General features: G+C 64.4%; 39 protein-coding genes (1 of these 39 only partly in view). 17 read left to right on the forward strand and 22 right to left on the reverse strand.

All coding sequences use genetic code 11. The annotated features are described in order from the left end of the window. The 3 genes in view from ORS3428_RS17990 to ORS3428_RS18000 are tightly spaced (at most 54 nt apart) and all read right to left on the reverse strand, a layout consistent with a single transcriptional unit that may run on beyond the window. Window positions 1–697, reverse strand: partial view of a FadR/GntR family transcriptional regulator gene (locus ORS3428_RS17990; protein ID WP_071099639.1) — the 5' portion only. 20 nt of this gene lie to the left of the window's left edge; 697 of the gene's 717 nt are visible here — the first part of the coding sequence; its start codon is at window positions 695–697; its stop codon lies beyond the left edge, outside the window. A gap of 2 nt (window positions 698–699) precedes the next feature. Further along, window positions 700–1,869, reverse strand: coding sequence for a mandelate racemase/muconate lactonizing enzyme family protein (locus tag ORS3428_RS17995; protein ID WP_071099682.1), 1,170 nt, complete (start codon window positions 1,867–1,869; stop codon window positions 700–702). A 54-nt stretch (window positions 1,870–1,923) separates the two neighbouring features. Next, a complete protein-coding gene (locus ORS3428_RS18000; protein ID WP_071099640.1) occupies window positions 1,924–2,811 on the reverse strand; it encodes a sugar phosphate isomerase/epimerase family protein in 888 nt (295 codons plus the stop codon). Window positions 2,812–3,213: 402 nt separating this feature from the next. On the opposite strand from ORS3428_RS18000, the gene ORS3428_RS18005 reads away from it, so the two are divergent. The 3 genes from ORS3428_RS18005 to ORS3428_RS18015 all read left to right on the forward strand — a co-directional run bounded on the left by ORS3428_RS18005 (window position 3,214) and on the right by ORS3428_RS18015 (window position 6,603). Further along, the gene (locus tag ORS3428_RS18005) at window positions 3,214–4,269 is read left to right on the forward strand and encodes a sugar phosphate isomerase/epimerase family protein (RefSeq protein ID WP_071099683.1); all 1,056 of its coding nucleotides are present in this window, start codon (window positions 3,214–3,216) and stop codon (window positions 4,267–4,269) included. Window positions 4,270–4,423: 154 nt separating this feature from the next. After that, window positions 4,424–5,611 carry a Gfo/Idh/MocA family protein gene (locus tag ORS3428_RS18010; RefSeq protein WP_071099641.1) on the forward strand — a complete coding sequence of 396 codons (1,188 nt, stop codon included), beginning with the start codon at window positions 4,424–4,426 and terminating at the stop codon, window positions 5,609–5,611. Between the two features lie 140 nt (window positions 5,612–5,751). After that, on the forward strand, window positions 5,752–6,603 hold the full coding sequence (locus ORS3428_RS18015) for a sugar phosphate isomerase/epimerase family protein (RefSeq protein WP_071099642.1): 852 nt from the start codon (window positions 5,752–5,754) through the stop codon (window positions 6,601–6,603). 110 nt (window positions 6,604–6,713) lie between these two features. Here ORS3428_RS18015 and phnE (ORS3428_RS18020) read toward each other — a convergent pair whose 3' ends face one another. The 12 genes from phnE (ORS3428_RS18020) to phnG form a co-directional block, all read right to left on the reverse strand. Further along, entirely contained in the window at window positions 6,714–8,081 is a 1,368-nt protein-coding gene (gene phnE, locus ORS3428_RS18020) for a phosphonate ABC transporter, permease protein PhnE (RefSeq protein WP_071099643.1), read from the reverse strand. A gap of 1 nt (window position 8,082) precedes the next feature. After that, window positions 8,083–9,039: a phosphonate ABC transporter, permease protein PhnE gene (gene phnE, locus ORS3428_RS18025; protein ID WP_071099644.1), complete on the reverse strand. Its 957-nt coding sequence runs from the start codon at window positions 9,037–9,039 to the stop codon at window positions 8,083–8,085. A 58-nt stretch (window positions 9,040–9,097) separates the two neighbouring features. Further along, window positions 9,098–10,006, reverse strand: coding sequence for a phosphonate ABC transporter substrate-binding protein (phnD, locus tag ORS3428_RS18030; RefSeq protein ID WP_071099645.1), 909 nt, complete (start codon window positions 10,004–10,006; stop codon window positions 9,098–9,100). A 144-nt stretch (window positions 10,007–10,150) separates the two neighbouring features. Continuing rightward, on the reverse strand, window positions 10,151–11,008 hold the full coding sequence (phnC, locus tag ORS3428_RS18035; protein ID WP_071099646.1) for a phosphonate ABC transporter ATP-binding protein: 858 nt from the start codon (window positions 11,006–11,008) through the stop codon (window positions 10,151–10,153). 172 nt (window positions 11,009–11,180) lie between these two features. Then, entirely contained in the window at window positions 11,181–11,891 is a 711-nt protein-coding gene (locus ORS3428_RS18040) for a DUF1868 domain-containing protein (protein WP_071099684.1), read from the reverse strand. 174 nt (window positions 11,892–12,065) lie between these two features. Beyond that, complete coding sequence (locus tag ORS3428_RS18045; RefSeq protein WP_071099647.1) at window positions 12,066–12,683, reverse strand: DapH/DapD/GlmU-related protein; 618 nt, start codon at window positions 12,681–12,683, stop codon at window positions 12,066–12,068. Beyond that, the gene (phnL, locus tag ORS3428_RS18050) at window positions 12,680–13,387 is read right to left on the reverse strand and encodes a phosphonate C-P lyase system protein PhnL (protein ID WP_071099648.1); all 708 of its coding nucleotides are present in this window, start codon (window positions 13,385–13,387) and stop codon (window positions 12,680–12,682) included. Before phnL ends, ORS3428_RS18045 begins: the two co-directional genes overlap by 4 nt. Window positions 13,388–13,562: 175 nt before the next feature. Continuing rightward, window positions 13,563–14,339 (reverse strand): phosphonate C-P lyase system protein PhnK, encoded by a 777-nt coding sequence (phnK, locus tag ORS3428_RS18055; protein WP_071099649.1) that lies wholly within the window; start codon window positions 14,337–14,339, stop codon window positions 13,563–13,565. Beyond that, entirely contained in the window at window positions 14,336–15,316 is a 981-nt protein-coding gene (locus ORS3428_RS18060; protein WP_443136861.1) for an alpha-D-ribose 1-methylphosphonate 5-phosphate C-P-lyase PhnJ, read from the reverse strand. The genes phnK and ORS3428_RS18060 overlap by 4 nt, the downstream gene beginning before the upstream one ends. Beyond that, on the reverse strand, window positions 15,313–16,425 hold the full coding sequence (locus tag ORS3428_RS18065) for a carbon-phosphorus lyase complex subunit PhnI (protein WP_071099650.1): 1,113 nt from the start codon (window positions 16,423–16,425) through the stop codon (window positions 15,313–15,315). Before ORS3428_RS18065 ends, ORS3428_RS18060 begins: the two co-directional genes overlap by 4 nt. 1 nt (window position 16,426) lies before the next feature. After that, entirely contained in the window at window positions 16,427–17,038 is a 612-nt protein-coding gene (phnH, locus tag ORS3428_RS18070; protein ID WP_071099651.1) for a phosphonate C-P lyase system protein PhnH, read from the reverse strand. Then, window positions 17,038–17,499, reverse strand: a complete 462-nt coding sequence (gene phnG, locus ORS3428_RS18075; protein ID WP_071099652.1) for a phosphonate C-P lyase system protein PhnG — start codon at window positions 17,497–17,499, stop codon at window positions 17,038–17,040. Before phnG ends, phnH begins: the two co-directional genes overlap by 1 nt. A 125-nt stretch (window positions 17,500–17,624) precedes the next feature. Here phnG and phnF point away from each other — a divergent pair, with 125 nt between their 5' ends. Next, a complete protein-coding gene (gene phnF / locus ORS3428_RS18080) occupies window positions 17,625–18,371 on the forward strand; it encodes a phosphonate metabolism transcriptional regulator PhnF (protein WP_071099653.1) in 747 nt (248 codons plus the stop codon). Window positions 18,372–18,458: 87 nt separating this feature from the next. Here the strand turns inward: phnF and ORS3428_RS18085 are convergent, their stop codons facing one another. From ORS3428_RS18085 to ORS3428_RS18110, 6 genes are all read right to left on the reverse strand, one after another. Continuing rightward, window positions 18,459–19,475: a zinc-binding alcohol dehydrogenase family protein gene (locus ORS3428_RS18085; protein ID WP_071099654.1), complete on the reverse strand. Its 1,017-nt coding sequence runs from the start codon at window positions 19,473–19,475 to the stop codon at window positions 18,459–18,461. Window positions 19,476–19,545: 70 nt separating this feature from the next. Then, entirely contained in the window at window positions 19,546–20,511 is a 966-nt protein-coding gene (locus tag ORS3428_RS18090; RefSeq protein WP_071099655.1) for an ABC transporter permease, read from the reverse strand. After that, complete coding sequence (locus ORS3428_RS18095) at window positions 20,508–22,061, reverse strand: sugar ABC transporter ATP-binding protein (RefSeq protein WP_071099656.1); 1,554 nt, start codon at window positions 22,059–22,061, stop codon at window positions 20,508–20,510. Before ORS3428_RS18095 ends, ORS3428_RS18090 begins: the two co-directional genes overlap by 4 nt. Before the next feature lie 164 nt (window positions 22,062–22,225). Beyond that, window positions 22,226–23,221, reverse strand: a complete 996-nt coding sequence (locus ORS3428_RS18100) for an ABC transporter substrate-binding protein (protein WP_071099657.1) — start codon at window positions 23,219–23,221, stop codon at window positions 22,226–22,228. A 183-nt stretch (window positions 23,222–23,404) separates the two neighbouring features. Further along, on the reverse strand, window positions 23,405–24,403 hold the full coding sequence (locus tag ORS3428_RS18105; protein WP_083355187.1) for an aldo/keto reductase: 999 nt from the start codon (window positions 24,401–24,403) through the stop codon (window positions 23,405–23,407). 115 nt (window positions 24,404–24,518) lie between these two features. Continuing rightward, window positions 24,519–26,024, reverse strand: a complete 1,506-nt coding sequence (locus ORS3428_RS18110; RefSeq protein ID WP_071099659.1) for a UxaA family hydrolase — start codon at window positions 26,022–26,024, stop codon at window positions 24,519–24,521. Window positions 26,025–26,275: 251 nt separating this feature from the next. Here ORS3428_RS18110 and ORS3428_RS18115 point away from each other — a divergent pair, with 251 nt between their 5' ends. The 5 genes from ORS3428_RS18115 to gndA all read left to right on the forward strand — a co-directional run bounded on the left by ORS3428_RS18115 (window position 26,276) and on the right by gndA (window position 31,672). Beyond that, window positions 26,276–27,178 (forward strand): GntR family transcriptional regulator, encoded by a 903-nt coding sequence (locus ORS3428_RS18115; RefSeq protein WP_071099660.1) that lies wholly within the window; start codon window positions 26,276–26,278, stop codon window positions 27,176–27,178. Between the two features lie 127 nt (window positions 27,179–27,305). Continuing rightward, on the forward strand, window positions 27,306–27,653 hold the full coding sequence (locus ORS3428_RS18120; RefSeq protein WP_071099661.1) for a hypothetical protein: 348 nt from the start codon (window positions 27,306–27,308) through the stop codon (window positions 27,651–27,653). 94 nt (window positions 27,654–27,747) lie between these two features. Next, a complete protein-coding gene (locus ORS3428_RS18125) occupies window positions 27,748–28,293 on the forward strand; it encodes a copper chaperone PCu(A)C (protein WP_071099662.1) in 546 nt (181 codons plus the stop codon). 153 nt (window positions 28,294–28,446) lie between these two features. Then, complete coding sequence (locus tag ORS3428_RS18130) at window positions 28,447–30,087, forward strand: copper resistance CopC/CopD family protein (RefSeq protein WP_071099663.1); 1,641 nt, start codon at window positions 28,447–28,449, stop codon at window positions 30,085–30,087. 157 nt (window positions 30,088–30,244) lie between these two features. After that, window positions 30,245–31,672 carry an NADP-dependent phosphogluconate dehydrogenase gene (gene gndA, locus ORS3428_RS18135; RefSeq protein WP_071099664.1) on the forward strand — a complete coding sequence of 476 codons (1,428 nt, stop codon included), beginning with the start codon at window positions 30,245–30,247 and terminating at the stop codon, window positions 31,670–31,672. On the opposite strand, the gene ORS3428_RS18140 is transcribed toward gndA, so the two are convergent. After that, on the reverse strand, window positions 31,669–32,712 hold the full coding sequence (locus ORS3428_RS18140; protein ID WP_071099665.1) for a LacI family transcriptional regulator: 1,044 nt from the start codon (window positions 32,710–32,712) through the stop codon (window positions 31,669–31,671). The two genes, gndA and ORS3428_RS18140, sit on opposite strands and share 4 nt — an antisense overlap. Window positions 32,713–33,088: 376 nt before the next feature. Here ORS3428_RS18140 and ORS3428_RS18145 point away from each other — a divergent pair, with 376 nt between their 5' ends. The 8 genes from ORS3428_RS18145 to ORS3428_RS18180 all read left to right on the forward strand — a co-directional run bounded on the left by ORS3428_RS18145 (window position 33,089) and on the right by ORS3428_RS18180 (window position 41,004). After that, the gene (locus ORS3428_RS18145) at window positions 33,089–34,327 is read left to right on the forward strand and encodes an ABC transporter substrate-binding protein (RefSeq protein ID WP_071099666.1); all 1,239 of its coding nucleotides are present in this window, start codon (window positions 33,089–33,091) and stop codon (window positions 34,325–34,327) included. A 79-nt stretch (window positions 34,328–34,406) separates the two neighbouring features. Further along, entirely contained in the window at window positions 34,407–35,300 is an 894-nt protein-coding gene (locus tag ORS3428_RS18150) for a carbohydrate ABC transporter permease (RefSeq protein WP_071099667.1), read from the forward strand. Window positions 35,301–35,313: 13 nt separating this feature from the next. After that, on the forward strand, window positions 35,314–36,243 hold the full coding sequence (locus tag ORS3428_RS18155) for a carbohydrate ABC transporter permease (protein ID WP_071099668.1): 930 nt from the start codon (window positions 35,314–35,316) through the stop codon (window positions 36,241–36,243). Window positions 36,244–36,245: 2 nt separating this feature from the next. Continuing rightward, the gene (locus tag ORS3428_RS18160) at window positions 36,246–37,349 is read left to right on the forward strand and encodes an ABC transporter ATP-binding protein (protein WP_071099685.1); all 1,104 of its coding nucleotides are present in this window, start codon (window positions 36,246–36,248) and stop codon (window positions 37,347–37,349) included. Window positions 37,350–37,383: 34 nt separating this feature from the next. After that, window positions 37,384–38,130 (forward strand): sugar phosphate isomerase/epimerase family protein, encoded by a 747-nt coding sequence (locus ORS3428_RS18165; protein WP_071099669.1) that lies wholly within the window; start codon window positions 37,384–37,386, stop codon window positions 38,128–38,130. Window positions 38,131–38,143: 13 nt separating this feature from the next. After that, complete coding sequence (locus ORS3428_RS18170) at window positions 38,144–39,286, forward strand: Gfo/Idh/MocA family protein (RefSeq protein WP_071099670.1); 1,143 nt, start codon at window positions 38,144–38,146, stop codon at window positions 39,284–39,286. A gap of 112 nt (window positions 39,287–39,398) precedes the next feature. Beyond that, window positions 39,399–40,445: an L-glyceraldehyde 3-phosphate reductase gene (gene mgrA, locus ORS3428_RS18175; RefSeq protein ID WP_071099671.1), complete on the forward strand. Its 1,047-nt coding sequence runs from the start codon at window positions 39,399–39,401 to the stop codon at window positions 40,443–40,445. A gap of 154 nt (window positions 40,446–40,599) precedes the next feature. Then, window positions 40,600–41,004, forward strand: a complete 405-nt coding sequence (locus ORS3428_RS18180) for a Fur family transcriptional regulator (RefSeq protein WP_071099672.1) — start codon at window positions 40,600–40,602, stop codon at window positions 41,002–41,004. Window positions 41,005–41,084 lie beyond the last annotated feature (80 nt).

Consider the following 41,084-nt stretch of genomic DNA (forward strand, 5'->3'; position numbering starts at 1 on the left):
CGCTCTTCGGCTCCGTTCCGTGGCCTTCGATGAGGCCCTTCCAGTAGCTCTCCGCGCCCTGCAGATGGGCGCTCATCAGCGCTTGGGCGAGATTGCCGTCGCGGCGCAGCAGCGCCTYGTAGATCTGGATATGCTCGGCATGCGAGCGCTTGCTGCGTTCCAGATCGTTGAAATAGATCGGCAGGCGCTGCTCGCCCATCAGATAGTAGACGCTGCAGATGTTGTGGAAGATTCTGTTCTTGGTCGCCCGCACGATCTCGAGGTGGAATTCGCGGTCTTCCTTGGCGAGACCCTCGCCGGCGGCGATCCGCTCCTCGGAAGCCTTCAGGATCTCGCGCAGCCGTTCGAAGTTCTCCTCGGTGGCACGAGAGCAGGCAAGCTCGRCCGCCTTGATCTCATGGATCTTGCGCAGCTCGACGGTCTCGTAGATCTGCACCGGGTCGAGCGGCAGGCCCGCGCGGGCAAAAAGCGCTAACGCTTCCACGCTGGCCTGCTTGGTGTCGATATAGATGCCGGATTTGGCGCGGCGCTCGACGATGCGCATGGCTTCCAGGATCGCCAGAGCCTCGCGGATCTGGCCGCGGCTGACGCTGAAATGTTCCGCCAGCTCGCGCTCAGACGGCGTGCGTCCCGACTCCTTGTCCGAGTTGGAGAACAGATAGGCGGCGAGTTCCGCAAGAAGGTTCTTTTCTTTCATCGTCAAATGCGTTGCGCGTGCGCCTCCAGGAAACGCTCGGAAATGGTGAAACCCAGTCCGGGCTTTTCAGGGATGGCTATCATACCGTCCTTTGCTTCGACAGTCTCTTCCACGAGATCGTGGATCATCGGGTTGGCGCCAAGCGAATATTCGACGGTGAAGCTCGAAGGCGAGGCTGCGCAGACATGGAGCCCGGCGAAGAAACAGGGCGCGCCCGCCCATAGATGCGGCGCGAGGCGCAGGTTGAAGGCGCTGGCGATGGTGCCGATCTTCATCGCCTCGCTGATGCCGCCGCAGAAGGCCGGATCCGGCTGGAAGATGTCGGCCGATTTCAGCACGGCAAGATCGCGGAAGGCATAGCGCGTCGCCTCGCTCTCGCCGGTGGCGATCGGGACCGAGCCTGAGGCGCGCACCTCGGCCATGCCGGGCTTGTCGTCGGCGATCACCGGCTCCTCGAACCAGGCGAGATCGAGGTCGGCGGTGAGATTGATGAAGCGCTTCGCCTCGGCGACCGTGTAGGTGCCGTGGGCGTCGACCATCAGCTGGACATCCGGGCCGATCGCTTGTCGCGCGGCGCGCACGCGCGCGGCCGAAATGTGCGGCGCCCCGTCCATGGCGCCGATGCGCATCTTCAGCGCCTTGAAGCCGCCCTTGGCAATATAGGATTTGAGCTGCTCGCCGATGGCATCGGCAGCGGCCCAGCCGCCCGACGCATAGGCCTGCATGCGCTCGACCTTGCGGCCGCCGAGCAGCCGCCAGACCGGCTGCCCCAGCGACTTGCCGAGGATGTCCCAGAGCGCGATGTCGACGGCRCTGATGGCCGCCACGCTCAGGCCGCGCCGCGCCAACTGCGGCATGGCATGGCCGGCATGGGCCGCCGTCTGGTGCCGCACGCCGTTATAGAGCATCTCCCAGATGATGCCGATATCGGCCGGGTCGCAGCCGATGAGCTGCGGCGCGATCTCGTGGTTCAGCATGTGCACCAGCGCGCCGTAGCTGCCGGCGCTGCCGGCGGCATTCTTGCCCTCGCCCCAGCCGACCAGCCCGTCATCGGTCTCGATGCGCAGAATGGCGGCGTCGAACGTCGTCACCTGACCGAAGTCGCTGCGGTGCTGCCGCGACGCTTCGATCGGAATGCGGACCCACCAGGCCTGGACGTTTCTGATACGCATCTTCATCCCCGGCCCTGCCGCCCGGCGAGGGCGGCAGGGCTGCAATCGGCCCGTCTACTTGATCAGCGGCAGCAGCGTTTCGGCTGTGATGCGCATCTGGTCAGTGTAGAATTTCTCGGTAAGCAGGCTGGAGCCGTGGTCCTGGATGAATTTGAGCTGCTCGGGCGAGATATCGACCGGGTTGCGCTCCACCATGTCCGGATAGGGGGCGGCCGGCGTGCGGTCGACCGGCGCGACGAACTCGTTGGTCAGCGCACCGTCATAGCCGATCTCCTTCAGCGTGCCGACGATCTTCGGCCAGTCGATCTGGCCGAGGCCGGCTGCGAAGCGGTTGTTGTCGGCGACGTGGAAGTCGAAGAGGCGTTTGCCGACCTGCCGGATGGCGTCGTAGACGTTAAATTCCTCCATGTGGATGTGGTAGGCGTCGAGGCAGACGCCGCATTCCGGGCTCACTGCGTCGGCGAGCGCGAGCGCCTGGGCGCCGCGATTGAACAGATAGGTCTCGAAGCGGTTGAGCGGCTCGACGGCGATCCGGACGCCGACCTTCTTGGCATGGGCGAAGCATTCGCGCGTGGYGTCTACCACCCAGCCCCATTCTTCCGCTTCGGTGCCGTCCGGCACCACCTTGCCGACGGTGGCGGGAACCAGCGTGATGATCTCGCCGTCGAGCTCGCTCACCATGGTCAGCACGTCCTTGACGTACTGCACCGAGCGCTCGCGCTGGCCCTGGTCCTTGGCGGCGAGGTTGCGCTCGCCCAGCATCAGCGTCACCGAGCCCCAGCAGCGGATGCCGTGCTCCTTCAGGAGCGCGCGCGTCTCCTTGGTCTTGTACTRCTCCGGCTCGCCGGAAATCTCGATCGACTCATAGCCGAACTTCTTGATGCGCTTGAGCGTCACTTCCAGCGGCTCCRCCCGCATCCAGTTGTGCGTTGAAAGATGCATGGTCTATCCTTCCCAGAATTCGCCTGTCACGTTTGCCCGCGGCGTTCTCCAGTGAGCCCGTCGCATGATCTCCTCCCCAAGGCGTTCCAGCGGTTTTCCCAGAAACTGGTTCGACCAATTGGGCCTGACAAGACCACTACAGCAAATTCTCATGGACGGCAAGGAGACCGCACACGGAGCCTTGTCTACTCGATAATTTGTTGATTTTAATGGATTTAATACTTGTCTTGCGATTATGCTCTTTGCTTCCAAGCGGTTTTCGACGGCTTGACCAAATAATCGGATTTGGTAATACCAGAATGGCGTGGCGCTCCGGCGCCGATACCAAGTGACCAAACAGGCTGGCCCTCGCATCAATCGGCGCTATGCTTGGTCGCGACAAACGAGAGAGGGAGGATGCCGATGCCGACGACGATGAAGGGTCCCGGCCTGTTTCTGGCGCAGTTCGCGGGCGACGCGGCGCCGTTCAATTCGCTGGCTTCGATCACAAAATGGGCSGCCGGCCTCGGCTACAAGGGCGTGCAGATCCCGACCTGGGACGGGCGCCTGTTCGACCTCAAGAAAGCGGCGTCGTCGAAAACCTATTGCGACGAGGTGAAAGGCATCTGCGCCGATGCCGGCGTCGAGATCACCGAGCTGTCGACGCATCTTCAGGGCCAGCTTGTCGCGGTGCATCCGGCCTATGACGCGCAGTTCGACGGCTTCGCGCCGGCCGAAGTGCACAACAATCCGAATGCAAGGCAGAAATGGGCGGTCGAGCAGATGGAGTTCGGCGCCAAGGCATCGAGGAATCTCGGCCTCAAAGCCTCGGTCACCTTCAGCGGCGCGCTCGCCTTCCCTTACCTCTATCCGTGGCCGCAGCGCCCGCCGGGGCTGATCGAGGAGGCCTTCGCCGAGCTCGGCAAGCGCTGGAAGCCGATCCTCGACGTCTATGACGAGAACGGCGTCGATGTCGGCTACGAAATCCATCCCGGCGAGGATGTGTTCGATGGYGCGACCTTCGAGATGTTCCTCGACGCGGTCGGCGGCCACAAGCGCTGCAACATCAACTACGATCCGTCGCACTTCCTGCTGCAGCAGCTCGACTATCTCGAGTTCATCGACATCTACCACGAGCGTATCAAGGCCTTCCACGTCAAGGATGCCGAGTTCAACCCGACAGGGCGGCAGGGCGTCTATTCCGGCTACCAGGGCTGGGTGAACCGGGCCGGGCGCTTCCGTTCGCTGGGCGACGGGCAGGTGGATTTCGGCGGCATCTTCTCCAAGCTTACCCAGTACAATTACGATTCCTGGGCGGTGCTTGAATGGGAATGCTGCCTCAAGCATCCGGAGGACGGCGCTGCCGAAGGCGCGCCCTTCATCCAGCACCACATCATTCGGGTTACCGAGAAAGCCTTCGATGATTTCGCCGGCGGCACCAGCGACAAGAAGCTGCTGCGCGCGATGATGGGAATCTGACGCTTGCTTTCCCTCCCCCTTGAGGGGAGGGTGGCCCGAAGGGCTGGGAGGGGTCGGTTGATGCCGCGCTCCACGCCGGGCGACCCCACCCGATCCGCTGCGCGGATCGACCTCCCCTCAAGGGGGAGGGTGACAACAGGAGAGAGGACAAAGAATGGTCGGCGCATCGAAGTCGGAAACGGGAGGCGRCCCGATCCGCTACGGCATGGTCGGCGGCGGGCAAGGGGCCTTCATCGGCGCGGTGCACCGGATCGCGGCACGCATGGACAATGAGTTCGTGCTGGTGGCCGGCGCGCTGTCGTCGAACCCGGAACGGGCAAAGGCCTCGGCCGAGGAACTCGGCCTTGATCCGTCGCGCAGCTACGGCTCCTATGCCGAGATGGCGAAAGCCGAAGCCAAGCGTTCGGACGGCATCGAGGCGGTGGCGATCGTCACGCCCAACAATGTGCATGTGCCGGCGGCCAAGGCCTTCCTCGAGGCGGGCATCCACGTCATCTGCGACAAGCCGCTGGCGACCTCGCTGGCCGAGGCGAAGAAGCTTGCGGCATTGGTCGAAAAGACCGGCAAGGTGTTCGTTCTCACCCACAACTACACGGCCTATCCGATGGTGCGGCAGGCGCGCGAGATGGTGGCCAAGGGCATGCTCGGCGACATCCGCATCGTGCAGGCGGAATATCCGCAGGACTGGCTGACGGAAGACCTCGCCGCGACCGGCCAGAAGCAGGCCTCGTGGCGCTCTGATCCCAAGCAGGCGGGCGCCGGCGGCGCGCTCGGTGACATCGGCACGCATGCCTACAACCTCGCCCGCTTCGTCTCGGGGCTGGAGCTGGACTCCTTGTCGGCCGACCTCGACGCCTTTGTGCCGGGCCGTCAGCTCGACGACAACGTCAATGTGCTCTTGCGCTTCAAGYCGGTCGGCAATGGGCATCCGGCCAAGGGCATGATCTGGGCCAGCCAGGTGGCGCCCGGCCATGAGAACGGGCTGAAGCTGCGCATCTACGGCTCGAAGGGCGGGCTCGAATGGGTGCAGGCCGACCCGAACTATCTCTGGTATACGCCGTTCGGGCAGCCCAAGCAGTTGCTCACGCGCGCAGGCGCCGGCGCGATGCCCGTCGCGGCCCGGGTGACGCGCGTGCCTTCCGGCCATCCGGAGGGCTATCTCGAAGGCTTCGCAAACATCTACCAGGAAGCGGCCCGCGCCATCCGCGGCGCGCGCAAGAAGGGCGGCAAGCTCGCCAAGGATGTCGTCTTCCCGACGATCGCGGACGGCGTCGAAGGCATGGCCTTCATCGAGGCTTGCGTGAAGTCGTCGAAGAAGAACGGGGCGTGGACGAAGCTGTAGGGGCGACGATCTTCAGGTGAGGCCGGCCAGCAAATGTGCTTTAAGTCCGCTCCGCTCCGGTTCTCGGAATCCACCATTCTCGGCGCAGCCTGACCTGAATCTCGCCACCCCTGGACGCATTTGCGGGGGAGGGGCGGCCGATGAAAATCGGCATGTGCATGTTCTTGTGGACGACCAGCGTCTCGAAGAAGCACGAGGCGCTGCTCAAGGACATCAAGGCGACCGGCTTCGATGGCGTCGAGATACCGGTCTTCGCGGGCAGGCCCGACGACTACAAGAAGCTCGGTGAGATGCTCGACCGCATCGGCCTGGAACGCACCGCGGTTTCGGCGATAGGCGATCCCGCGATGAACCTGATCTCGCCCGATGCCGCCACGCGCAAGGCGGRCATCGACTACATGAAATGGGCGATCGACTGCAGCGCGGCGCTAGGCGCGAACAGGCTCAGCGGGCCGCTGCATTCGACGCTCGGCGCCTTTTCCGGCATCGGGCCGAYGGCGGCCGAGAAGAAGCGCTCAATCGCCTCGCAGCGCGCCGTCGGCGACCATGCCGGCAAGAAGGGAGTCACCATCGGCCTTGAAGCCCTCAACCGCTTCGAATRCTACCTGGTGAACACCATGGACGATCTGTGCGAGCATATCGACGCGATCGACCGGCCGCACATCAAGGCGATGTACGACACCTTCCATGCCAATATCGAGGAAGCCGATYCGATCGGCGCCTATACGCGCAACCGAAGGAACGTCGTCCATATCCACATTTCGGAGAACGATCGCGGCGTGCCCGGGCGCGGCAACATCCCCTGGAAGGAGACGTTTTCAGCCATCCGCAACAGCGGCTATGACGACTGGCTGACCATCGAGTCCTTCGGCCGCTCGCTGAAGGATCTTGCGGCGGCGACCAAGGTGTGGCGGGATTTTGCCGAGAGCCCGGGGGCTGTGTATCGGGAGGGGTACAGGCACATCAGGGAGGGGTGGAAGGCTGCGGCTTAAGCGCCGTTCCGTTCGTCATCCTCGGGTCTGCGCCGCGTCGCTTCGCTCCTTGCTTCGCCCGTGGATGACGAAGGCGCGGATAGCCAACGGCAGTGATTGCCCTGCGTCCGTTACCCCTGCGCCGCCTGCAGGCGGTTGTAATCATGCAGCGTGCGGCTGAGCCGGCGGCGCAGGAAGTTCGAGATATTGTCGAAGATGAACACCACGGCCAGCGTCAAAAGCACCATGTAGAAGACGTTGGCCCAGTTCGAATTGGTGCGCATCGCTTCCCAGAGTTTCAGGCCGATGCCGCCGGCGCCGACGGCGCCGATGATGGTGGCGCCGCGGGTGTTCGATTCCCACTGGTAGAGCGTCTGGCTGATGAAGATCGGCACCACTTCTGGCAGCACGCCGTAGCGCTGAACAAGCAAGCCGTTGGCGCCGGTCGAGAGCACGCCTTCGCGCGGCTTGTCGTCGATGTTCTCCAACGCCTCTGAATAGGTTTTGCCGAGCGTGCCGATCTCGGTGAAGAAGATCGCGGCGCTGCCCGCCAATGGGCCGGGGCCGAAGGCGCGGGTGAAGAACAGCGCCCAGATCAGCATGTCGACCGAGCGCATGAAGTCGAAGAAGCGCTTGAGCACTTGGCCGAGCAGGCCGCTCGGCGTGATGTTGYGGGCGGCGAAGAAGGCCAGCGGGAAGGCGGCGATGCCGCCAAGCAGCGTGCCGAGGAACGCCATGACGATGGTCTGCAACAGCTTCGTCCAGACGTCGCCATGCTGCCATTGGGCATTGTTCCAGATGTTGTCGGCAGCAAGCGCGAGATTCGACGTGCCCGGCTTCAGCTCCGGTCCCGAGACGATCAGCGAGAACACCTCGCCGGCCGACTTGCCGAAGAAGGGCGAGCGCGTGTCGAAGACGAAATTCGCCCAGCCGAGAAAGCGCTTGCGCACCTTGACGCGGTCGGYGGTGACGCGCACCTCGCCGACGAAGCCCATCCTGGCGACAACCTCGTCGTCATGCACGGTGACCCAGTCTGGCACCGGGCCCGAGACGACCGGCTTGCCGCCGATCAGCGATATCGCGACGGTCTCGCCATGCGCGACGATCGTCGCCCTGGTCTTGTCGAAGGTGACGGATTTTGCATCGCCGTCGATCTGCACGGTGAAGGTGCCGTCCGGGTTCCTGATTACCCAATCCGGATTGGGGTTTTCGCCAAGCGCGGAGAAACGCGGATATTTCGGCGTGATCTGAGGCTGGTCGAGGCGGAACTCCGGCTGCAGGTCGTAACTGATCCATTGCGTCAGGAAGAGCGGCAGGCGCTCCCAGTGCGATTCCTTCAGCACCTGGGGCAGGCTGAAGAACCATATGGCGTAGGCGAGATAGAGCACCGTGCCGGCGACCAGGAATAGCGGCCAGAAGCGCTTGTAGAGCGGTCGCTGGAACACCTGCGGGAAGCGTTGCTCGATGGCTTTGATTTCATCGATGGTCATCGCAGCCATATCATGCACTCATCAAAAAGGCCTGCTCGCCAACCAGCTTGCGGCRCAGCCAGGCAGAGAACTGGTMGATGAGAAAGATCGTCGTGAACAGGAGCAGCACCAGCGCAAGTGTCTTGGCGCCGAAGYCGCGCGAGATGGAGAGTTTCAGTTCTTCGCCGATGYCGCCGCCGCCAACCGCGCCCATGATGGTCGAGATGCGCACGTTGATCTCGATCCGAAGCAGCGTGTACGATATGAAGTTGGGCAGCACCTGCGGCAGGTCGGYGAAACGCACGCGCTCGATCCAGTTGGCACCCACCGCGCGCAAACCCTCCTCGGGGCGCATGTCGATGTTCTCGTTGATCTCGTAGAACAGCTTGYCGAGCGCGCCGATCGAATGCAGGCCGATGGCGATGATGGCCGCGACCGGACCGATCGAAACGATGGCCGCGAACAGGCCGGCAATGACGATCTCCGGGAAGGCGCGCAGCAGTTCCATGAAGCGCTTGACCACCAGGCGCAGGACCGGGCTCGGGGTCAGGTTGCGCGCGGCGATGAAGGAGAAGGGAACGGCGAAGACGAAGCCGATGAAGGTCGAGACCAGCGCCACGTTCACCGTGGTCAGCATCAGCTCGAAATATTCAGGGACGTAGAAGCCGCCCCAGATGTAGACGCGGCCGAGCGGGAAGTTGAATTCCTGTGTGCCCTTGTCATGCGGCGAAGCAATGTCGAACAGCGCCCGCCAGACGTCGTTCCAGTCCTTGGGGATCAGCCAGCTCAGGAAGTCGAGGATATGCGGCAGCCGCTCGAAGAAATGGCCCGCATTGGCCTCGTCGGCAAACCACATGGTCGCGCACATGGCGACCAGCAGTAGGCCGACGCCGAGAACGGTGTAGAGGCGGCGAAGCGAGGTCTGTCGGCGCCAGGCGTCCGCCTGCTGCCGCGTGGCCTCGGAATGGATTGTCGTCGAAAGGGTCATGATCGGTGAATGCAAAAAGGGCGGCGCTTAAAAACGCCGCCCCTTTTTCCTGATGCCGTCAGCCGCCGATCGCGGCTTTGCGGGCTTCGATGATGACGTTGTAGAAGTCCGACTTCACCGGCACGTAGCCGRTGAAATCGCCGCCTTCGACGCCTTCGAAGCAGGGCTTGTCCTTGGTCGGCAGCTGGGTGAAGAAGTTGGTGAGCTTGGCAGTCATGTCGGCGCCGAGCGCGGTGCGCACGACCAGCGGGCCGTTCGGAATCAGGCCCGAGCGCCAGACTTCGACGAAGTCGTTCGGGTCGACTGCGCCCTTGGCGACTTCCTTGTGGAAGGTGCCCGAGGTGTAGCCATTCTTGAAGTCACCGATGCCGGAGGAGTCGTCAACCGCTACGTCGACCTTGCCGTCGCGCACCGCAAGCACGTTGTTCTCGTGGCCGCCGTTGAACTGGGTCGAGGCGAAGTAGGTGTCGTTCGCTTGGCCGGTGGTCTTCGGAATCTGGGTCAGCGGGATCAGATAGCCGGAGGTCGAGTCCGGATCGGCGTAGCCGAGCTTCTTGCCCTTGGCCGACTTGATGTCGGTGATGCCGGAGGACTTCAGCGCCAGGCCGATCGAATAGTAGCCGGTCGAGCCGTCGGTCTGCTTGGTGGTGAGGATTGGGGTGACGGCGTTCGGGTCCTTGAGGTAGACGCTGGCGTAGCCGGACGCGCCAAGCTCGGCGAAGTCGAGCGTACCGCCGAGCAGGCCCTGGATGACGCCATCATAGTCGGCGGCCGGGAACAGCGACACCTTCTCGAAGCCGAATTCGGCCTTCAGGTGGTCGGCAAGGCACTGGTAGTTGCGCAGGCGGTCGGTCTCGTTCTCGCCGCCGAGGATGCCGACGCGGAACTCCTTGATGTCGGCGGCGTGAGCGGCGCTTGCCGCCATGGCCAGCATCGATACGGCGCAAAGAACCATTTTCCTGAACATTTTGATCTCTCTCCTGTTGCTCCGGCTTCGAGCCGGAGGCGTTCGAATTTTGAGTTCAGCCTTTGACGCGGGCGGGCGATCCGGGTTGCTCTTCTTGAAATCCACGATTTGCCCGGAGCCGTTTCGGTGCCGGGGACAATGGACTCAGTAGCCGGGGAAGGCCGGTTCGAGCGGTCCGGCGGATGCGGTGATCTTCGGCTTGATGCTGACGCTGGTCGACGTGATGGCCTCGGAGACCTCGACGCCGTTGGCATCGGCGCCATAGACCGTGCGCACGGCATCGCGGTCGAGATCCTCCGGCGCGCCATCGAACACGACCTTGCCGGCGGCCATGCCGATGATGCGGCTGCAATAGGCGCGGGCGGTATCGAGCGTGTGCAGATTGGTGACGACGGTGATGCCCTCGCGCAGGTTGATGTCGCGCAGCGAATCCATCACCACCTTGGCGTTGAGCGGGTCGAGCGAGGCGATGGGCTCGTCGRCCAGAAGCACCTTCGGCTGCTGCATCATGGCGCGCGCGATCGCCACGCGCTGCTGCTGGCCGCCGGAAAGCGTGCCGGCCGGCTGCAGCGCGGTGCGTGCGATGTCGAGGCGCTCGAGAGCGGCCACCGCCTCGGCGCATTCAATGCGAGAAAACATGCCAAACAGGTTGGAGACCGTTGAGCGGTGGTTCAGGCGGCCGAGCAGGACGTTTGTCAGAACGTCGAGGCGCGGCACCAGGTTGAACTGCTGGAAGATCATGGCGCAGTCGCGCTGCCAACGGCGCAGCGGCGAGCCCTGCAGGCGCGAGACATCGGCGCCGTCAAAAAAGATCGACCCCTGGCTCGGATCGATGAGACGGTTGATCATGCGCAACAGAGTCGACTTGCCGGCGCCGGAACGGCCGATGATGCCGACCATCTGGCCGTGYGGGATCGAGATGTTGATGTCGTTGACTGCGGTGTTCTTGCCAAATCGTCGGGTTACGCCGCGAATTTCCAGCGTGGCCGATGAAGCTGACATGACAAGACTCCAGTCCGTCGCAGTTTGAAGGTCCGTTAACCTTCGCTAGCGCAGCCGCGTGAAGCTGGGGTGTCGGATTGATGTCAGTTTTGTTACGACCCACAGGCCCGTCCTTGTTTATGTATGTCGTTGTCCCAAGACCGCTGCGCAGTTTTCGGCGACATGCATAGGGTCATCCAAGGACCAGCAATTCCTCGAAATGCTTCATGTCCTTGAAGCTGCAGAAGGCCGGCGGGCGCAATTCGATCACCGGCGCCTCACGATCGAGGAACGACAGGCACTCGTCGAACAGGTCCTGCCAGGCGGACACGCGTTCGTCGGCGAGGCGGCGGATCTGGTAGGCAAAAGTGATGTGGAAGACGTAAGTGTCGTGGTCGGGATGGCGATAGCCGAACGGCACGGAGAGCGCGTCGCGCCATGTGCGCAGAATGCGCTCATCCTGCGCGGAAGCGCCGGCGACTGTCAGGCCGTTCGGGGTGACGCCGATGGCCTTGATGCGGAAGGCAGGGCAAGGCTGAAAGCCCTGCAGCCTTTCCAGATAGAGGCGGGTCATGTCGTCGATGCTGGTGTCGAGCGGCACATCGGCGGGCCAGTAGGGAAGGCGGCGCCGGTATTCGATGATGCCCTGGAACAGCGTCATATGCAGGCTGGAGATCGGCGTGAAGGCCAGGCGATCGGCGTCGGGCATGGCGCGCATGCGCTCGCGCACTTCGATCACCGCGGCTTCGGACGGCGAGCCCGCGACGAGATGGCTGACGATCGTGTTGCCGGGCTCKAGGAGGAAATTGCCCGACAAGTCATAGCGAGTGCCGAGATGCACCGGCGGCGTCGGGTTGGTGCCTTCGAAGAAGAAGGCGAGGGAAGGTCTTGCCTTGTCGAGCATGGCGATCTCTGACTTTGTTTTTCGCAATTCCGGACGGAAAACCATGACCCATTTTTCCTGGAATTGCTCCGAGGGAAATCGCCTCCTGTCCGAGTCGTGTGTCAGGGATGTGAATGGTGAAGGAGGCTCCTCAGCCTGTTTGCTGCCGCCATCCACTATCGACCATCACCGCGCTCAGCCGCCATACTTCTCCAGGAAAGCTTCAGCGGAGAGCTCACGGAAATCGTCGAGTGCGGCCCGCAGCCGGGCATGGTCCCAATCCCACCAGGCGAGCGTCTGGTAGCGCTCGGCGATGCGGCGGTCGAAGCGCTCGCGGATCGGTTTCGCCGGCACGCCGGCAACGATGGTGTAGGGCGCGACATCCTTCGACACCACGGCGCCGGCGCCGACCGCCGCCCCATCGCCGACGGTCACGCCGGGCAGGATGGTCGAGCCGTGGCCGAGCCAGGTGTCATGACCGATGGTGACGCGCCTGGCGCGGCGCTGCGCAAAGAATTCGCTCTCATGCTCGGCGTCGTCCCAATAGTCCGAGGCGCGGTAGGTGAAGTGATGCAGGGTCGGCCRCCAGGTCGGATGGTTGGTGGCGTTGATGCGCACGCTTGCGGCGATGTTCGAGAATTTTCGAATGGTCGCGCACCAGACGGCGCAATCTTGCATCATGTAGGAATAGTCGCCGAGTTCGCTTTCCGAGACGCGGCTGCGCTCGGCGATCTCGGTCCAGCGGCCGAGCGTCGAGTTCTCGACCTGCGCCGTCTCATGCACCAGCGGTGCCTCGGAAAGCTTCCTCGTCATGCAGCGATCTTTCCGGCAGCAAAGGCGGTGACGTCGATAATGCGGTCGGCCACCGCGTCGCGCACATCCTGGTCATGGAAGATGCCGAGCAGGGCGACTCCCGCCGCCTTCTTGGCGGCGATGAGCTCGACCACGACATCGCGGTTTTTGGCGTCGAGCGAAGCGGTCGGCTCGTCAAGGAGCAGGATCGGATGCTCGGTGATGAAGCCGCGCGCGATGTTGACGCGCTGCTGTTCGCCGCCCGAGAAAGTGGCGGGCGGCAGGGCCCAGAGCTTTTCCGGCAGGTTGAGCTGCGCCAATAGGGACYGGGCCCTTGCCCGCGCACCCTCCCGACCCTCGCCGCGCTCGACCAGCGGTTCGGCGACGACGTCGAGCGCCGAGACGCGCGGAACGGTGCGCAGGAACTGGCTGACATAACCGATCGTTTGCCGGCGCACGGCGAGCACCGTACGTGGGCTGGCGGAAGCAAGGTCGATCAGGCCGYCCTCGTGCTGGACGATGATCTGTCCTTCATCGACGGCATAGTTGCCGTAGAGCATCTTCAGGATCGAGCTTTTTCCGGCGCCGGACGGGCCGCCGAGCACGGCGCATTCGCCGGCGCGGATCGAGAAGGAGACGCCCGCCACCACCGGCAGCGTGACGCCGTCGCGCAGGTGCATGGTGAAGCTTTTCGCGGCATCGGAAACGACGAGAGGTGTCGGCATCAGAAGGTCCTCCAATCGCTGTTCGCGTCGTGGCTGAAGTACCCCCACCCGGACCTTCGGTCCGACCTCCCCACAAGGGGGAGGTAGGGCGCCGACGTCCCACCCTCCCCCTTGTGGGGAGAGTCGCTGCGAAGCAGCGGGGTGGGGGCAGGTGTCAGGGAAATGCGTTCCATCGTCATACCTGCAAAATCGAAGAAACGAGCAACTGGGTGTAAGGGGCGCGCGGGTCGTCGAGCACGCGGTCGGTCAGGCCGCTTTCGACGACGCGACCGTCCTTCATAACCACCATGCGCTGCGAGAGCAGCCGCGCCACGGCGAGGTCATGGGTGACGACGATCGCGGCGAGGCCGAGGTCGGTGACAAGGCCGCGCAACAGGTCGAGCAGGYGCGCCTGCACCGAGACGTCGAGGCCGCCGGTCGGCTCGTCCATGAACACTAGACGCGGCCCGGTGACCAGGTTGCGGGCGATCTGCAGGCGCTGGCGCATGCCGCCGGAAAAAGCGCGCGGCTCGTCGTCGATGCGGTCCTCGTCGATCTCGACGCGCGACAGCCAGTCGACCGCGCTGGCGCGGATCTTGCCGTAGTGGCGATCGCCAACGGCCATCAGCCTTTCGCCGACATTGGCACCAGCCGACACCGTCATGCGCAGGCCATCCGCGGGGTTCTGGTGGACAAAGCCCCAGTCGGTGCGCATCAGGAAGCGGCGCTCGGCCTCGCTCATGCGGTAAAGCTCGCGCCACTGGCCGTCGCGCATGCGGTAGCTGGCCGAGCCGGAGGACGGCAGCAGCCGGGTCGACAGGCAGTTGAGCAGCGTCGTTTTGCCGGAGCCCGACTCGCCGACCACCGCCAGCACCTCRCCCGGCCAGAGATCGAAGCTGATCGCCTCGCAGCCGATACGCGAGCCGTAGAACTTGGAAAGTGCTGCGACGCGCAGCAGCGGTTCGTCGGTCATTCTGCCTCCTTACCCTCCCCCTTGTGGGGAGGGTCGGCGCGCAGCGCCGGGGTGGGGGTTGCATGAGGTCTGGACTGATCGAGACCCTCACCCGCGCCTTCGGCGCGACCTCCCCACAAGGGGGTGGTAGGGTCGCTCCGTCGCTTCTCGCAATGGTCGGTGTCGGAACAGACGAACATGTGGCCGCCATGGTCATCGAGGATGACCTCGTCGAGATAAACATTCTCGGCGCCGCAGAGCGCGCAGGGCTGGTCGAAGGTCTGTATCTCGAAAGGATGGTCCTCGAAATCGAGGCTGACGACGTCGGTGAAAGGCGGCAGAGCATAGATGCGCTTCTCGCGGCCGGCGCCGAAGAGCTGCAAAGCCGGCGAACGATGCATCTTCGGGTTGTCGAATTTCGGTGTCGGCGAGGGATCCATCACATAGCGGCCCTCGACTTTCACCGGATAGGCGTAAGTTGTGGCGATACGGCCGTGCCGGGCGATGTCCTCATAGAGCTTCACATGCATGAGGCCGTATTCCTCCAGCGCATGCATCTTGCGCGTCTCGGTCTCGCGTGGCTCGAGGAAGCGCAGCGGCTCGGGGATCGGCACCTGGAAAACCAGCACCTGGTCCGCCGTCAGCGGGTGCTCCGGGATGCGGTGGCGCGTCTGGATGATCGTCGCCTTGGCCGTCTCGGTGGTGACGGCGACATTGGYGACCTTCTTGAAGAAGGCGCGGATCGATACCGCGTTGGTTGTGTCGTCGGCGCCCTGGTCGATGACTTTCAGCACGTCCTCCGGGCCGATGATCGAGGCGGTGACCTGCACGCCGCCGGTGCCCCAGCYATAGGGCATCGGCATCTCGCGCGAGGCGAAGGGCACCTGGTAGCCGGGAATGGCGATGCCCTTCAGGATGGCGCGGCGGATCATCCGCTTGGTCTGTTCGTCAAGATAGGCGAAGTTGTAGGTGGCGATCTCTGTCGGCYGCGCGTTCATTCCGCCGCCTCCCTCTTGTCTTCGGCCTTGTCTTCATTTTCGCGCGCCTCGTATTCGGCGCGCATGCGGCGGACCAGGTCGAGCTCGGCCTGGAAGTCGACATAGTGCGGCAGCTTCAGGTGCTCGACGAAGCCGGTCGCCTGGACGTTGTCGGAATGCGAGATGACGAACTCCTCGTCCTGCGCCGCGGCGACGATGTCTTCGCCGAGCTCGCTCGCGCGCAGCGCCCGGTCGCACAGCGCCATCGCCATCGCCTTGCGCTCGCTTTGGCCGAAGACTAGGCCGTAGCCGCGGGTGAATTGCGGCGGCGCCTTGGCCGAGCCCTTGAACTGGTTGACCATCTGGCATTCGGTGACGCGGATAGAGCCCAGCGGCACTGCGAAGGGCAGCTCCGGCACCTCCAGTTCCAGCTCGACTTCACCGATGCGGATCTCGCCGACGAAGGGATGGTTGCGGGCATAGCCGCGCTGCGTCGAATAGCCGAGCGCAAGCAGAAAACCTTCGTCGCCGCGCGACAGCGCCTGCAGGCGGACGTCGCGCGCCATGGGGAACTGCAGCGGCTCGCGCGTGATGTCGCCGGGCACATGGTCGCGCGGCATGTCGCCGTCGGCCTCGATCAGGCCCTCATGCGCCAGGATCGCAGAGACGCGCGGCATGGCGTCCGCTTCGACCGGACGCTGCGCCGGCGCCTCGACATCGGCGCCGGCAGCGAGTTCCGGATCGAGCAGCCGGTGCGTGTAGTCGAAGGTCGGGCCGAGCACCTGCCCGCCGGGCAGGTCCTTGTAGGTGGCCGACACGCGCCGCTCGACCTGCATGGCGCCGGTGTCGACCGGCCTGGTGTAGCCGAAGCGCGGCAGCGTGGTGCGATAGGCGCGCACCAGGAAGATCGCCTCGATCATGTCGCCGCGCGCCTGGACGACGGCGAGCGCGGCCAACTCGCGATCATAGAGCGAGCCTTCGCTCATCACCCGGTCGACGCCAAGCGCCAACTGCTCGACGATCTGGTCGAGGCGCAGCGCCGGCACGGAGCGGTCGCCGCGGCGGCGATCGGCAAGCAGGCGATGGGCGTTGGCGATCGCGGCTTCGCCGCCTTTCACCGCGACATACATGTCATGCCTCCATCGTCTTGATGCGGGTGGTGCGCGGCAGGCAGGCGAGACTGCCGGGCGCCGCCAGGATGATGTCGACGCCGCGCGGGAAGCGCTGGTTGTTCTGCTTCCACTGCTCGACGAAATGACGCGGCATGCCGACCGGCRCTATCGTCGCGGCCTTTTCGATGCCCGGGCCTTCGAGCAGCAGCGAGGGACCCGAGGTGAGGTTCTCGACGATCAGGATCAGGGTCGTCGAGCGGTCGGGATATTCCTGCGTGCCCTGCGAGAAGCCGTCCATGGCCGGCATCTCCGCCGGGTTGGCTATAATCGCGAAATGCGCGTCGGCAGGCGTGTTGGCCAAGGGCGCGCCTGTATGGAAGCCGAGCCAGGACGTGACCGACGCCTCTGCCTGCAATCGCGGATCGAGCCAGACCGGCGTGTCGTTGTCGCAGAGCGCCAGCGCCACGGCGCCTGCGGTTGCCGAAAGCGGCGCCGGCGGATGGGCAAGCGGCGGCAGGGCCTGGACGCTGCCGGGGCGAGCCATCGCGTCCATGATGGCGCGAAACACGGCTTGCGCGTCGAAAACCGGATCGGCGAAGCCGCCCTCGATCGATTGCGTGGCGATCTCCATCAGTCCTCTCCGCGTACCATGGTGAAGAAATCCACTTTCGTGGCCGCCGTCTCGGTGCGCCGCTTCTCGCGCGCCGCATCGAGCGCCGCGCGCAACGGCGCGACCAATCTTGTCTCGACAGCTTCGCGGTGCGTAGGGTCCTGCCAGAGCGCGTCGGCTATTGCCGCGAGCCTGGCTTTGCCCTTGTCGCGGCCGAGCGAATAGGAATGGCCGACCTGTCCGGAGGGCAACCGCACCGTGGCGCGGGTGACGGTCGCCTCGCCGACATTGAATGGCGCGCCGCCGCCGCCGATCCGCCCGCGCACCGTCACCAAACCGGTCTCCGGGCCGCGCAGCAGTTCGGCCTCCGAGGGCAGGCCGGAGCCGTCCCACAGGCGCGCGATCTCATCGGGCGCCGCGTGCGCCAGCGTCGCCATCACGGCCTTCCGCTCGGCCTGTTCGCGCGCTTCCTGTCCTCGCATCGCTTCACTCCTTTGCATCGGCAAAATTTGTCAATTGATATAGACAACTATACAAATTATTCCTATCACCTAACTGGAGTCCATGACGGGTGGATGACAGGGCGTAAAAGTTCCTGGGGGCAGAGATGATCGWGTTGGCGGCCAGCATCGAAAGGCGCAATGGGGTGTCGCTGTGGCGGCAGATCGCCGACAGGATCCTGCAGGGGATCGCGAACGGTGACTTTGCGGAGAATACGGCGCTGCCGCCCGAGGTCGCGCTGGCGGAACGCTGCGGCGTCAATCGTCACACCGTGCGCAGCGCCATCGCCGCGCTGGTGCAGGAAGGCGTGCTCAAGGCCGAGCAGGGACGCGGCACCTTCGTCCTGCCGCGCAAGCGGCTCTCCTATCCGATCGGCGCTCGCACGCGCTTTTCAACAGGACTGCAGGGGCAGACGAGCGAGCGCCACACCGCGCTGCTGTCGTCATCGACCGAGCCGRCCAGCCGGCGCATCGCCGAGGCGCTCAACATTGCCAGGGGATCGGCCGTGATCCGCCTGGAGACGCGCGGCGAGGCTGACGGGCATCCGGTGTCGCGCGCGACGACATGGTTCGATGCAAAACGCTTTGCCGGCATCGAGGCCGCGATGGCGGAGACGGGATCGATCACTGCCTCGCTCAAGCGCTTCGGCATCAACGATTATCTCAGGCACTCAACGGTGCTGTCGGCGCGTCACGCCGACGCCGCCGATCTCGCCGATCTCGACCTGCAGCCGGGCGCCATCGTGCTGGTCACCGTCGCGGTGAACGTCACGCTGGACGGCCAGCCGATCCAATTCGCAGAATCGCGGTTTCCGGCGGAGCGGGTGGAGCTCAGGCTGTCGGCGAACGATTAGACTAGCCTTCAACGTCGTCATCCTTGGCCGAAGCAGGAGCGCAGTTCCTGCCAGCGCGAACCGCTGCTTCGGCCCGAGAACAGCGCCTCACCCGACTTCGATGACGGCCTTGATCAGGCCGGATTTCTCATGCGCCCATCGTGCGAGATCGAGCGGCGTGCCGGCAAGGGTCGTGCGGTGGGTGACGAGTTTTCGGAGCGGCACGGCGCCGTTGCGGATCGAGGYGGCGACATGGTCAAAATCGGCGCGCAAGGCATTGCGGCTGCCGACCAGCGTCATCTCGCGCTTGTGGAACTCGGGGTCGGAGAAGGTGATGTCGTCCTTGACGACGCTGACCAGCACCAGCGTGCCGCCATGCGCGACATGGGCGAAGGCAGACTGCACCGACTGCGTGTTGCCGGTGGCGTCGAACACCAGGTCGAAGCCTTCCCCGCCGGTCGCCTGTCGCACCAGATCGACGGCCGGCGCTTTCGTGCCGTCGAGCGCGGCGAAGCCGAGTTCGCTTTCGGAAAAAGCTAACCGCTCGGTGCTCATGTCCAGTAGGCTGACGTCGAGCCCGGCAATGCGGGCGAAGAGCGCCGTGCCTAGTCCGATCGGGCCGGCACCGATGACCAGCGTGCGCGCGCCTGGCGTGGCAAGCGAGCGGCGTACCGCATGTGCCCCGATCGCCAGGAATTCGACCGCCGCGGCATCGGCCAGCGACAGGCCGTTTGCCGGATAAAGGTTTTGCGCCGGCACCAGGATCTCGTCGCACATGGCGCCGTCGCGATGCACGCCGAGCACCTCGATCTTCACGCAGCAGTTCGGCTTGCCGTGCCGGCAGGCGATGCATTTGCCGCAGGCAAGATAGGGATTGATGATCACCTGCTCGCCGACAGCAAGATCGACACCTTCGCCCCTCTCGACGACCGTGCCCGAGACCTCATGGCCCATGACGCGCGGATAGGCGAGGAAAGGATGCTTGCCCTCGAAGATGTGGTAGTCGGTGCCGCAGATGCCGACATGGCTGACCGCGACCCGCGCCCAGCCGGGCGGCGGCGCGCCGGGCGCGGCGCGGTCTTCGAGGACAAGATCGCCGGGCGAGCGGCAGACGACGGCTTTCATGCGCTGATCCAATACTTGCAAGAGCGCCGGCCCATCGGTCGATCAGGCCGGCGCGTCATTCAGGGACGGTTTATTTGCCGCGACGGCGCAGGCCGTCGAAGTAGACGATGACGATGATCAGCATGCCGGTGATGACACGCTGCCAGAAGGTGTTGACGTTGAGCAGGTTAGCGCCGTTGTTGATCGTCGAAAGGATGAAAGAGCCGATCAGCGGCCCATGCACCGAGCCGATGGCGCCGAACAGCGACGTGCCGCCGATCACGGAAGAGGCGATGGCCTGCAGCTCGTAGGTGTCGCCCTGCGTCGGGTTGYCGATGCCGATGCGCGACGCCAGCAGCACGCCGACGAAAGCCGCCAGCAGGCCGGACAGGATATAAGCCATGAAGATGGTGCGCGGCACGTTGACGCCCGACAGGCGCGCTGCCTCYGCGTTGGACCCGACCGAGAACAGATAGCGGCCCCATCGCGTGTGGTGCAGGAAGACGTAGGACGGTATGGCGACCAGGATCACCATCCAGAACAGATAGGGGATGCCCAGCAGCGAGCCGCGCGAGAAGGCCTGGAACGGATCGGAGTTGATCGAGATCGAGTTGCCGTTGGTCATCAACAGGCCGATGCCACGCAGCGAGGTCATGGTGGCAAGCGTGATGATGAAGGGCGGCAGGCCCATCTTGACGATGCCGAAGCCGTGGAAARGGCCGATGGCGACGCCGACCAGCAAGGTGATGAGCACGGCCGCCCAGATCGGCCAGCCGGCATTGATCAAGAGCGCCACGACGACGGTGGTGAACCCGACCACGGCGCCGACGGACAGGTCGATGCCGCCGGTGATGATGACGAAGGTCTGGCCAACGGCGAGGATGGCGATGAGYGATCCCTGGCGCAGAAGATTGGTGATGTTGAGCGGCGTGGCGAAGGAGGGCGTGRCGAGAGCCAGCACGACCCACATCAGGAGCAGGAGCCCAAGCAGCGTCAGCCCGAACAGGGCATTGTAATTGCGCTTGCGCCTTGCGGCGGGGATCGCCTCGGTGCTCATTTCTGTCCTCCCGTCTTTTCTTGTCTCTCGGCCAGCGCCTGGCTCAAAATGTCCTCGTGGCTGGCGGTGTGGAAGCCATGCGTGGCGACCAGCTTGCCGCGCCGGAACACATGCAGTGTGTCGGCGAGCTCATAGACCTCGGGCAGATAGGACGAGATCAGGATGATGCCGGCGCCCTTGGACAGCAGCGTCGAGAACAGCCGATAGATCTCGGCCTTGGTGCCGACATCGACGCCGACCGTCGGCTCGTCGAAGATGAACAGCCTGGCGCCGTGCGCCAGCCATTTGCCGATGACGATCTTCTGCTGGTTGCCGCCCGACAGGCTGGAGGCGAGCGCGTGGCGCGTCGGCGTCTTGATGCGCAAATCGGCGATCTGACGCTCGGCCTCGGCCTTCTCGCGCGAGCCGGAGATAAGCAGGTTGTTGGAGATGCGCTCGTAGATCGGCAAGTTGAGGTTCATGCCCACCGGCAGGTTGAGGCAAAGGCCTTGGTCGCGGCGGCTTTCCGGGGCGAGCGCCATGCCAAGCCGGATCGCGTCATGCTCGGAGTTGACCTGCACCTCCTTGCCTTGCCACAGGATCTGGCCTGCCGATTTCCTGTGGCGGCCGTAAAGCGTGGTGACGAACTCGCTGCGGCCGGCGCCGATCAGGCCGTAGAGGCCGACGATCTCGCCCGCGCGGACGGTCAGCGAAACATTCTCGAAACCCTTGCCGGAGAGGTTCYGCGCCTCGACGATCGGCGCGCCCGGCGTGAAATGCTCCTTGTGGTAGATCTGCTCGATCGAGCGGTTGATCATCAGCTTGACCAGCTCCGGTTCGCTGGTCTCGGCGATGTTGCGGGTGCCGACGAGGGTGCCGTCGCGCAGCACCGAGACGCGATCGGCAAGCTCGAACACTTCCTCCATGCGGTGGCTGATATAGATGATGGTGACGCCCTCGCCCTTCAGCCGGCGGATCAGGGTGAAGAGCTGGTCGGCCTCCTTGCGGGTGAGGTAGGCGGTCGGCTCGTCGAAGATCAGGRATTTCGTGCCGCGCACGGTGGCACGGGCGGCGGCGATTAGCTGCTGCTGGCCGATGGTGAGGTCGCCGAGCATGACATGCGCCGGCAGGTCGAAGCCCAAGCCGTCGATGATCCGCTGCGCTTCCCTGACCATGGCGCGCTGCTGCAACAGGCCGAAGCGGGAATTCTCCTCGCCGAGGAACATGTTGGCGGCGACCGTCAGGTGACGACAGAGCACGACCTCCTGGTGCACGGCATTGATGCCGAGCGCCATCGCCTCATGCGGCGAGGCGAGTGCCTCGGGCTTGCCTTCCCAGATGACTTCGCCGGAGGTGCGCGGCATGACGCCGGTGAGCAACTTGATCAGCGTCGACTTGCCGGCGCCGTTCTCGCCGACGATGGCGTGGATCTCGGCTGCCTTGAAGGCGAGGTTCACCGGCTTCAGCGCATGCGTGCCGGGATAGCGTTTTTCGAGGCCCTTCAGTTCGAGGATCGTCCTGCCCGGTTCCAGCGTGGGGGGCGGGTGCAGTTCCTGCGCCGTCAATGTCATGACAATCCTCCCAGATTGGTCTCAACCGGTGGGGTAGGCTGCGATCCCGTCTTGAACGCGCATCTTGGAGGCGGAGCCTAAAGCAAGCCGGCGAATTGCCAAGCCGGGTAGCGGTGGATGTTTCCGGGGCGCAAGCGGCCCCGGAAACGATACTATGGCTGCGCCTATTTGAGCTTCGGGTTGAGCAGCGCGTCGATCTTCGGATCCTTCATGTTGTCCTTGGTCACGAGATTGGCGCCGGTGTCGACATTGGCCTCGACCTTCTCGCCCTTCGAGGCGGCGAGCGCGGTCTTGATGCCGTCGTAACCCATCCGGTACGGATCCTGGACGACGAGGCCGGAGATGACACCGTCGTTGAGGAACTTGATCAGCTTGTCGTCGCTGTCGAAGCCGATCAGCGCCACCTTGCCGGCAAGGTTGTTCTCGGCGACCGCCTGGCCGACGCCCTGCGCCATGATCAGGTTCGAGGCGAAGATGCCCTTGAGGTCCGGATTGGCGGTGATGAGGTCGGTCGCGATGTTGAGGCCGGTCGTGGCCTGGCCGTCGGCATATTTGTCGGCGACGAGCTGGAGGCCGGGATATTTCGCCTTGAGCTGTTCCTTGAAGCCCTGGGCGCGCTGCTCGAGCGAGCCGGCGCCGGGCAGAGCGGTGATCAGCGCAACCTTGCCTTCGATCTTGCCGCCATTGGCCGCGGCGATCGCCGCCGCCAGGCCGTCAGCCGCAACACGGCCGCCCTGGACGTTGTCGGTGGTCAGGAAGGAGGTGAAGGCCTTGGAGTCGGCCGCGGAGTCGATGCCGATGACCTTGACCTTGCTCGCCGCCTCGTCGATCGGCTTGCCGAGCGCCTTGGCCTCGGTCGGCGCGATCACGACCGCGGCCGGATTGCCGGCGACGGCGTTCTCGAGGATCGAGATCTGGCCGTTGACGTCGGTTTCGGCCTGGGCGCCGAGCTCCGGCACGCTCACGCCGAGATCCTTGCCCGCCTTGCGGGCGCCGGCCAGCACGATCTGCCAGTAGAAGGAGGTGGTGTCCTTGACGATGATCGGGATGGTGACGTCGGCCGCCGAAGCAGGCCCCGAATTCATGGCGCCGGCGAGCATCGAGGCGGCGGCGAGAGCCACGAAGGCGCGGCGGTTGAGAAGGCTGGTCACAAATTTCATTAGGTTCCTCCCTAAGTTCGCCTGGTGAAGGTTCGAAAGCTCCATCTGGACAGGCGCGAAGCCAAACAGAACTTTATCAATAAAAAACAATTGGCGCATTTTGATAGTGCAACGACCCGGTCGATGCAAGCGCTGTTTGGTGCCGATTGCGTGATGGCTGGCGGAAGCGCGCCACCCGGCATCTCAGTCAAGCTGCTGGACGATGGTGTAGGGATCGTATTTGGCGAACTCCGCCGTCGRCACCTTGATGTCGAGCAGCTCGAGGTTGCGCGTCAGATTGGCGGGCTTGGCCGTGCCGGTCAGCACAGAAGCGACGACCGGCTCGTGCAGCGGAAACTGGAACGCCGCAGCGGCCAGCGGATAGCCACCATCGGCAGCGATCTTCTGCATTGCGCCGACCCGATCGAGGATATCCTTCGGGGCCGGCAGATAGTCGAAATGCGCGCCCTCCACCGGGCCCGTCGCCAGGATGCCTGAGTTGAAGACGCCGCCAATAATGAGCGAGGTCTGTCGCTCGCGGCAGAGCGGCAGCAACTCGGCTTCGGCGCTGCGGTCGAGCAGCGAATAACGGCTGGCGAGCAGGGTGCAATCGAGCGGCGCGCGGCTGAGCACATCGACGCAGATTTTGACCTCGTTCACGCCGAGGCCATAGGCGGCGATCGTGCCGGACGATTTCAGTTCCTCCAGCGCCTTCAGACCGCCGTCCATGAGCTGGCGGAAATGCAATTTCGTCTTCTCGACGCCGTGCGTGTAGACGCCGATGTCGTGGACGAACAGGATATCGATCTTGTTAAGGCCAAGCCGCGCATAGGAGAAATCCACCGAGCGCATGATGCCGTCATAGGAATAGTCGTAGTCGAGCGTGAAAGGCAGCGGATCGACATAGGAGTGATCGGGAACCTGGTCTTCCGGCACCGGGCGGAACAGGCGACCGACCTTGGTCGACAGAACATAGGACGAGCGCGRCTTGTCGCGAAGGAAGTCGCCGGTGCGGCGCTCAGACAGGCCGAAGCCATAGAAGGCCGCGGTRTCGAAATAGCGCAGCCCTGCGTTCCAGGCCGTATCCAGCGTCGCCATCGCGGYGTCGCGCGAGCAGGCGCGATAGAGCCCGCCAATGGCTGCGCCGCCGAAGCTGATCTCGGTCACTTCGAGCGCAGTCGTGCCGATCCGGCGTTTGTTCATCAAAGCCTCCCTTTTGCCGGCCCCATTTTCAACCGGCCGCTATTTTGACGGTGTCTGGAGCAATTCCAGGAAAAGTGTGTAGCGGTTTTCCGTCCGGAATTGCGTGAACAAATAGTTAGAGCGTCGCGCCGAGGTGCCAGGGCACGAACTCGTTGTCGCCGTAGCCGAACGCCTCGCTCTTGGTCTTGCGGCCAGACGCTGYCTCGATGATCAGCTCGAAGATCTCGCGGCCCATGCCGGCGATGGTCTTCTCGCCCGAGGCGATGGCGCCGCAATTGACGTCCATGTCTTCTTCCATTTGGTGGTACATGGTCGAGTTGGTGGCAACCTTGATCGACGGCGTCGGCCGGCAGCCGAAGCAGGAGCCGCGACCTGTGGTGAAGACGATGACATTAGCGCCGCCGGCGACCTGGCCGGTGGCCGAGACCGGGTCGTAGCCGGGCGTGTCCATGAACATCAAACCGCTGCCGGTGACCCTCTCGGCATAGCCGAAGACGCCGTTGAGCGGCGTCTGGCCGCCCTTGGCGACCGCGCCCAGCGATTTCTCGAGGATGGTGGTCAGGCCGCCGCGCTTGTTGCCGGGCGAGGGGTTGTTGTCGATCGAGGCGCCGTGCTTGGCGACATGGTCCTCCCACCACTTCACATAGCTGTCCAGCTTGGCTGCGATCTCGGGCGAGGCGGCGCGATAGGCAAGCAGATGCTCGGCGCCGTAAATCYCGGTCGTTTCGGACAGGATGCCGATGCCGCCGCAGCCGGCGAGGATGTCGACGGCAGCACCCAGCGCCGGATTGGYGGTGATGCCGGACATGCCGTCCGAGCCGCCGCATTGCAGGCCGACGACGATTTCGCTGACCGGGATCGGCTCACGCTTCAGCTGGCCGACTTCCTCGGCGATCTCGGCCAGCACGCCCATCGCCCTCTCGACGGATTTGCGCGAACCGCCGGCCTCCTGGATGTTGAAATGGCGTTTTCCCGCGGCCACGCCCTTCTGGCCGTAAAGCGTGAGCTGGTTGACCTCGCAGCCCAGGCCCACCATCAGCACGCCGCCGAAATTGGGATGCCGCGCATAGCCTGCGAGCGTGCGGTGCAGCACCATCATGCCGTCGCCGGTGGCGCTCATGCCGCAACCCTGGCCGTGGACGATCGGGACGAAGCCGTCGATGCCGGGATATTTCGGCAGCAGCGTGCGGTTGGCCTCGTCGGCGATCGCATGGCAGACGGTGGACGAGCAATTGACGCTGGCGATGATGCCGATGAAGTTGCGCGTGCCGGCCCGGCCGTCGGCGCGGCGATAGCCCATGAAGGTGCGCTTGCGGTCGGCCTCGGTGGCGTGCTCGGCCTCGCTCGGCGGCACCACGGGCAGGCGGCCGCTCTCGAACACCAGATTGTGCGAATGGACGTGCTCGCCGGGCGCGATGTCCTGGGTGGCGCGGCCGATCGCCTGCGCGTACTTCACCACCGCTTCGCCGGCCGCGATCGGCTTGATCGCCACCTTGTGCCCAGGGTCGATGGCCGCAACCGCAACCGCGCCGCCGGGCAAGGCCGCGCCGATCTCGATGCGGCCATTGGCAACCGCGACATTGTCGGCGGGGGAGAGAAGAATGGTGCTTGCGGCGTTCAAGGGCGGCTGTCCTGGGTAAACCTGGGAGGGTGGGCGGATTGACATTCGCCCGTTTGGGGATAATGTCTTTTATCGTGAAAAAACATTTTTGCGTCAATTGTTTTTTCGTTACGGGCGGAGCGTCGCTTAGCAGCGCGCCATTGCCCGCCAGCAAGCCGGCGAAAAGCGTTCCGCTTTTCGGAGGCTTGCGCTAGGAACGCCGATCATATCGCGCTTCCGGCCCGCCGCCGCAAGCGTTGGGGGATACGGGCATGTCCAAGAGCAACAACGTCTACAAGGACGCCTTCAACCGCTGCCTGCGGCTGCTCGACGAAACCAAGAGCCTGYCGTCCGAGCCGGAGCTCGGCACCCTGCTTGGCGTCAGCCGCACCACGGTGCGCAGCATCCTGGCGCGCATGGAGGAGACCGGGCTGATCGCTTGGAACAAGCGCAACAAGACGGTGCTCAGGTCGCCCCGGCCGGGGGATTTCTTCCCCGAGGAAGAGACCGATTCGCTGGCCGAGATCATCGAGCGCTCCTTCATGCGCCGGCTGCTTGCCGGGGGCGCCGAGGCCGGCATGCAGATCAACGAGCTCGAACTGGCGCGCGAGATCGGCGTCGGCACCACCAGCGTGCGCGAATTCCTCATCCGTTTCTCGCGCTTCGGCCTGATCGAGAAGCGGCGCAACAGCCATTGGGTGCTGAAGGGTTTCACCCGCGCTTTCGCGCTGGAGCTGACCGAGATCCGCGAGATGTTCGAGCTGCGCTCGGCGGCTGCCTTCGTGGCACTGCCGGAGGACAGCCCGGTCTGGGCCGATCTCGACAGGCTGGAGGTCGAACATCGCGAGCTGGCGGGCGAGATCGCCACCCGCTTCACCGAGTTCTCGGAGCTCGACGAGCGCTTCCACCGGCTGATCCACCGCGCCTCGCACAACCGCTTCATCGTCGACTTCTATGATGTGATCGCGATGATCTTCCACTACCACTACCAGTGGAACAAGGCGCAGGAGCGCGAGCGCAACGAAGTCGCGCTCCAGGAGCATCTGGCCTATATCGCGGCACTGAAATCGCGCGATCCCGGCAAGGTGGACGTCGCCTGCCGAAAGCACCTGAACTCGGCGCGCCAGACGCTGCTCACCTCCATTCCGGAAGGGCGGCAGGCGCTGCCCGCCTGAGATCTGCCGATCGCGCCGCGTTGCCGCAGCCTGGTTTTGGCGATTTTCCGGCCCCCGGCCCCGTGCTAGGGTCGCTCGAGTTGCTGGGAAAGGCAGGTTGTTGGACATCGGGCTGAGACGATGGAGCATGCCGGCCGCGATCGTCGCGGCGCTGCTGCTGTTGCTCCAGTCGTCGCTCGGGGCCTTCGCCTTCGGCGGGCCGGTACAGCTCGATGCCTTCGGCAACGTCATCTGCACCCGTGAAGGGGCCGCGAAGCTTCCGGGCGGCGACCCGCATCGGCAGCCCATGCCGGCCTGCTGTTCGGTGGGCTGCAGCATGGCGTCGCCGGCGCATTTGCCGCTGCCGGAAACCGATGCAATTGYCGGGGCTCCGGCGTTCGAAGCGGCCGCTTTCCCGCCTCCGGCCTTCCGCCATCTCGATTTCGCCCGCGACCGCTCTCCTGCCAATCCGCGAGCGCCGCCGGCAACGGTCTGACGACAAGACCCGCGGAACCTTTCGCGGGACCATTCATCCAAGTTCAGACTGCTCGCGACCGACGACGGCGCGATCTCATAGCCATGGAGCAACCATGTCCAATTTACTTTCCGCAGCGTGTGCGCATGTTCGTCGCGGCTCGCTCCCTCACGCCTTCGAGCAGGGCTTCGGCCTTGCCCTGTGCGTTCTCCTTCTCCTGTTCGCCGGCGTTCCCGCCGCCCTGGCGCATGAATTCAAGGCCRGCGACCTGGAGATCGGCCACCCGTGGTCTCGCGCGACGCCGCCCGGCGCCAAGGTGGCCGGCGGCTATTTCTCCGTGACCAACAAGGGCAGTTCGCCCGACCGCCTGCTGTCGATTTCCTCCGACATCTGCGACAAGGCCGAGCTCCATGAGATGGGCGTCAAGGATGGCGTCATGACCATGCGGCCAGTCACCGGCGGGCTTGAAATCCCGGCCGGCGGCAAGGTCGCGCTGAAGCCCGGCGGCTCTCACCTGATGTTCATCGGTCTCAAACGCCAGCCCAAGCAGGGGGAAAAGTTCCCCGCGACATTGACCTTCGAGAAAGCCGGCAGCGTCACCGTCGAGTTCGCCGTCGAGGGCATGGGCGAGACGGGCGCCATGGAAGATCACACCGAGTGATCCGCCACGCGCTCAACAATCAGAGGGATGGTTCATGAAGAACGTCTGTTGGCCGGGGGCGCGCTTTGCGCGCTCCATCAAAATGCTGCCGAAGAAATGATTTCTTGATGGCGCGTCCCGTTCGGACGCGCCATCGCTCCTCGCAAGGACGGCATGAACGCTGCACCTTCCCCATCGACGGTTCGCCCGGGCGGCGCTCGCGTCAGGATACTCGCCCGTGGCCTGCTCGCCGCTTTCGTGCTGATGGCGCTGCTGGCCTTGCCCGGCCGCGCCTGCGCACATGCGGTGCTGGTCGCGACCGATCCGGCCGATGGCACGGTACTGGCACAGGGCCCGAGCCATTTCTTGCTGACTTTCAGCGAGCCGGTCTCACCGCTGGTGCTGACGCTGGTGCGCCCGGACGGCACGCAGCTCGCGCTACCGTCCTTCCGCCTCAACGACCAGACCGTCGAGATCGACAATCCCGAGACGCTCAAATTCGGCACGCATGTGCTGAGCTGGCGGGTGATTTCGCAGGACGGCCATCCGGTCGGCGGCTCGGCGCTGTTTTCCATCGGCGCGCCAAGCGCCGCGCCAAAGGTGGGTGAAACCGTCGACTGGCCGCTGCGCGGGGCGATCTGGATCGGAAAGCTCCTGCTCTATGCCGGGCTCTTTCTCGGCGTCGGCGGCGCCTTCTCGCTCGCCTGGCTCGCCGAAGGCCGCCGCTGCGGCCGACGTTTCGTCATTGGCGCTCTGCTCTGCGGGCAGGCCGCAGCGCCGCTCTCGCTCGGCTTTCAAGGGCTGGACGCGCTCGGCGCGCCGCTCGCCCGGTTAGCAGCGCCGATCGTCTGGAAGACCGCGATTGAGACGAGTTTCGGCTGGACGGTGCTTGTCGGCCTGATCGCGCACGGGCTTGCCTTGCTCTCCCTCGCCGGACCGCGAGCCTCCCGCAAGCTGCTTGCCCTGGTTGGGCTTGTCGGCGTCGGCTCGGCACTCGCCGCCAGTGGGCACGCAGGCGTTGCCGAGCCGCAATGGCTGACGCGGCCGATGGTGTTCCTGCATGGCGCGGGCATCGCTTTCTGGACCGGAGCGCTGGCGCCGCTTGGCCTGGCGTTGCGATACCAGCCGGCGGAGGCGAAGGCGTTCCTTCGCCGGTTTTCGGGCGCGATCCTGCCGGTGGTTGCCGTGCTTGCGGCAAGCGGAATCGTGCTGGCGATCGYCCAGGTGCAGGAACCGGCTGCGCTGATCAACACCACCTATGGCCGCCTGCTGTTGTTGAAACTGGCCTTGCTGCTGTTCCTGTTCACCCTGGCCTCGGTGAACCGGTGGACGCTGACCACGCCAGCAGAGGCGGGCGACACGGAAGTTCAGCGACGGCTGGTACGTTCGATCTCCATCGAGACGCTGATCGTGCTCGCCATCTTCGGCGTCGCCGCCGGCTGGCGCTTCACGCCGCCGCCGCGCGAGCTGGCAATCGCCGCCGCGCAACCGGTATCGGTCCACATCCACACGCTAAAGGCGATGGCCGATCTTAGTATCACGCCCGGCCATACCGGCCAGGTGGCGGCTTCGATGGTCATCATGACCGGCGATTTCGGGCCGCTCGACGCCAAGGAGGTGACGCTGGTGCTGTCGAAGCCGGGTTCCGGCATCGAGCCGATCAAGCGGCCAGCAACCAAACCCGGCGACGGCACCTGGCGTGTCGAGAATCTTATCGTCCCGCTGCCCGGCCGCTGGAACGCCCGGCTCGACATCCTCGTTTCGGATTTCGAGATGGTGAAGATCGAGGCGCCGATCGATATCCGATCTGAGTAATATTCAGGTGAGGCCGGCGTGCGAACCGCCTGACCTGAATCTCACGCAGCGCGGCTGAGACACGATTCGGCGAGGCGGTTGACGCCACCGCGAAGGCCCGTCAATCATCCGGACAAAACACGTCCTCAACAAACGACCCGAACGCAGGGAAGAAACGATGGAAAAAGCCGAAATCGGCCTGATCGGCCTGGGCACGATGGGCTCCAACCTGGCGCTCAACATAGCCGAGCACGGGCACCGCATTGCCGTCTTCAACCGCACCCGTTCGCGCACCGACGCCTTYGTCGAGGGCGCCGGCCCGCTGAAGGACATGGTTGTCCCCTGTTACAGTCTGGAGGATCTGGCCGCTGCGATCCGGCCGCCTCGGCCGATCATCATCATGGTGCTGGCCGGCAAGYCGGTCGACGAGCAGATCGCGGCACTGCGCGGCACACTCTCCGACAACGACATCGTCATCGATGCCGGCAACGCCAATTTCCGCGACACGATGCGGCGCTTCTCCGAGATGTCGGACTCGGACCTGACCTTCATCGGCATGGGCGTGTCGGGCGGCGAGGAGGGCGCGCGCCACGGGCCGTCGATCATGGTCGGCGGCACGGAAGACTCCTGGAAGCGCGTCGAGAAGGTGCTGACGGCGATCTCCGCCAAGTTCAAGGACGAGCCATGCGCTGCCTGGCTCGGCACCGACGGCGCCGGCCATTTCGTCAAGACCATCCATAACGGCATCGAATATGCCGACATGCAGATGATCGCCGAGATCTACGGCATCCTGCGCGACGGCTTAGGCATGGGACCGAAGGAGATCGGCACGGTCTTCGACGGCTGGAACCAGGGCCGGCTCAACTCGTATCTGATCGAGATCACCGCCAAGGTTCTTGCCGCCGACGATCCCAAGACCGACAAGCCGGTGGTCGACATCATCCTCGACCGCGCCGGCCAGAAAGGCACGGGCAAATGGTCGGTCATCGAGGCGCAGCAGCTAGGCATTCCGGCGACAGCCATCGAGGCGGCTGTCGCGGCGCGCGTGCTGTCCTCGATCAAGGACGAGCGGCTGGCGGCGGAAAAGGCCTATGGCAATATCGGCATCACCAAGATCACCGGCGACAAGGACGCACTGCTGAAGGACCTGGAACTGGCGCTATTGGCCGGCAAGATCGCCGCCTACGCGCAAGGCTTCGCGGTGATGAGCGGYGCCTCGAAAGAATTCAACTGGAACCTGCCGATGCCGACCATCGCCAAGATCTGGCGCGCCGGCTGCATCATCCGCTCGCAGATGCTGGATACGATGGCTGAGGCCTTCGGGTCGGGAGGCGCCCCCACCAACCTCCTGATGGCGCYGGCCTTCGTCGCCTTGATGAAGGAGGCGCATCCGTCGCTGAGGCGCATTGTGGCAAGGGCCTCGGAGGTCGGCTCGCCGGTTCCGGCGCTATCCTCGGCGCTCGCCTATTTCGACAGCTATCGCCAGGGCCGCGGCACCTCGAACCTCATCCAGGCGCAGCGCGACTTCTTCGGCGCGCATGGCTTCGAGCRAATCGGCGAGGAGGGGGCGTTCCATGGACCGTGGGGCAGCGGCGCTGGGCACTAACCCCGATAGGGCAGAACCTCGCTCGGCGTGCTGAGCGACTGCAGGGAGCCGGGTGCCGCGCCGCCGATCCAGCCGAGCACGGCGCGGGCGAGCTCGGAGCCGGCCAGCCGGAAATTCTCGTTCACCACGAGCAGTTCCCGCCTGAACAGGTGCAGCAGTTCCGACGATTGTTTCGACACCACATCGACGTCGCGGCCGAGCTTCAGGCCGGYGTCCTCGATGCCGGCGACGACGGCAAGCGTGGCGGCGGCTGCACTGCTGACGATGCCGTCCGGACGATCGTCACGGCGCATGAGCTGGGCGGTCCGCATCCTGATCTGCTCGATCGTGTGATCGATCGAGACCGTATTGAACGGCACCTCGCTGGCGCCGACTTCGCTCAGCGCATCGGCAAAGCCGTTCACCGTATGGCCGTAATAGGTGAGGCCGACCGGCGGCGTCACCAGAGCGAGCCGGCGCCGGCCCATGCCTGCGAGATAGCGGACCGCCTCGCTCGCGAAAGCATAATTGTCGAAGTCGTGATAGGGATGCACAAGCCCCATGTCGGTGCGGCCGTGCGTGGCAAAGGGAATGCCGCGTTCCAGCATATAGCGGGCTCGCGGGTCGTTGGGCTGCGTGCGCGAAATGATGACGCCGTCGGCCGAGCCGGTCTCGACCAGGTAGCGTACCGGGTCCAACGGGTCCTGCGAGCGCGAATAGGGCGTGACGATCAGGTGATAAGGCGTGTCGGCGATCACCTCGGTGACGCCGTAGATGATGTCCGAGACGAAGCTCATCAGCTCGTGTTCGGTGTTGAGCACCAGGCTGATGACGTTGGTCTTGCCGGTTCTGAGCCTTACTCCGGCGCGGTTCGGCCGGTAGCCGATCTGCTTGGCGACGAGCTGCACGCGGCGCCTGGTCTCGGCGCCGATCTCCGGCGCATCCTTCAGCGCGCGCGACACGGTCGTGACGCCAAGCCCGGTCATGAAGGCGAGCGTCTTCAGCGTCGGCCGTTCGGTAGCCGACGTCTCGTCGTCCTTGTCAGTTCCCCGTCTGTCCATTCGTCCCGCCCGTCAGGCGCATAGCAGCAGCGAGGCCGACCGGCAATCGTGCGCGTTGACATTTTCGTGCGGCCTTCGGCCCGCGACGCGTTTCAGTATACTGAAACGTTACAGATTGCCAACGCCTGCGCGTCGTGATCGTCGCTGTCAGCGGCGGAGGAGCGGGTCGAAAGCCGCTGGAATCGCAAAGAAATCTMAGTTTCCGATGGTTTATGACACCATTCGGCAATGCTGAGCGGCGCTTGGCCGCCCTCGGAGAAGGATTTTGTTCGCGCTCCGAAAAAATCTCATGCCGCTTCCATTCGAGGGGTTGCCTATGTCAGCTATTTGCCGTATCGAAAAATCTGTAACGTTTCAGATTCTGGGAGGAACCGAAATGCGATACAAATTCCTGACTGCCGCGTTCGCCGCGACGGTCGCGCTGAGCTTCGCCGGACCGGCGACCGCGACCGATCTGGAAGTCACCCATTGGTGGACTTCGGGGGGCGAGGCGGCGGCCGTGGCGGAGCTTGCCAAGGCATTCGACGCGACCGGTAATCACTGGGTCGACGGCGCCATCGCCGGCTCCGGCGGCACGGCGCGGCCGATCATGATCAGCCGCATCACCGGCGGTGATCCCATGGGTGCCACCCAGTTCAACCACGGCCGCCAGGCGGAGGAGCTTGTCCAGGCCGGACTGATGCGTGACCTGACCGACCTCGCCACCAAGGAGAAGTGGGCGGAAATCGTGCGGCCGAAGAGCCTGCTCGACAGCTGCACCATCGGCGGCAAGATCTACTGCGTGCCGGTCAACATCCATTCCTGGCAATGGCTCTGGCTGTCGAACGAGGCCTTCCAGAAGGCCGGCGTGCCGATGCCGAAGAACTGGAATGAATTCGTGGCCGCCGCTCCGGCGCTGGAGAAGGCCGGCATCATCCCGCTCGCGGTCGGTGGACAGCCCTGGCAGGCATCGGGCGCCTTCGACGTGCTGCTGGCCGCCGTCGGCGGCACGGACGCCTTCCTCAAGGTTTACAAGGAAAAGGACGCCAAATTCGCCGGCGGCCCAGAGATCGCCAAGGTGTTCAAAGCGGCTGACGACGCCCGCAAGATGGCCAAGAACACCAATGTGCAGGACTGGAACCAGGCGACCAATCTGGTCATCACCGGCAAGGCCGGCGGCCAGATCATGGGCGACTGGGCGCAAGGCGAGTTCCAGGTCGCCGGCAAGACCGCCGGCAAGGACTATACCTGCCTGCCAGGCCTCGGCCTGAACGAGGTCATCGCCACCGGGGGCGACGCCTTCTACTTCCCGCTGCTCAAGGATGAAGCGAAGTCCAAGGCGCAGGAAGTCCTGGCCGAGACGCTGCTCGATCCGAAGACGCAGGTCGCCTTCAATCTCAAGAAGGGCTCGTTGCCGGTGCGCGGCGACGTCGATCTCAACACGGCGAACGACTGCATGAAGAAGGGTCTCGCCATTCTCGCCAAGGGCGCGGTTATCCCGTGGACGGATCAGCTGCTGTCGCAGGACAGCCAGAAGCAGAAGGAGGACCTGTTCTCCGAATTCTTCGCCAAGCCCGACATGACGCTCGAAGAGGCGCAGAAGCGCTTCGCCGACATCATCGCTTCGGCCGACTGACAACCGGCGCCCCCGCCGGCTCCCGGCCCCTGCCGATCCGGGGTCGGGAGCAAGATGTCCTGATTGTCCGGCTGCCAAGATGAGCAAAAGCCAACGTCCGAACCAGCTTTTCCGCAACCTCAACGCCAAGGTCGCATCGATCCCGATGATCCTGACCGCGCTCGTGGTCTTCGTCGGCGGCACGGCCTGGACGGTGCTCTATTCCTTCACCAATTCGAAGCTCTTGCCGCGGCTGAATTTCGTCGGGCTCGACCAGTATTACCGGCTGTGGGCAACGCCGCGCTGGCTGGTTTCGATCGAGAATCTCCTGATCTACGGCGTCATCTCGCTGGTGTTCTCGCTGGTCATCGGCTTCATCCTTGCGGCATTGCTCGACCAGAAGATCCGCTTCGAGGACACGTTCCGCACCATCTTCCTCTATCCCTTCGCACTCTCCTTCATCGTCACAGGCCTGGTCTGGCAGTGGCTGCTCAATCCGGATTTCGGCGTCCAGCGCGTCGTGCGCGACCTCGGCTGGACAAGCTTCAGCTTCGATCCGCTCTACAATTCCAGCATCGTCATCTACGGCATTTCGATCGCGGCGCTCTGRCAAGGCACGGGGCTGATCATGTGCCTGATGCTCGCCGGCCTGCGCGGCATCGACGAGGACATCTGGAAGGCCGCGCGGGTGGACGGCATTCCGGCCTGGAAGACCTATCTCTTCATCATCATCCCGATGATGCGGCCGGTCTTCATCACCACGCTGGTGATCATCGCGGCCGGCATCGTCAAGGTCTACGACCTCGTCGTTGCCCAGACCAGCGGCGGCCCGGGCATCGCCTCCGAAGTGCCGGCAAAATACGTCTACGACTACATGTTCTTCGCCCAGAATCTCGGCCAGGGATTCRCCGCCTCGACCATGATGCTGCTCTCGGTGGTGATCGTCATCGTGCCATGGGCCTATCTCGAATTCGGAGGCAAGAAGCGTGGCTGATGTTGCTGCCCCCATGCCCGCCGAAGCGGAAATTCTCCGGCGCGAAGCGGCGTTGCGCGATGGATTGGGGCCGAGTGGAACGAAGCCGCGGCACGTGCTTTCGCGCCGCAACATCTTCCTCTACGGCACGCTCATCGTCGTGRCGCTCTATTACCTTTTGCCGCTCTACGTGATGATCGTCACGTCGCTGAAGGGCATGCCGGAAATCCGCCTCGGCAACATCTTCTCGCCGCCGCTGGAGATCACATTCGAACCCTGGGTCAAGGCTTGGTCGAGCGCCTGCACCGGGCTCAACTGCGATGGGCTTTCGCGCGGCTTCTGGAATTCGGTGCGCATCACCGTGCCGTCGGTGCTGCTGTCGATCGCGATCGCTTCGGTGAACGGCTATGCTTTGGCCAACTGGCGCTTCAAGGGGGCGGATACCTTCTTCATCATCCTGATCGTCGGCGCCTTCATCCCATACCAGGTGATGATCTATCCGATCGTCATCATCCTGCGCGAGATCGGCATCTATGGGACGCTGACCGGCCTGGTGATCGTGCATTCGATCTTCGGCATGCCGATCCTGACGCTGCTCTTCCGCAACTATTTCACGTCCATGCCGGAGGAACTATTCCGCGCYGCGCGCGTCGACGGCGCCGGCTTCTGGGGCATCTATCTGCGCATCATGCTGCCGATGTCGCTGCCGATCTTCGTCGTCGCCATCATCCTGCAGGTGACCGGCATCTGGAACGACTTCCTGTTCGGCGTCGTCTACACGCGCCCCGACACCTATCCGATGACGGTGCAGCTCAACAACATCGTCAACTCGGTGYAGGGCGTGAAGGAATACAACGTCAACATGGCCGCAACCATCCTGACCGGCCTTGTACCGCTCATCGTCTACTTCGTTTCCGGCAAGCTCTTCGTGCGCGGCATCGCCGCCGGCGCGGTGAAAGGATGATGATGGCTGCAATCGCCAATCCCAGTGTTTCGATCCAGGACCTGTCGCTCAATTTCGGCGCGGTCACCGTTCTGCAGACGCTCAACCTCRACGTCGCCGAGGGCGAGTTCATCGTGCTGCTCGGTCCGTCCGGCTGCGGCAAGTCGACCTTGCTCAACTGCATCGCCGGCCTGCTCGACATTTCGGAAGGCCGCATCTTCATCAAGGGCAAGAACGTCACCTGGGAGGAGCCGAAGGACCGCGGCATCGGCATGGTGTTCCAGTCCTACGCGCTCTATCCGCAGATGACGGTGGAAAAGAACCTCTCCTTTGGCCTGCGCGTCRCCGGCGTGCCGAAGGACGAGATCGCCAAACGCATCGCGCGCGCGGCGGAGATCCTGCAGATCGAGCCGTTGTTGCAGCGCAAGCCCTCGGCGCTCTCCGGCGGCCAGCGCCAGCGCGTGGCGATCGGTCGGGCTCTGGTGCGCGACGTCGACGTTTTCCTGTTCGACGAGCCGCTGTCCAACCTCGATGCCAAGCTGCGCTCGGAGCTGCGCGTCGAGATCAAGCTTTTGCACCGCAGGCTGCAGAACACCATGATCTACGTCACGCACGACCAGATCGAGGCGATGACGCTGGCCGACCGCATCGCGGTGATGAAGGGCGGCGTGATCCAGCAGCTCGACGCGCCGCAGACCATCTACAACCGCCCGGTCAATCGTTTCGTCGCCGGCTTCCTCGGCTCGCCAGCGATGAATTTCCTTAAAGGTCAACTGGAAGCGAGCGATGCTCCCGCGTTCAAGGCCGATGGCGTGTCGGTGCCGCTCGACCGTTATCAGTTCGAGGGCGACGGCGGCCGCGCAGGCAGGCCCTGCGTGTTCGGCATCCGCCCCGAGCATATCGCCTTCGGCGACGCCGCCAGGGCCATGCCCTTCACCACCGACTCCACCGTCGAGATCGTCGATCCGATGGGCTCCGACACGCTGGTGTGGACCAAGCTCGGCGGCCAGATCCTTTCCTTCCGCGTCGAAGCGGACAAGACGCTGCACAGCGGCGATGCGATCCGCATCGGCTTCGATCCGGCGCGCGCTTCGCTGTTCGACGCCGAGACCGACAGCCGGCTTTAACCTCCCAGACAACCCAAGCAGAACGGACAGACTGATGAACTGGTCATTCCAACTTTATAGTGCCCGCAACTTCCAGCCATGGGACGGCGTGCTGAAAATGCTCGGCGAGCTCGGCTACCGGCAGGTGGAAGGCTTCGGCGGCGTCTATGACGATCCCAAGGCTTTCCGCGCCGAGCTCGACAAGAACGGGCTTGCCATGCCGACCGGGCATTTCTCGATCGATGCGCTGGAAAAGGATTTCGACGGCGTGCGCAGAACAGCCGACGCTCTCGGCATCTCGCTGTTGATCTGCCCCTATCTCATGCCCGATGCGCGGCCGGGCGATGCTGCCGGCTGGCGCGGCTTCGGCGAGCGGCTCGCCCAGGTGGGCGAGACCGCGAAAAGGAGCGGCTACGGCTTTGCCTGGCACAACCACGATTTCGAGTTCAAGCCGCTCGCCGACGGCTCGCTGCCGCAGGACCATATCCTGTCGGCCGCGCCCGGCATCGGCTGGGAGATGGACGTTGCCTGGGTGGTGCGCGGCGGCGCCGATCCGCTGCCCTGGATCGAAAAGCATGGCCAGCGCATCAATGCCGTGCATGTCAAGGACATGGCCAAGGCGGGCGAGGGGCTGGACGAGGACGGATGGTCGGATGTCGGCCACGGCACCATCGACTGGCCCGGCCTGATCAAGGCGCTGCGCGCCAAAAGCGCGGCCCAGTATTTCGTGATGGAACAGGACAACCCCAACGACATCGAGCGCTTTGCCCGTCGCTCGATCGCGGCGGCCAAGAGCTGGTAGGAGCAGAACCAAAATGGCAAATAACCTTGGCGTAGGCGTCATCGGCTGCGGCAACATCTCGAAGGCGTATTTCTCGCTGGCGCCGCTCTTCCGCGGCATCAAGATGCGCGCCTGCGCGGATATCAACATGGACGCGGCAAAGATGCGGGCGAAGGAGTTCAAGCTCCGCGCCGAGACGGTCAGTGACCTCCTCAAGGACGACGAGATCGACATCGTGGTCAACCTCACCGTCCCGGCCGTGCATTACGAAGTGTCGAAAGCGGTGCTCGAGGCCGGCAAGCATGTCTATTCGGAAAAGCCMTTCGTGCTGTCGATCGAGGAAGGGCTCGACCTTCGGAAGCGGGCCGAGAAGAAGGGGCTGCGCATCGGTTCGGCGCCCGACACCTTCTTCGGCGGCGCGCATCAGCTGGTGCGCGAGCTGATCGACAGCGGCAAGCTCGGCAAGATCACCAGCGGCACCTGCCATGTGATGGGTCACGGCATGGAGCACTGGCACCCCAATCCCGACTTCTTCTTCCAGCCGGGCGCCGGTCCAGTGCTCGACATCGGTCCGTATTATGTCACCAACCTCATCCAGCTGATCGGGCCGGTGAAGCAGGTGGCGGCTTTTGCGGCGACTCCCGCCAAGGAGCGCACAATCTCGTCGAAGCCTCGTGCGGGCGAAAAGATTCCGGTCAACACGCCGACCACCATCCATGCGCTGCTGGAATTCGCGAACGGCGCGGTGGTGACGCTCAACACCAGCTGGGACGTCTGGAGCCACGGCCACGCGCCGATGGAGCTCTATGGCGAGGCGGGCACCATCTTCGTGCCGGACCCGAACTTCTTCGGCGGCGAGGTCCGCTTCACCGATGCCACCAAGCCGATGAAGAAGCTGCCGAAGTGGGATCATCCGTTCGGCGTGCCCAACGAGATGCATGGCCAAGGCATGATGGCCAATTATCGCACCGCCGGCCTCGCCGATATGGCGATCGCGATCGCCGAAGGGCGGCCGCACCGCTGCTCGATGGAGCTGGCGCTGCATGCCGTCGATGTGATGACCGGCATCCTGCGCTCGGGCGAAACCGGCAAGTTCGTCGCCATGCAGACGACCTGCGAGCGGCCGGCAGCGCTCGRCATCAAGGAGGCGAAGGCGCTGCTGGCGAAGAAGAAGTAGGTGGYGACCCCGTCTCCCCGTCCCTAATGGGAGAGGGTAAGGGTGAGGGGCAGCGCCGACTCGATTCATTTCAAGGGGCGGCGCTGCCCCGCCCAGATTTTGAGGAAAATCCATGCCCTATGCCGCCGCCGAGAACCGCTACGAGAAGATGATCTACAATCGTTGCGGGCGGTCCGGCCTGAAGCTGCCGGCCATCTCGCTTGGGCTGTGGCACAATTTCGGCAACGACACGCCGCACAGGATCAAGCAGCCGATCGTGCGCAAGGCCTTCGACCTCGGCATCACGCATTTCGATCTCGCCAACAATTACGGGCCRCCGCCCGGCTCGRYCGAGACCGCTTTCGGCGAGATCCTGCGCACCGATTTCGCCGGCTATCGCGACGAGCTGATCATCTCGACCAAGGCCGGCTACGAAATGTGGGCGGGTCCCTACGGCGAGTGGGGCGGCCGCAAATATGTGCTGGCCAGCCTCGATCAGAGCCTGAAGCGGATGGGGCTCGACTATGTCGACATCTTCTATTCGCATCGCTTCGATCCGGAGACGCCTCTGGAAGAGACGATGGGCGCGCTCGACCATGCGGTGCGTTCGGGCAAGGCGCTTTATGCAGGCATCTCTTCCTACAATTCGCAGCGCACGCGCGAGGCGGCCGACATTCTGAGGCGRCTGGGCACGCCATGCATCATCCACCAGCCGAGCTATTCCATGCTCAACCGCTGGGTCGAGGACGAYGGGCTGCTCGACACGCTGGAAGGGCTGGGTATCGGCTCGATCGTGTTCTCGCCGCTGGCGCAAGGCATGCTGACCGACAAATATCTCGGCGGTATCCCCGAGGGCAGTCGCGCATCCCAGGGCAAGTCGCTGAGACCCGCCTTCATCAACGGCCAGTCGATCGCCAACATCAAGGCGCTCAATGCCATCGCCGCCAGGCGCGGGCAGACGCTGGCGCAGATGGCGCTGGCCTGGGTGCTGCGCAAAGGCCGGGTGACCTCGGCGCTGATCGGCGCCAGCCGGCCGGAACAGGTCGAGGATTGCGTCGGCGCGCTCGAGGCGCTCGAGTTCAGCGATGCGGAGCTTGCCGAGATCGACACCTATGCGCGCGAGGCCGATATCAACCTCTGGGCGACTTCAGCCGAGCGCAAGGGACCGTCGCGCAAGTAGCGATTAGCCGGCGAACCATCCGCCGCTGCTTGACGCCAGGCGGCACCCGTTGCGGAAACAGTGGCAAAGATGCTCGTTCGTCGCTATCTCATGGCACAGAGAGCGTTCGCGTGGCAGTCGGCACGCGAGAAGACGCGACCACCGGACGGACAAGATGACGGCAAGGGATGCGCTGACCAAGAACCAGCTGTGCGTGCTTGAGAAGCTTGAGGYCGCCAGCGGGCCGCTCAGCGCCTATATGCTGCTCGACCAGCTGCGCGAACGCGGCTTCCGGGCGCCGCTGCAGGTTTACCGCGCGCTGGACACGCTGGTGAAGTCCGGCTTCGTTCACCGGCTGGAAAGCCTCAACTCCTTCGTCGCCTGCGYCGAGCCGCACGACCACAGCCATTCGATGACCGCCTTCGCCATCTGCGACAGCTGCGGCCAGGTGACCGAGATGTCCGACCACGACGTCGACCACCGGCTGGACGAGTGGGTGCGCTCGACGGGTTTCGCCGCGAAGAAGGCGGTGATCGAGTTTCGCGGCGTGTGTGCCAAATGCCGGGCTGAGGCGGCTTAGAGCGTTTCCTACTTTGACGGAATCGAAGGGGATTCCGTATCTGTCGGATTTGTGATTCAAGATGCTGGCTGGAATGGAGG

The organism is Mesorhizobium sp. ORS 3428 (genome assembly GCF_001854785.1).
Taxonomy (GTDB): Bacteria; Pseudomonadota; Alphaproteobacteria; order Rhizobiales; family Rhizobiaceae; genus Mesorhizobium.

Bases quoted from the DNA above. Each gene is read 5' to 3' on its own strand.
- phnG (WP_071099652.1), bottom strand. From the start codon at position 17,499: ATGCGAGGACAGGAAGCGCGCGAACAGGCCGAGCGGAAGGCCGTGATG.
- ORS3428_RS18165 (WP_071099669.1), top strand. From the start codon at position 37,384: ATGAACTGGTCATTCCAACTTTATAGTGCCCGCAACTTCCAGCCATGG.
- ORS3428_RS18145 (WP_071099666.1), top strand. From the start codon at position 33,089: ATGCGATACAAATTCCTGACTGCCGCGTTCGCCGCGACGGTCGCGCTG.
- ORS3428_RS18065 (WP_071099650.1), bottom strand. From the start codon at position 16,425: ATGTATGTCGCGGTGAAAGGCGGCGAAGCCGCGATCGCCAACGCCCAT.
- ORS3428_RS18100 (WP_071099657.1), bottom strand. From the start codon at position 23,221: ATGAAATTTGTGACCAGCCTTCTCAACCGCCGCGCCTTCGTGGCTCTC.